General features: G+C 59.4%; 52 protein-coding genes, 4 tRNA genes and 1 riboswitch (1 of these 57 only partly in view). Of the genes, 30 read left to right on the top strand and 26 right to left on the bottom strand.

The window, feature by feature from the left end:
- Positions 1-301 carry the 5' end (the start) of an EamA family transporter RarD gene (gene rarD, locus HNR62_RS10490; protein ID WP_204796039.1) on the bottom strand. Its footprint begins 614 nt before the window's first position, so the window shows 301 of its 915 coding nt (coding positions 1-301); the start codon lies at positions 299-301; its stop codon lies off the left edge, out of view.
- 194 nt (positions 302-495) lie between these two features.
- Here rarD and recQ point away from each other — a divergent pair, with 194 nt between their 5' ends.
- A complete protein-coding gene (gene recQ, locus HNR62_RS10485) occupies positions 496-2,313 on the top strand; it encodes a DNA helicase RecQ (RefSeq protein WP_420827156.1) in 1,818 nt (605 codons plus the stop codon).
- A 50-nt stretch (positions 2,314-2,363) separates the two neighbouring features.
- Here the strand turns inward: recQ and HNR62_RS10480 are convergent, their stop codons facing one another.
- Positions 2,364-2,663 carry a c-type cytochrome gene (locus HNR62_RS10480; RefSeq protein WP_204796037.1) on the bottom strand — a complete coding sequence of 100 codons (300 nt, stop codon included), beginning with the start codon at positions 2,661-2,663 and terminating at the stop codon, positions 2,364-2,366.
- 215 nt (positions 2,664-2,878) lie between these two features.
- On the opposite strand from HNR62_RS10480, the gene HNR62_RS10475 reads away from it, so the two are divergent.
- From HNR62_RS10475 to HNR62_RS10460, 4 genes are all read left to right on the top strand, one after another.
- Entirely contained in the window at positions 2,879-4,312 is a 1,434-nt protein-coding gene (locus tag HNR62_RS10475) for a protein adenylyltransferase SelO (protein WP_204796036.1), read from the top strand.
- Positions 4,312-4,578, top strand: a complete 267-nt coding sequence (locus HNR62_RS10470) for a DUF3630 family protein (RefSeq protein ID WP_239552741.1) — start codon at positions 4,312-4,314, stop codon at positions 4,576-4,578. Before HNR62_RS10475 ends, HNR62_RS10470 begins: the two co-directional genes overlap by 1 nt.
- 14 nt (positions 4,579-4,592) lie before the next feature.
- Entirely contained in the window at positions 4,593-5,492 is a 900-nt protein-coding gene (locus HNR62_RS10465; RefSeq protein WP_204796035.1) for an EamA family transporter, read from the top strand.
- A 121-nt stretch (positions 5,493-5,613) separates the two neighbouring features.
- Positions 5,614-6,276 (top strand): 7-cyano-7-deazaguanine/7-aminomethyl-7-deazaguanine transporter, encoded by a 663-nt coding sequence (locus HNR62_RS10460; protein WP_204796034.1) that lies wholly within the window; start codon positions 5,614-5,616, stop codon positions 6,274-6,276.
- Here HNR62_RS10460 and HNR62_RS10455 read toward each other — a convergent pair.
- Both HNR62_RS10455 and elbB read right to left on the bottom strand, forming a co-directional pair.
- Positions 6,273-6,890, bottom strand: coding sequence for a hypothetical protein (locus HNR62_RS10455; RefSeq protein ID WP_204796033.1), 618 nt, complete (start codon positions 6,888-6,890; stop codon positions 6,273-6,275). The genes HNR62_RS10460 and HNR62_RS10455 overlap by 4 nt on opposite strands.
- Before the next feature lie 341 nt (positions 6,891-7,231).
- Positions 7,232-7,879, bottom strand: coding sequence for an isoprenoid biosynthesis glyoxalase ElbB (gene elbB, locus HNR62_RS10450; protein ID WP_204796032.1), 648 nt, complete (start codon positions 7,877-7,879; stop codon positions 7,232-7,234).
- Positions 7,880-8,214: 335 nt separating this feature from the next.
- On the opposite strand from elbB, the gene polA reads away from it, so the two are divergent.
- From polA to mnhG, 9 genes are all read left to right on the top strand, one after another.
- The gene (gene polA / locus HNR62_RS10445; RefSeq protein ID WP_204796031.1) at positions 8,215-10,953 is read left to right on the top strand and encodes a DNA polymerase I; all 2,739 of its coding nucleotides are present in this window, start codon (positions 8,215-8,217) and stop codon (positions 10,951-10,953) included.
- A gap of 134 nt (positions 10,954-11,087) precedes the next feature.
- Positions 11,088-11,188, top strand: a riboswitch (TPP riboswitch).
- A gap of 52 nt (positions 11,189-11,240) precedes the next feature.
- A complete protein-coding gene (gene thiD / locus HNR62_RS10440) occupies positions 11,241-12,065 on the top strand; it encodes a bifunctional hydroxymethylpyrimidine kinase/phosphomethylpyrimidine kinase (RefSeq protein WP_204796030.1) in 825 nt (274 codons plus the stop codon).
- A 231-nt stretch (positions 12,066-12,296) separates the two neighbouring features.
- Positions 12,297-14,597, top strand: a complete 2,301-nt coding sequence (locus HNR62_RS10435; RefSeq protein ID WP_204796029.1) for a putative monovalent cation/H+ antiporter subunit A — start codon at positions 12,297-12,299, stop codon at positions 14,595-14,597.
- Positions 14,594-15,025: a Na+/H+ antiporter subunit B gene (locus HNR62_RS10430; RefSeq protein ID WP_204796028.1), complete on the top strand. Its 432-nt coding sequence runs from the start codon at positions 14,594-14,596 to the stop codon at positions 15,023-15,025. Before HNR62_RS10435 ends, HNR62_RS10430 begins: the two co-directional genes overlap by 4 nt.
- Positions 15,026-15,373, top strand: coding sequence for a Na+/H+ antiporter subunit C (locus HNR62_RS10425; protein WP_204796027.1), 348 nt, complete (start codon positions 15,026-15,028; stop codon positions 15,371-15,373).
- A complete protein-coding gene (locus HNR62_RS10420) occupies positions 15,370-16,872 on the top strand; it encodes a Na+/H+ antiporter subunit D (RefSeq protein ID WP_204796026.1) in 1,503 nt (500 codons plus the stop codon). The genes HNR62_RS10425 and HNR62_RS10420 overlap by 4 nt, the downstream gene beginning before the upstream one ends.
- Positions 16,869-17,342: a Na+/H+ antiporter subunit E gene (locus HNR62_RS10415; protein WP_204796025.1), complete on the top strand. Its 474-nt coding sequence runs from the start codon at positions 16,869-16,871 to the stop codon at positions 17,340-17,342. Before HNR62_RS10420 ends, HNR62_RS10415 begins: the two co-directional genes overlap by 4 nt.
- A 4-nt stretch (positions 17,343-17,346) precedes the next feature.
- Positions 17,347-17,622 (top strand): MrpF/PhaF family protein, encoded by a 276-nt coding sequence (locus tag HNR62_RS10410; RefSeq protein WP_204796024.1) that lies wholly within the window; start codon positions 17,347-17,349, stop codon positions 17,620-17,622.
- Positions 17,612-17,992 carry a monovalent cation/H(+) antiporter subunit G gene (mnhG, locus tag HNR62_RS10405; RefSeq protein ID WP_204796023.1) on the top strand — a complete coding sequence of 127 codons (381 nt, stop codon included), beginning with the start codon at positions 17,612-17,614 and terminating at the stop codon, positions 17,990-17,992. The genes HNR62_RS10410 and mnhG overlap by 11 nt, the downstream gene beginning before the upstream one ends.
- Positions 17,993-18,104: 112 nt before the next feature.
- Here mnhG and HNR62_RS10400 read toward each other — a convergent pair whose 3' ends face one another.
- The 3 genes from HNR62_RS10400 to yihA form a co-directional block, all read right to left on the bottom strand.
- The gene (locus HNR62_RS10400) at positions 18,105-19,325 is read right to left on the bottom strand and encodes a response regulator (protein WP_204796022.1); all 1,221 of its coding nucleotides are present in this window, start codon (positions 19,323-19,325) and stop codon (positions 18,105-18,107) included.
- Positions 19,326-19,526: 201 nt separating this feature from the next.
- The gene (gene rsuA, locus HNR62_RS10395) at positions 19,527-20,213 is read right to left on the bottom strand and encodes a 16S rRNA pseudouridine(516) synthase RsuA (protein ID WP_204796021.1); all 687 of its coding nucleotides are present in this window, start codon (positions 20,211-20,213) and stop codon (positions 19,527-19,529) included.
- The gene (yihA, locus tag HNR62_RS10390) at positions 20,213-20,857 is read right to left on the bottom strand and encodes a ribosome biogenesis GTP-binding protein YihA/YsxC (protein ID WP_204796020.1); all 645 of its coding nucleotides are present in this window, start codon (positions 20,855-20,857) and stop codon (positions 20,213-20,215) included. The genes rsuA and yihA overlap by 1 nt, the downstream gene beginning before the upstream one ends.
- A gap of 143 nt (positions 20,858-21,000) precedes the next feature.
- Between yihA and HNR62_RS10385 the strand changes: the two genes are divergently transcribed.
- From HNR62_RS10385 to hemN, 5 genes are read left to right on the top strand one after another with little or no spacing between them, the layout of a single operon-like run.
- A complete protein-coding gene (locus tag HNR62_RS10385) occupies positions 21,001-21,618 on the top strand; it encodes a c-type cytochrome (protein ID WP_204796019.1) in 618 nt (205 codons plus the stop codon).
- A 48-nt stretch (positions 21,619-21,666) separates the two neighbouring features.
- Positions 21,667-22,329, top strand: coding sequence for a class I SAM-dependent methyltransferase (locus HNR62_RS10380; protein ID WP_239552740.1), 663 nt, complete (start codon positions 21,667-21,669; stop codon positions 22,327-22,329).
- Positions 22,326-22,910: a Der GTPase-activating protein YihI gene (yihI, locus tag HNR62_RS10375; protein ID WP_204796018.1), complete on the top strand. Its 585-nt coding sequence runs from the start codon at positions 22,326-22,328 to the stop codon at positions 22,908-22,910. The genes HNR62_RS10380 and yihI overlap by 4 nt, the downstream gene beginning before the upstream one ends.
- A gap of 11 nt (positions 22,911-22,921) precedes the next feature.
- On the top strand, positions 22,922-23,365 hold the full coding sequence (locus HNR62_RS10370; RefSeq protein WP_204796076.1) for a DUF2489 domain-containing protein: 444 nt from the start codon (positions 22,922-22,924) through the stop codon (positions 23,363-23,365).
- 13 nt (positions 23,366-23,378) lie between these two features.
- Positions 23,379-24,749, top strand: coding sequence for an oxygen-independent coproporphyrinogen III oxidase (gene hemN, locus HNR62_RS10365; protein ID WP_204796017.1), 1,371 nt, complete (start codon positions 23,379-23,381; stop codon positions 24,747-24,749).
- An 80-nt stretch (positions 24,750-24,829) separates the two neighbouring features.
- Here hemN and add read toward each other — a convergent pair whose 3' ends face one another.
- From add to glnA, 4 genes are all read right to left on the bottom strand, one after another.
- Positions 24,830-25,834 carry an adenosine deaminase gene (gene add / locus HNR62_RS10360; RefSeq protein WP_204796016.1) on the bottom strand — a complete coding sequence of 335 codons (1,005 nt, stop codon included), beginning with the start codon at positions 25,832-25,834 and terminating at the stop codon, positions 24,830-24,832.
- 27 nt (positions 25,835-25,861) lie between these two features.
- Positions 25,862-27,295, bottom strand: a complete 1,434-nt coding sequence (glnG, locus tag HNR62_RS10355; RefSeq protein ID WP_204796015.1) for a nitrogen regulation protein NR(I) — start codon at positions 27,293-27,295, stop codon at positions 25,862-25,864.
- A gap of 9 nt (positions 27,296-27,304) precedes the next feature.
- A complete protein-coding gene (glnL, locus tag HNR62_RS10350) occupies positions 27,305-28,372 on the bottom strand; it encodes a nitrogen regulation protein NR(II) (protein WP_239552745.1) in 1,068 nt (355 codons plus the stop codon).
- 204 nt (positions 28,373-28,576) lie between these two features.
- Positions 28,577-29,986: a glutamate--ammonia ligase gene (gene glnA, locus HNR62_RS10345; RefSeq protein WP_204796013.1), complete on the bottom strand. Its 1,410-nt coding sequence runs from the start codon at positions 29,984-29,986 to the stop codon at positions 28,577-28,579.
- A gap of 352 nt (positions 29,987-30,338) precedes the next feature.
- On the opposite strand from glnA, the gene typA reads away from it, so the two are divergent.
- From typA to HNR62_RS10320, 5 genes are all read left to right on the top strand, one after another.
- Positions 30,339-32,165, top strand: a complete 1,827-nt coding sequence (gene typA / locus HNR62_RS10340; protein ID WP_204796012.1) for a translational GTPase TypA — start codon at positions 30,339-30,341, stop codon at positions 32,163-32,165.
- A 164-nt stretch (positions 32,166-32,329) separates the two neighbouring features.
- Positions 32,330-33,232, top strand: coding sequence for a virulence factor BrkB family protein (locus HNR62_RS10335; RefSeq protein ID WP_204796011.1), 903 nt, complete (start codon positions 32,330-32,332; stop codon positions 33,230-33,232).
- Complete coding sequence (pip, locus tag HNR62_RS10330) at positions 33,232-34,191, top strand: prolyl aminopeptidase (protein WP_204796010.1); 960 nt, start codon at positions 33,232-33,234, stop codon at positions 34,189-34,191. Before HNR62_RS10335 ends, pip begins: the two co-directional genes overlap by 1 nt.
- Positions 34,188-34,625, top strand: a complete 438-nt coding sequence (gene dtd / locus HNR62_RS10325) for a D-aminoacyl-tRNA deacylase (protein ID WP_204796009.1) — start codon at positions 34,188-34,190, stop codon at positions 34,623-34,625. The genes pip and dtd overlap by 4 nt, the downstream gene beginning before the upstream one ends.
- A gap of 84 nt (positions 34,626-34,709) precedes the next feature.
- Positions 34,710-35,600 (top strand): bifunctional GNAT family N-acetyltransferase/hotdog fold thioesterase, encoded by an 891-nt coding sequence (locus tag HNR62_RS10320; protein ID WP_204796008.1) that lies wholly within the window; start codon positions 34,710-34,712, stop codon positions 35,598-35,600.
- Positions 35,601-35,610: 10 nt separating this feature from the next.
- Here the strand turns inward: HNR62_RS10320 and HNR62_RS10315 are convergent, their stop codons facing one another.
- The 10 genes from HNR62_RS10315 to HNR62_RS10270 all read right to left on the bottom strand — a co-directional run bounded on the left by HNR62_RS10315 (position 35,611) and on the right by HNR62_RS10270 (position 50,103).
- A complete protein-coding gene (locus tag HNR62_RS10315) occupies positions 35,611-37,644 on the bottom strand; it encodes an AsmA family protein (RefSeq protein ID WP_204796007.1) in 2,034 nt (677 codons plus the stop codon).
- Positions 37,645-37,805: 161 nt separating this feature from the next.
- Positions 37,806-39,878: an ATP-dependent DNA helicase RecG gene (gene recG, locus HNR62_RS10310; protein WP_204796006.1), complete on the bottom strand. Its 2,073-nt coding sequence runs from the start codon at positions 39,876-39,878 to the stop codon at positions 37,806-37,808.
- Positions 39,879-39,975: 97 nt separating this feature from the next.
- Positions 39,976-41,325, bottom strand: coding sequence for a CDP-diacylglycerol--serine O-phosphatidyltransferase (pssA, locus tag HNR62_RS10305; protein WP_204796005.1), 1,350 nt, complete (start codon positions 41,323-41,325; stop codon positions 39,976-39,978).
- Positions 41,326-41,550: 225 nt separating this feature from the next.
- On the bottom strand, positions 41,551-43,341 hold the full coding sequence (locus HNR62_RS10300; RefSeq protein WP_204796004.1) for an aminopeptidase P family protein: 1,791 nt from the start codon (positions 43,339-43,341) through the stop codon (positions 41,551-41,553).
- A gap of 9 nt (positions 43,342-43,350) precedes the next feature.
- On the bottom strand, positions 43,351-43,503 hold the full coding sequence (locus HNR62_RS10295) for a hypothetical protein (RefSeq protein WP_204796003.1): 153 nt from the start codon (positions 43,501-43,503) through the stop codon (positions 43,351-43,353).
- A gap of 33 nt (positions 43,504-43,536) precedes the next feature.
- Positions 43,537-44,448 carry an EamA family transporter gene (locus tag HNR62_RS10290; protein WP_204796075.1) on the bottom strand — a complete coding sequence of 304 codons (912 nt, stop codon included), beginning with the start codon at positions 44,446-44,448 and terminating at the stop codon, positions 43,537-43,539.
- 82 nt (positions 44,449-44,530) lie between these two features.
- Positions 44,531-44,731 carry a hypothetical protein gene (locus tag HNR62_RS10285; RefSeq protein WP_204796002.1) on the bottom strand — a complete coding sequence of 67 codons (201 nt, stop codon included), beginning with the start codon at positions 44,729-44,731 and terminating at the stop codon, positions 44,531-44,533.
- 554 nt (positions 44,732-45,285) lie between these two features.
- Positions 45,286-48,363 carry a multidrug efflux RND transporter permease subunit gene (locus tag HNR62_RS10280; RefSeq protein ID WP_204796001.1) on the bottom strand — a complete coding sequence of 1,026 codons (3,078 nt, stop codon included), beginning with the start codon at positions 48,361-48,363 and terminating at the stop codon, positions 45,286-45,288.
- 12 nt (positions 48,364-48,375) lie between these two features.
- On the bottom strand, positions 48,376-49,506 hold the full coding sequence (locus HNR62_RS10275; RefSeq protein ID WP_204796000.1) for an efflux RND transporter periplasmic adaptor subunit: 1,131 nt from the start codon (positions 49,504-49,506) through the stop codon (positions 48,376-48,378).
- A gap of 30 nt (positions 49,507-49,536) precedes the next feature.
- On the bottom strand, positions 49,537-50,103 hold the full coding sequence (locus HNR62_RS10270) for a TetR/AcrR family transcriptional regulator (protein ID WP_204795999.1): 567 nt from the start codon (positions 50,101-50,103) through the stop codon (positions 49,537-49,539).
- 258 nt (positions 50,104-50,361) lie between these two features.
- Here HNR62_RS10270 and HNR62_RS10265 point away from each other — a divergent pair.
- From HNR62_RS10265 to HNR62_RS10250, 4 genes are all read left to right on the top strand, one after another.
- Positions 50,362-50,438: transfer RNA gene (locus tag HNR62_RS10265), tRNA-Arg, on the top strand.
- Between the two features lie 39 nt (positions 50,439-50,477).
- Positions 50,478-50,553, top strand: a tRNA-His gene (locus HNR62_RS10260).
- A 34-nt stretch (positions 50,554-50,587) separates the two neighbouring features.
- Positions 50,588-50,673: transfer RNA gene (locus tag HNR62_RS10255), tRNA-Leu, on the top strand.
- 161 nt (positions 50,674-50,834) lie between these two features.
- A tRNA-Pro gene (locus tag HNR62_RS10250) sits at positions 50,835-50,911 on the top strand.
- A gap of 75 nt (positions 50,912-50,986) precedes the next feature.
- On the opposite strand, the gene HNR62_RS10245 is transcribed toward HNR62_RS10250, so the two are convergent.
- The 4 genes from HNR62_RS10245 to HNR62_RS10230 all read right to left on the bottom strand — a co-directional run bounded on the left by HNR62_RS10245 (position 50,987) and on the right by HNR62_RS10230 (position 54,023).
- Positions 50,987-51,199: a hypothetical protein gene (locus HNR62_RS10245; protein ID WP_204795998.1), complete on the bottom strand. Its 213-nt coding sequence runs from the start codon at positions 51,197-51,199 to the stop codon at positions 50,987-50,989.
- Positions 51,200-51,232: 33 nt separating this feature from the next.
- On the bottom strand, positions 51,233-52,471 hold the full coding sequence (locus HNR62_RS10240; RefSeq protein WP_204795997.1) for a saccharopine dehydrogenase family protein: 1,239 nt from the start codon (positions 52,469-52,471) through the stop codon (positions 51,233-51,235).
- A gap of 52 nt (positions 52,472-52,523) precedes the next feature.
- Positions 52,524-53,636 (bottom strand): carboxynorspermidine decarboxylase, encoded by a 1,113-nt coding sequence (locus HNR62_RS10235; protein ID WP_239552737.1) that lies wholly within the window; start codon positions 53,634-53,636, stop codon positions 52,524-52,526.
- Between the two features lie 141 nt (positions 53,637-53,777).
- Positions 53,778-54,023, bottom strand: coding sequence for an MOFRL family protein (locus HNR62_RS10230; RefSeq protein WP_338044099.1), 246 nt, complete (start codon positions 54,021-54,023; stop codon positions 53,778-53,780).
- 134 nt (positions 54,024-54,157) lie between these two features.
- On the opposite strand from HNR62_RS10230, the gene HNR62_RS10225 reads away from it, so the two are divergent.
- Positions 54,158-54,808, top strand: coding sequence for a phasin family protein (locus HNR62_RS10225; protein ID WP_204795996.1), 651 nt, complete (start codon positions 54,158-54,160; stop codon positions 54,806-54,808).
- Positions 54,809-54,863: 55 nt separating this feature from the next.
- On the opposite strand, the gene phaR is transcribed toward HNR62_RS10225, so the two are convergent.
- A complete protein-coding gene (phaR, locus tag HNR62_RS10220; protein WP_204795995.1) occupies positions 54,864-55,448 on the bottom strand; it encodes a polyhydroxyalkanoate synthesis repressor PhaR in 585 nt (194 codons plus the stop codon).
- Between the two features lie 466 nt (positions 55,449-55,914).
- On the opposite strand from phaR, the gene HNR62_RS10215 reads away from it, so the two are divergent.
- Entirely contained in the window at positions 55,915-56,397 is a 483-nt protein-coding gene (locus HNR62_RS10215; protein ID WP_204795994.1) for an FKBP-type peptidyl-prolyl cis-trans isomerase, read from the top strand.
- Positions 56,398-56,640: the final 243 nt, after the last annotated feature.

The raw sequence follows: 56,640 nt of genomic DNA, 5'->3' as shown, positions 1-56,640 counted from the left end.
CCAGCATGTGGTCGTTGTTCACCGCCCAGATAAACACCAGCCAGTTCAACCCTATGATGGTCGACGATATGACCAGCAGCAGCAGGTGCCTGGACTTGCGCAACATGGCCCGAACCCGCGGCCAGTAGCCGAGCCCGCTGAGCAGCGCCAGCAGCAGCAGGAAGGACCAGATCACCCGGTGGCTGAGGATCTCGTAGGCGGGTACATGCAGCAGCTGCTTGAAGTACATGGGGGCTATGCCCCACAGGAAATACGCCCCGAGGGCAAAGATGGCCCCCTGGGTAGACTGGTCTTTTTCCATGGTCATCAATCTGGCAAGAGGCTAAAGGCCCAGTGTAACGACAATAGACCAAGGCTGGCCAGCAGCAAATGTCACTGGCCTGAGCCGACCACCATGATGGCCGGAACGACCCCGTGCCCGACCCGGTTTATTGTTGTCGGGCTCTGCTTTACAATGCTCCTTCGCTTTTACCCCTGCAGGCCGAAATGAACTCCTTGACCGAAGAACCTGAGTCCGTTCCCATTCCCGACACACCGCTGGCGGTGTTGCAGCAGGTGTTCGGCTACCAGTGCTTTCGTGACGGCCAGCAGGAGATCATCGACACCGTGATTGCCGGGCGCGATGCCCTGGTGATCAAGCCCACCGGCGGCGGCAAGTCCATCTGTTATCAGATTCCTGCCCTGCTGCGCCCCGGCCTGACCATAGTGGTGTCGCCGCTGATCTCCCTGATGAAGGATCAGGTGGATACCCTGGTGGCCAACGGGGTGGCGGCGGTCTATATCAACAGTTCCCTGAGCCGGGAAGAGATGCTGCGCCACTTCGCGGCCATGCGCCGGGGCGAGCTCAAGCTGGTCTATGTGTCGCCGGAACGGCTGCTGCAACACGAATTCATGGAGCGGATCGGTGAGCTGGAGCTGGGGCTGTTCGCCATCGACGAGGCCCATTGTATTTCCCAGTGGGGCCATGACTTCCGGCCCGAATACGCGGCCCTGGGGCGACTCAAGCAGTGGTTTCCTCATGTTCCGGTGATGGCGCTCACCGCCACAGCCGACGAGGCCACCCGCCAGGACATGCTGAGCCGGTTGAGCCTGACCGACCCCCTCATTCATATCTCCAGCTTCGACCGGCCCAATATTCGCTACACCCTGGTGGATAAGTTCAAGGGTATCGATCAGCTGCTGCGTTACGTGGCCGAACAGCCGGGTCACTGCGGCATCGTCTATTGTTCCAGCCGCAAGCGAGTGGAGGAGGTGGCCGAGCGGCTGCTGGCCCGGGGCCACAAGGCGGCCAGCTATCATGCGGGCTTGCCGCTGGAGCTGCGTCAGTCGGTGCAGGAGCGCTTTATCCGCGACGATCTGGACATAGTGGTGGCCACCGTCGCCTTCGGCATGGGCATCGACAAGCCCAATGTACGCTACGTGGTGCATTACGACATTCCCAAGAACATCGAGTCCTACTATCAGGAAACCGGCCGCGGTGGCCGTGACGGCCTGCCGGCGGAAGCGCTGCTGCTCTACGATCCGGGCGATGTGGGGCGGGTGCGGCGCCTGCTGGAAAACAGCGACAACCAACAGCAGGTGCAGGTAGAGCTGTACAAGCTCAACGTGATGGCGGCCTTTGCCGAGTCGCTGACCTGCCGGCGCCAGGTGTTGCTCAACTACTTCGGTGAATACCAGCGCGACCCCTGCGGCAACTGCGATATCTGCCTGGATCCGCCCAAAAGCTACGATGGCACCGAAGATGCGCAAAAGGCGCTGTCCTGCGTGTACCGGGTAGGGCAGCATTTCGGCGTCATCTATGTGGTGGAAGTGTTGCGTGGCGCGGATACCCAGCGTATTCGCGAACATGGCCACGACAAGCTGTCGACTTACGGGCTCGGTAAAGACAAGAGTCAGGAGCACTGGGTCAGCGTCATTCGCCAGTTGATTCATTCGGGCCTGCTGACCCAGAACATTACCCGCAACATGGTGTTGCAGCTGACCGAGGCGGCGCGGCCCGTGCTGCGCGGCGAGGCCGGTTTGCAGCTGGCGGAACCCCGGCTGGTCAGGGTAAAGCAGAAAGACAAGGGAGAGGCGGTGCTGAGCCGGGCCGAAGACAGGGCCTTGTTCAAGGAACTACGGCAATTGCGCAAGCAGCTGGCGGTGGAGGCCGATGTACCGCCCTATGTGGTGTTCAGCGACGCCACCCTGACCGAGCTGGCTCGTTATCGACCCAGGACAGAGCCGGAGCTGCTGGGTATCAATGGGGTGGGGCAGCGCAAGCTGGAACGCTATGGCGCGGCGTTTCTGGCACTGTTGCGCCGGCAGGACTAGGGTGTGCCTGAACACACCCTAAGTTCCGTCAGAGACGAATCCGGACCGGCTTACAGGCCGGAGTAGTAGGCCGCCAGATCTTCGATGTCCTGATCGGACAGCGGCTTGGCCATGGGGGCCATGATGGGGTTGCTGCGCTCACCGTCGCGGAACTGTTTCAGCTGGCTCACCAGATAGCCTGCTTTCTGACCGGCCAGGTTGGGGTAGATATCCATGGCGGAAATACCTTCGGCACCGTGGCAGGCGGCACAAACGGCAGACTTGGCCTTGCCGGCTTCGGCGTCACCGGCGGCAAAGGCGGGGGCGCTGAGCAGGGCCAGGGCAGCGGCGGCTGTCATCAGTTTCTTCATGCGTGAACTCCGTTATTATCAGGGAAATAAATGGTTGCCGAGCCTGGTAGGATAGCGGTTGCCGCAGACAAGACCGGTTTTATACCGACAATCTTGCCGTCGGGATCTGACGCCGATGCTTCCAGATTCAGTAATCGCTATGTATTTAGCGACAGCAGTATAAAGTAAGCCATGGTCAAAAAGAAAATGCGGTCGACGATCACAGGATGGAAGAGATGACATTAAACAATTTATATGCAAGGTTTGACTGGGCCGGCGCCCGGGTTGAACCGACCCCCCTGTCCTCGCCCCGGCTGCTGTTATTGAACCGTGATCTGGCCGACGAGCTGGGCATGGCCCTGTCCGAGCCGCAGTGGCGGGATCTGACCGGCGGCAACCGTTTGTTGCCGGACATGGAGCCCTTTGCCCAGGTGTATGCGGGGCATCAGTTTGGCGGCTTCAGCCCACAGCTGGGCGATGGCCGCGCCCTGCTGCTGGGCGAAGTGGTGGCGCCCGATGGCCGTCGCTGGGATCTGCATCTCAAGGGGGCCGGCAAGACGCCATACTCCCGCTTCGGCGATGGCCGGGCGGTACTGCGTTCTTCATTGCGTGAATATCTGGCCTCCGAGGCCATGCATCATCTGGGCATTGCGACCACCCGGGCCCTGAGCCTGGTGAGCAGCGAAGAGCCGGTGTACCGGGAGCGGGTGGAGCCGGGTGCCGCCGTGCTGCGGGCCGCCCCCAGTCATCTGCGGTTCGGTCATTTCGAATATTTCTATTACAGCGGCAAGCCGGAGCGGATCCCCGAACTGCTCGACTATCTGATCGACACCCAGTGGCCCGATCTCACCAAGGATAAAGCCGGTTATGCCGCCCTGTTCGAGCGGGTGGTGGAAAAGACGGCGATCCTGATTGCCCAATGGCAGTTGGTCGGCTTCTGTCACGGCGTGATGAACACCGACAACATGTCGATGCTGGGTCTGACCCTGGACTACGGTCCCTACGGCTTTCTCGATGCCTACGATCCGGATCATATCTGCAACCATTCGGATCCGGGTGGTCGCTATGCCTACGATCAGCAGCCGGCGGTCGGCAACTGGAACCTGCAACGGCTGGCCCAGTCTCTGTCCGGGGTGATCGAGCTGGAGGCGCTGCAGCAGGCGCTGGGCAAATACGAGTATCTGTTGCTGTCGACCTACTCCGAGGGGATGCGCCAGAAACTGGGGCTGGAGGCTTGGGAAGACGAGGATCCGGCGCTGTTCCGCGCCATGTTTGATCTGATGGCGGCCCAGAAGGTGGATTACAGCTGCTGGTTCCGCCGTCTGGCACAACTGGCGTCGTCCGGATCTGTGCCCGACAGCCTGCTGGCCCTGCTGAGCACGCCCGAGGCCTGGACCGACTGGTTTGGCCGTTATCAGGCACGGCTGGCACGCGAGGGCAGGGCCCAGGCCGAAAAAGCCGGACAGATGAATGCGGTCAATCCCAAATACATACTGCGCAACCACCTGGCGCAGCAGGCCATAGAGCGGGCGGAACAGGGCGACATGAGCGAGGCCGATCGCCTGCTGATGCTGCTGGCCCGGCCCTTCGACGAGCAGCCCGAGCTGGATCACTATGCCATGCCGGCGCCGGCGTGGGCCGAATCCCTCTGTATTTCCTGCAGCTCCTGATGATGACGACGACAACCATGCTTAACAGCGATAACCCCCTGACCATGGAACGCTTCCCCGTCTGGGCCGAGGCACTGATAAAGGAACTGGATCTCGAACTGATCGAGCGGGAGCAGGGGGCCGACTATTACCAGTGGCTGCTCAGCTTTGAAGGCAGTCGATTATTGCTGTGCTTTCAGCATTATGCGGACTGTGCCTGGCTGCAGCCCCTGAGCGGGCAGGATCGGGAGGTAGCCGACTGGCTGACCACACAGTGGAACGGCTGAACAAGGAAACCGGCATGGCACCCAAGGACTTGTTACTGGCACTGGTGGTCATCGGTGTCTGGGGGATGAATTTTGTGGTGATCCGGGTGGGGCTGGACGGGGTGCCGCCCATGTTGCTGGGGGCGCTGCGCTTTACCCTGGTGGCCTTTCCCGCAGTCTTGCTGATCCGGCGGCCGCAGGTGCCCTGGCGCTGGCTGATCGCCTACGGCGGCACCATCTCGCTGGGTCAGTTTGCCTTTCTGTTTTATGCCATGGCCAACGGCATGCCGGCCGGGCTGGCCTCGCTGGTGCTGCAGTCGCAGGCCTTCTTCAGCCTGCTGTTTGCCGCCGTGCTGCTGGGAGAAAGGGTCAAGCCGGTCAATCTGGCCGGCCTGCTGGTGGCGGCAGTGGGGCTGGCGGTGATTGGCCGGGGAGGTGACGGCACCATGACCATGCTGGGGCTGGGCTTGACCCTGGCGGCGTCGGCCATGTGGGCGCTGGGCAATATCGTGACCAAGAAGATAGGCCGGGTCGATCTTGTCGGTCTTATCGTCTGGGGCAACCTGGTGCCCCCGCTGCCGTTTCTCGGTCTGTCGCTCTGGCTGGAAGGGCCGCAGCAGATCATGGAGGCCCTGCATCATATCGGCAGCCATACCCTGCTGGCGCTGGGGTATCTGGCCTTTGTGGCCACCCTGCTGGGCTACGGGCTATGGAGTCGGCTGCTGCAGCGGTATACCACCGGCATGGTGGCGCCGTTTTCGCTGCTGGTGCCGGTGGTGGGCCTGAGCGCGGCGGCCCTGCTGCTGGATGAGCGGCTCACACTGGCTCAGTGGGGCGGGGCCTTGCTGGTGATGCTGGGGCTGGGGCTGAATGTGTTCGGCGTGCGGCTCTGGAAACTAATTTCAGGTGAAGACAAAATCTCGATGAAAGGGTAAGATGGCGCCGCACACATTCCGGCGGTCAAAAAGAAAGCAGTTGTCACTGTCGTGCGGCTGGCTATACTGGGCGCCGTTCCCGGGATGGGTTCCCTGACCCCATTAATCAAAAAGGTAAAAAATGGTTATTTCCCCCGCTCAATACCGCACGGCGCTGATCCGGCTGTCACTGTTCCATGTTGCCATTATTGCCGCCAGTAACTATCTGGTGCAGCTGCCCTTTACCCTGTTCGGCTTTCATACCACCTGGGGCGCGATCAGCTTTCCCTTCATCTATCTGGCCACGGATCTGACGGTGCGCATCTTCGGTGCCGACATGGCCCGGCGCATCATTTTTCTGGTGATGCTGCCGGCGCTGGCGACCTCTTATGTGCTGTCGGTGCTGTTTTTCGAGGCGCAATATCAGGGGCTGGGTGCGCTGTCCGAATTCAACCTGTTCGTGGCCCGCATCGCCCTGGCGAGCTTCATGGCCTATGTGCTGGGGCAGATCATGGATGTATCGGTATTCAACCGGTTGCGGCAGATCAAACGCTGGTGGATAGCCCCAACCTGTTCCACTATCTTCGGTAACCTGGTCGATACCCTGGTATTTTTCAGTCTGGCGTTTTACCGCTCTCCGGATCCCTTCATGGCCCGGCACTGGGTCGAAATCGCCTGGGTGGATTATGGCGTCAAGCTGGTGTTCAGCCTGGGTCTGTTTGTGCCTGCCTACGGCCTCTTGCTCAAATACCTGAGCAGCAAGTTTGTCGGCCACGCCGGAGTGGAAGTCAGGGCCGGCTGCTAAAGCCGGGTTATCGCCTCGATATCCAGGGCCTCGGCATAGGCGTTGAGCTCCTCTTCGGTGATACCCCGGCCACTGAGCTGGATCAGGATGCGGTTGGCAATCAGCATCTGCAGCTCCCGACTGTTACTCTCCTCTTTCATCATGGCGGTTTGCCCCTTGATGCGCTTTATCTTGTAGCCGCCCATGGCCGCCATGCCGGGGTTGGTAAAAAGTACCGCCATGGTCTGCAGCAGGGGCGAGTCTTTGGTCATGCTGATCTCCAGGCTGGCGTTGTCTTTGCGATAGCGCCGCGAGGCGTTGATGCCGCCACCGAAAAAGGCCGCCGATCCGGCCTGGGTATTCACTTTTTCGGCCTGCCAGCCGGTGAGTGGCTCCGGAAACAGGGTGCCGAGCTCTCCGGCCTGCAACTGGCGGATCAGGGTGGATACATAGTCGAATTGTGCCGCCGCCTGCGACAGCTCGCCGGCCTCGTAGGCCCGGTTACCCTCGGAAATAGCCTGCCTGATGTCGGCTCTGGTTTCGGTACTGGTGTCGGTACCGGTATCGTCGGCGAGCAGGGCGCAGGGCAGCAAGAGCACTGCCCATAATCCCACCCATAAACATGGTTTGTTCATCTGCTTCCCTCCGGCTGTCTCTTACCCATTGTAGTCAGGGGGGTAACCAAGGTGTGCAGTCAGGTGTGTAGTTAAGGTGTGCAGTCAAGGCGCCATCGGGGAGGGCTGGCGGCGCGGGTCCAGGAAAAGCGACGATAGATGAACAAATCTGTTTGCAATCACAAATGATAACGATTATCGTTAATTTGCTTTCGGGGCATGACTTCCCCTTCTGCTGCGGCTTCCTGCGATAGGTAAAGCCTCTTTCCAGCGGCAGGTGAAGCCAGCTTGCGAAGGCACGACATTGCTCACATTGCTTCCAGAGTTTAAGGCCGGCTTATGCCGGCCCTTTTTTTAGCTTATTACATTTCCAGCAGTCGCTTCACCAGTTTGCCGATGCCGATATCCGCCTCTGTGATGCTCTTGGCCAGCATATAAGCCGGGGTGGAGATCACCCTGTAATGTTCGTCTTCCACCACATCGGTCACCGCACAACCTATGTGTTTACCCCCCATGGCACTGAAGGCCTCGGCCACGGCGGCTTCGGTCCCTATGGTGCCCTTGACCCCGGCGGGGTAGACGCGCGGCATCAGTATCGGCGAAATGCAGCAATAACCGGCGGGCTTGCGCGCGGCCGCGAAGTCTTTACAGACGCTCAGTACCTGGGGATCCACCCGTGCATCGGCGCCGTGATCGGCGAAGTTGCACAGATTCTTGGCGGCACCAAAACCGCCGGGCAGCAGCAGTGCATCGAAGTCGTCGACCTTCAGTTCGGTGAGGGGTTTGATGTCGCCGCGGGCGATGCGCGCCGACTCTTCCAGCACATTACGACTGCCGGGCTCTTCCTCGCCACTAAGATGATTGACCACATGATGCTGGGGCTTGTCGGGGGCAAAACATTGATAACCGGCTCCCTGCCTGGCCAGGTGCAGCAGACACAACACGGCCTCGTGAATTTCTGCTCCGTCATAGACGCCGCAGCCACTTAAAATAACGGCAACTTTTTTCATGTCGGACTCCTTGTTTGGCGTGAAGTTTGGCATTCATGTTTGGCATTCATAATCGTGATCCGGCGCCGGGTGATCTGTCAGAACTATGCTAGCATTTATTTCGCTCAACAATTGTGCAGAACTTCATTGCTGCCGATTTTCCACATAGCAAGACCTGCAGGCAAGATCCATGTTTAAATTTTAAGTTGTTGATAATATATGTAATTTAATTTTTATCAAGATCTTGCGTCGATCCGCTTTGCACAGAGTTATCCACAGGCTGGTCCGGGGTCGCCGTGGTGTCGGCGGCCCGGCTGTGGCATGCTAGCGGCCAACGCATTAACGAGAAAAACGTCATGGTTGCCATTCCTGCCAAACCCCTGATCCTGGTCGATGGATCTTCCTATCTGTACCGTGCCTATTTTGCTTCCCAGCAGGCAGATCTGCGTACCAGCGACGGTCGTCCCACCGGCGCCATCCGAGTGGTCACCAACATGCTGCGCAGCCTGCACAAGCAGTTTCCCGACTCCCGGGTCACGGTGGTGTTCGATGCCAAGGGCAAGACCTTTCGCGATGATATCTATCCGGAATACAAGGCTCAGCGCCCCTCGATGCCGGACGATCTGCGCAGCCAGGTAGCCCCGATCCATGCCATCATCAGGGCCATGGGACTGCCGTTGCTGATCGAGGATGGGGTAGAGGCGGATGACGTTATCGGTACCCTGGCCCGTCAGGCCACCGAGCAACAGCTGGATGTGGTGATCAGCACCGGCGACAAGGACATGGCCCAGCTGGTGTCGGATCATGTGCTGCTGATGGATACCATGAAGAACAGCTTCATGGACAGGGACGGTGTGGTCGAGAAATTCGGCGTGCCGCCGGAGCTGATCGTGGATCTGCTGGCATTGGTCGGCGACAAGGTGGACAACATTCCGGGCATGCCCGGGGTGGGCGAGAAAACCGCCCTGGCCTTGTTGCAGGGCCTGGGACCCATCGACGAGATCGCCGCCAATACCGACAAGGTCGCGGCCCTGGGCTTTCGCGGATCCAAGAGTTTCGCCGCCAAGTTTGCCGAGCATGAAGAAATGGTCAGGCTGTCGCAGGTGCTGGCAACCATCAAGACCGACGTGGCGCTGGAATGGGGCCCGGCGGACTTGCAGCAAAGCGAGCCGGATACCGAAGCCCTGAAGGCGCTCTACCGGGAATACGAATTCCGCAACCTGCTGGCAGAGCTGGAGCCGGGTCAGAACGATGCGCCGGCGCAAGAAACGGCGCCGGCCATGGCCACAGATTACCAGACCATTCTTACCGAAGCGCAACTGACGGATTGGATGGAACGGCTGAAACAGGCGCCCTATTTCGCCTTCGACACCGAAACCACCAGCCTCAACTATCGTGATGCCCGGGTGGTGGGAGTGTCTTTTGCCATCGAGCCGGGTCAGGCCGCCTACGTGCCCTTCGGTCACGATTATCTGGATGCGCCCGAGCAACTGAGCGAAGCCGTGGTACTGGGCGCGCTCAAGCCGCTGCTGGAAGACGAGCGGCTCATCAAGCTGGGTCAGAACCTGAAGTACGATGCCAATGTGCTGAAAAATCACGGCATCGAGTTGAAGGGTATCGGCCTGGACACCATGCTGGAGTCCTATGTGCTCAATTCGGTGCAGACCCGGCACGACATGGACAGCATGGCGGCGTTTTTCCTCAACCATAACACCATCTCGTTCGAGTCGATTGCCGGCAAGGGCGCCAAACAGCTGACCTTCAACCAGATACCGCTGGAACAGGCCGCGCCCTATGCGGCGGAAGACGCCGACATCACATTGCGGCTGCATCACCACCTGGCCGCCGAGCTGGCCGCCGAGCCCGAGCTGCAGCAGGTGTTCGGTGATATCGAAATGCCGCTGGTGCCGATTCTGGCGCAGATGGAATACACAGGGGTGCGTATCGACAGCGGCCTCTTGGCCATTCAGAGCGACGAGATCGCCAAACGACTGAAAGAGCTGGAGCAGCAAGCCTTCGAGCTGGCCGGCGAGCCCTTCAACCTGAGCTCGCCCAAGCAACTGGGCGACATTCTGTTTACCAGGCTCGAGCTGCCGGTGCTCAAGAAAACTCCCAAGGGGGCGCCGTCCACCGCCGAAGAGGTGTTGCAGGAACTGGCGCTGGATTATCCGCTGCCCAAACTGCTGATGGAATACCGGGGCCTGAGCAAGCTCAAGTCCACCTATACCGACAAGCTGCCGCAGATGGTCAACGAACACAGTGGCCGTATTCACACCTCCTACCACCAGGCCAATACCGCCACCGGCCGCTTGTCGTCGTCGGATCCCAACCTGCAGAATATCCCCATTCGTACCGCGGAAGGGCGGCGTATTCGTCAGGCCTTCGTGGCGGCGCCCGGTTACAGGCTGGTGGCGGCGGATTACTCCCAGATTGAGCTGCGCATCATGGCGCACCTGTCCCGGGACAAGGGCCTGCTCGATGCCTTCGCCCATGGCCTGGATATCCACAAGGCCACCGCTGCCGAGGTGTTCGGTGTGCCGCTGGATCAGGTCACCACAGAGCAGCGGCGCCGGGCCAAGGCCATCAACTTCGGCCTTATCTATGGCATGAGTGCCTTCGGGCTGGCGCGCCAGCTGGGTATTGGCCGCAACGAGGCCCAGGACTACATGAACATCTATTTCGAGCGGTACCCGGGTGTGTTGCGCTACATGGAAGATACCCGCACCCTGGCCGCCGACAAGGGCTATGTGTCCACCCTGTTCGGTCGCCGGCTGTATCTGCCGGAAATCAATGCCAAGAATGGCGCCCGGCGCAAGGGAGCCGAACGGGCAGCAATTAACGCCCCCATGCAGGGCACCGCCGCCGACATCATCAAGAAGGCGATGATCAAGGTCGCCGGCTGGCTGGAGCAACAGGCGGACGATGAGGTGCGAATGCTGATGCAGGTGCACGATGAACTGGTGTTCGAAATCCGCTCAGACAAGGTAGCGGCCTTCAAGGAACAGATCCGCACGCTGATGGAGCAGGCGGCCAGCCTGGACGTGCCGCTGCTGGTGGAAGTCGGCGAAGGCAACAACTGGGATGAGGCGCATTAACTCTTGCGTGAAGCGTGATGTGTGAGGCACAAGGCGTGAGGTGCGAAGAGTAAGGGGTAAACACCTGACGCCTCACTCTTTATTCCTCACGGCTTCCGGCTGGTATTTACCCGCCGGGGTCGCTATTATCGAACGATTGTTAGTCGGGGAGCCGCCAGGCTGAGACGGTATTTGCACCGGACCCGCGGCACCTGATCCAGTTAATGCTGGCGTAGGAAACTAACGGGCAAGCGTCAGTTTGCCGGTGGTGCCTTCGCCCGGAGGACCATAAGGATATGACCAGTCACATGCCCCAAGATCATCAAGCTGCCCGTCACAAACCGATAGTACTCACCATCGCCGGATCCGACAGCGGCGGCGGTGCCGGTATTCAGGCCGACATCAAGGCCATTTCTGCCACCGGCGGCTATGCCTGTTCGGTGCTCACCGCCCTGACCGCCCAGAACACCCGTGGTGTCAGCGCCGTGCATCCGGTGCCCCAGGATATGATCCGGGCCCAGCTGGAGGCGGTGTTCGGCGATTTGCAGGTCATGGCGGTCAAGGTCGGCATGCTCGGCGACAGCGCCACCATCAGTACCGTGGCCGAGGTCTTGCGGCGTTATCGCCCGGCCCATCTGGTGGTGGACCCGGTGATGGTCACCGCCAATGGCGACATGTTGCTGGCCGAAGAGGCGGTGAACAGCCTGCGGGAAGAACTGCTGCCGCTGGCCGATGTGATCACCCCCAACCTGCCGGAAGCGGCGGCGCTGATCGACAGCCCCCTGCCGGCGCGGCTGGCCGAGGTGGAGTCTCTGTTCGAGGGGCTGGCCGGCCTGGACTGTGCCGCCGTGCTGCTCAAGGGCGGCTTTCTGCAACAGGAAGCGCGCAGCCCGGACTGGTTGCTGAGGGGGGGCGAGGTACGTTGTTTCGATACCCCCAGGGTGATCACCGGCAATACCCACGGCACCGGCTGCACCCTGTCGGCGGCGCTGGCCTGCTATCTGGGCCAGGGATTGTCCATGGAGCTGGCGGTGTCCAGCGCCAAGCATTATATCGACAGAGCCATTCTGGCCGGCAGCACCTTGTCCATCGGTCAGGGGCGGGGACCGGTGGAGCATTTTTTCGATCGCTGATTGCGATGCGGCCTTAATCGGCAGGCAGAGCCGGCATGTTCGGCTCTGCTTGTGTTTTATCGGATCCGCTTGTAGTATCGACCGCCATAAAAACTCAAAAAAAAAATCGATTAACTGCTTGAAAATCAATCGATATACCTCCTTACTATAGCCTGCGCACTGTGCTGTTTCTCCCCTTTCTTTTCGCTCATTCTATTGCCTGAACCCGCATGGAAAGGAGACGTTTTTCCTATGCTTATTGCTGTTATAGCTGGTTTTATTCTGGCAATGCTGGTGCCGAGACTGACGCCCCTGATGGGGACGAAAATCGGCTGGTACCTGGCTCTGCTGCCCGCCGTTCTGTTCGGGTATTTTCTGACGTTCTGGCCGCAGGTGACCGACGGCCAGGTGCTGCTGCTGACTCATGAATGGATCCCCAGTCTGGGGATCAATCTCAATTTCATGGTCGATGGCCTCAGCCTGATGTTTGCGCTGTTGATCAGCGGCATCGGCACCTTCATCTTTATCTATGCGGGCCGCTATCTGCAGGGCCACAAAGATATTCACAAGTTGCTGATGTATCTGCTGGCGTTCATGGGAGCCATGCTGGGGCTGGTGCTGTCCAGCAACCTGATTTCCCTGTTTATCTTCTGGGAGCTGACCAGCTTTACCTCTTATCTGCTGATCGGCTTCAACCACGAGCAGGAAAAGGCCCGCAAGGCGGCGCTGCAGGGGCTCTTTATCACCGCCGGCGGCGGCCTGGCGCTGATGGCCGGCTTGATACTGCTGGGTCATATTGGTGGCAGCTTCGAGCTGAACGAGCTGCTGGCTCAGGGGACGGACATACAGCAACAACCGCTGTTCCTGGCGATGATGGTGCTGGTGCTGCTGGGGGCCTTCACCAAGTCGGCCCAGACGCCGTTTCACTTCTGGCTGCCCAATGCCATGGCGGCGCCGACCCCGGTCAGCGCCTATCTGCATTCGGCCACCATGGTCAAGGCGGGGGTCTATCTGATGGCCCGGCTGCAGCCGATGATGGCCGGCAGCGAGGTCTGGATGCTGACCCTGTCGCTGTTTGGCGGCGTGACCATGACGGTCGGCGGCCTGATGGCGGCATGCAGCACCGATCTCAAGCGTATTCTCGCCTTTTCCACCATAATGGCACTCGGCACCCTGACCATGCTGATCGGCATCGGCACCCCCCATGCGCTGGAGGCGGCCATGGTGTTTCTGCTGGCCCACGCGCTCTACAAGGGCGCGCTCTTCATGGCGGCGGGTACTCTGGATCATGTCACCGGCACCAAGGATGTGCGCGATCTGGGTGGCCTGCGTAAATACATGCCCCAGACGGCACTGTTCATCACCCTGGCGGCGCTGTCGCTGGCCGGCATTCCCCCCCTGTTTGGTTTTATCGCCAAGGAGCTGATGTTCGAATCGGTGCTGGATGCAGGCTGGTTGTCGGGCCTGTTGATCGGCTTGTCGGTGATCTCCGCCATCGCCATAGTGGCGGCGGCAGCCCTGGTGGCGATAAAACCCTTTTACGGCACATTGAAGCCGACGCCCAAAACGCCCCACGAAGCGCCGCTGGCGATGCGGCTGGGCTTTACCCTGCTGGCCATCATCGGCCTGCTGCTGGGATTGATGCCCGGCCTGGTCACGCCCCTGCTGCAGGCGGCGGTGACCGCCATCGGCGGTGAACCGGCGGCCGGGCTGCAGCTGGCGCTGTGGCATGGCCTTAATCTGCCCTTGCTGCTCAGTGCGCTGGCGCTGGTGTGTGGCGGTCTGCTTTATCATCACTGGGATCGAATACGCGACCCCCTGGCCGCCGGCCTTGACCCTTTGGCCTATGGCCCCGAGCGGGGTTATGAGCGGATGATGGATGGCCTGGTGGCACTGGCCCGGGGCCAGACCCGCATACTGCAGAATGGCTACATGACCCACTATATTCTGACCATACTGCTGACCACCATAGCGCTGCTGGCCTATACCTTCTGGGCGGAAGACGCCTTTGTCTACTCCCTGTCGTTCGAGGGGGTGCGTTTCTACGAGGTGGTGATCGCGCTGCTGATGCTGGTGGCGGTGATCTATGCCAGCGCCACGCATCTGCGGCTGGGCTCGGTGGCCGCCATCGGCGTGTTGGGGTTTGCCATGGCGATGATTTATGTGTTCTTCAGCGCCCCGGATCTGGCCATTACACAGGTACTGATCGAGACCCTTACCGTGATCATGCTGGTGCTGGTGCTGTTTCGTCTGCCCGGCTTCCAGGACCTGTCGAGTCCCTTGGTGCGCTGGCGCGATGCGGTCGTGGCTGGCGCCTTCGGCGTGCTGGTCACCATGATGGTGCTCACCGTGAACCAGTCTGCTCTGCCGGGTGAGGGCATTACCGCCTATCTGGTGGAAAACAGCTATGTGGCGGCGCATGGGCGCAACATCGTCAACGTCATCCTGGTCGACTTCCGGGCGCTGGACACGCTGGGCGAGATCTTCGTGCTGGCGCTGGCGGCCATCGGCGTCAATGCCATGATCCGCTTCCGCTGGGAGAGCCAGAAATGAGATCCGATAATTCCATCATACTGCAGACCGCGACCCGCTTGCTGGTGCCGCTGTTGCTGCTGTTCTCCGTCTTTCTGCTGTTGCGCGGCCATAACGAACCCGGGGGCGGCTTTATCGCCGGCCTGGTGGCGTCCAGCGCCTTTGCCCTGCATTTGTTTGCCTTCGATGCCGGCAGCACCAAAAAGCTGCTGAAGGTGGAAAGCCAGCTGCTGATGGGCGCGGGGCTCTTGCTGGCGCTGCTGAGCGGCATGGTCGGCCTGGTATTCCGGGGCCAGCCCTTTCTGACCAGCCAGTGGGGCACCCTCTATGTGCCGGGCATCGGCGAGCTGGCGGTGAGTACTCCCCTGCTGTTCGATATCGGCGTTTACCTGGTGGTGATTGGCGTGGTGTCGACCATATTGCTGTCACTGGACAAGGTGGAGGAATAAATGGAAAACCTGTTTGCTTTCGTGATTGGCGGTCTCTACGCCACGGCCTTGTTCATGATGCTGAGACGCAGCATCGTCAAACTGGTGATCGGGCTCATGATTCTGTCCAACGCCGCCAACCTGCTTATTCTCACCGGTGGTGGCCTGGTGCGTGGCGCGCCACCACTGATCCCGGATGGGCTCGCACAGGCGACAGGCCCTATTGCCGACCCGCTGCCCCAGGCGCTGATCCTGACCGCCATCGTCATCAGCTTCGGGGTGCTGGCCTTCGCCGTGGTGTTGATCCACAGAGCCTATGAAGTCATCGGCGCCGATGACATGAACGAAATGAAGAGCACAGACTCGTGAATATAGCCGTTATCCTACCTATTTTTATCCCCATGCTGACCGGTGCCCTGACCCTGATCTGCTGGCGCTGGCGGCGGGTACAGCGCTGGCTGTCGGTGCTGTCCGGCAGCGGTCTCTTGCTGGCCGCCCTCTATCTGTTCAGCCAGGTGCGCCAGCAAGGCATTCTGGTGGCCTACGTCGGCAACTGGTCGGCGCCTTACGGCATTACCCTGGTGGCGGATCTGCTCAGCGCCATCATGGTGCTGGTCACCGGCATCATAGGCCTGGCGGTGGCGATTTATTCGCTGGCCACCATGAGCCGCAACCACGAGGCCTTCGGCTATTACCCCTTGCTGCACCTGATGCTGGCCGGGGTGGTGGGTGCCTTTCTGACCGGCGACATCTTCAATCTTTACGTCTGGTTCGAGATCATGCTGGTGGCCTCGTTCGGCCTGATGATACTGGGTGGCGAGCGGGCGCAGATGGAGGGGGCGCTCAAGTACGTGACCCTGAACCTGATTTCGTCGGCGCTGTTTCTGACCGCGGTGGGTCTGCTGTACGGTTACGCCGGCACCCTGAACATGGCCGATCTGGCGCTTAAACTGGGCAATGGCGATCAGCCCGGGCTGGTGACGGTGATCGCCATGCTGTTTCTGGTGGCCTTCGGCATCAAGGCGGCGGCCTTTCCGCTGTTCTTCTGGCTGCCGGCGTCCTATCACACTCCGCCGGTGGCGATTTCGGCGGTGTTTGCCGGTCTGCTGACCAAGGTGGGGGTCTATGCCCTGTATCGGGTATTCAGCCTCATCTTCGTGCAGGATGTGGAGCTGACTCACCATACGATATTGATGGGCATGGGTATCTTCACCATGCTGACCGGGGTGCTGGGGGCGGCGGCCCAGTTCGAGGTACGCCGCATCCTCTCTTTCCATATCGTCAGTCAGATTGGCTACATGCTGGTGGGGCTGGCGCTCTTTACCCCGCTGGCCATCGCCGGTGGAGTCTTCTACATCTTCCATCACATCATAGTGAAGACCAATCTGTTCCTGATCAGCGGCATCATGTACCGCTATCATGGCAGCTATGATCTGGCGCGACTGGGAGGCCTGTATCGCTCGTCCCCCTGGTTGGCACTGTTGTTTCTGATCCCGGCCATGTCGCTGGCGGGGCTGCCGCCCTTGTCGGGCTTTTTCGCCAAGTACACTGTGATCAAGGCCGGTATGGCAGCCGAGGCCTGGCTGATGGTGGCCATCGCCCTGATAGTGGGTCTGCTGACCCTGTATTCCATGGTCAAGATCTGGGCAGAGGCCTTCTGGAAGCCCCTGCCGGAAGAGGCCAAGCCCCTGCGCGGTGAAACAGATCCGCATCTTTATGTTTTGTATCTGCCGGTGCTGAGTCTGGCACTGCTGACGCTGATCATCGGTTTCGGTGCCGAGTGGTCTGTGCGACTGGCGATGGATACGGCGGAACAGCTGCTGACGCCGGCCGGTTATATCGAGGCGGTACTGGGAGTGACGCGATGAAAGCTTTTGGTTGGAATATGCTGCTGGCCCTGTTCTGGGTCATCTTGTCCGGCAGCTACAGCATCGGCAACCTGGTGGCCGGCATGTTGTTGAGTTACCTGGTGCTGGCGTTTGTGGCCCGGGACAAGCCGGAGTTTGCCAATTACTTCGGCAAGCTGCCGCAAATCCTCCGTTTCATCCTGTTTTTCATCTGGGATCTGATCAAGGCCAACGCCCGGGTGGCGTACGATGTGATCACGCCCACTCACCTGATGCGGCCCGGGGTGATCGCCATACCGCTGGATCTCAAGGATGACGCCGGTATCACCCTGTATGCCAACTTGATTACCGTTACCCCGGGCTCGCTGGCGCTGGATGTGTCCAGCGATCGCAAGGTGCTCTATGTACATCTGATGTATCTGGATAGCGAGGCCCGCCAGCTGGCGGAATTAAAGGCCCTTGAGGCTCGTGTGCTGAATTTGTTGAGGTAAGCCGATGCTAGATATTGCGATTACGTTATCCTTTGTTTTTTTGAGTGCCGGGCTGGTGCTGGCGACGGTACGGCTGCTGCGTGGCCCGACTCTGCCGGATCGGGTGGTGGCGCTGGAAGTGATCGCCTCGCTGACGGTAGGCTTTATTCTGCTGTACAGCATAAGCTACCAGGTGCCCCAGTTTATCGATGTGGCCATCGTGCTGGCACTGACCTCCTTTCTGGCGGCGGTGGGCTTTGCCCGTTATCTGGAGCGGGGAGGTGAGCGCCATGATGACTGACATTATCACCAGCCTGCTGCTGCTGCTCGGCTCTTTTCTGATGCTGTTGTCCGGCATCGGCATTATCCGCATGCCGGATCTGCTGACTCGAATGCACGCCACCAGCAAGGCGGGCGCCCTGGGGATAGGCCTGATGGCCTGCGGTTTCGCGGTGTTTTACGGCGACGACACCAGCCTGGTGGTGCGGGCGCTGGCGATGGTGGTCTTTGTGATTGTCACCGCCCCGGTGGCCGCCCATGTGCTGGCCCGGGCCGGTTACTTCGTCGGCATCAAGTTGTGGGAAGGCACGGTCAAGGACGTGATCAAGGAGCGCTACGACCTCAAGACCCACCGGCTGGGCAGCTCGTCCCGCAAGCGGGAACAAGACTGAATTTTTTAGATCAATGTTTGCATATCGGCCAAGGGACCCGCTCCGCCGACTCTCTTCTTTGACGTTCCGGTGCTGTTTGTTGGTTATATGCCAACAGCTGACACAGAATACGCTATGGGGCGTTCTGAGACATTTTCACGGGGGATAAGGGTTCATTTTCGGCCATTGGCAGCCATTTTTCCACATCCAGCCCCGACTGGCGCAACATGCGCAACGCCTCGGGGTTATTCAGGCGGGATCCGACTCTGAGGGCGGCCAGGTGCATGATCAGCAAGGGTCGTTGTGTGGTATGAGTGGGTGCCATATGTATGGCGCCGATCAGCTCTCGCACCGGCAGCGGCAGTTTCCATTGCTGCTTGAGATGGTTGCCATAATGGGGCCCCCATCGGGCTATCAGCGTGACTATATCCGAATCCTTTATCTCGCCACCCTGGTTGATAAAGTCCTGCATGGTGCGTAATACTGCCAGCTCCCCGATTCGACTCAGCAAGCCGGCCGTATAACAGCTCAGACCATCCAGACCTATGCTCAGGGCCATGGCCCGGGCGATGCCGGCGACCTGTTCGGCGATGCCCAGATAGAGGCGGCCCTGTTCGAGTAATCGTTTATCGTGCAGTGAGGCGGTGATGTCGAGTGACAGTGCAACGGCATTGCGCAGCGCCATATCCACCCCTATGGTGGTGATGGCTTCATCGAGCCGGGTAACCGGTTTTCCGCTGCGCCTCATGGAGGCGCTGTTGGCCAGGTTCAGGAATCTGGCAGACAATGTGGTTTCAGTTTTCCAGAGGCGGGTCAGCTCTACCGCAGACAGCTCATCGCTTTTGGCCAGCAGCGGCAGTATGGCCTCTGGATCCAGATTACTGGGTAGGCGAAGTGTTTCGGTCAAGGCATCGTCAAGCCAGGTCTCGAGTGCCTTCAAAGATGGGTGCGGGGAAGATTCCGGGCCGGGCGTTGGCGTCTCGGCAGCCTCGACGGCGATAAGCAGCGGCAGCAGCCGTTGCTGCAGCGTGGCCACATCGAAGGGTTTGGCGATAAATTCGTTGATGCCATGGCGTGCTGCGGCCATGACTCTGTCACGGTTGGAGCGGGCACTGACCATGACGATGGGAGTTTTTTGATCGGTGAGACGGATCAGTTTGACCAACTCAAGGCCGGTTCCGTCCGGTAGATGCCAGTCACATATAACCAGCTGTGCCGGTTGTTTTGTCCAGGCGGCCCTGGCCTCGGCAACGTTGGCCGCATGGCGCACCCGGACACCGAACATGGCGCCTGTCAGCACCGCATCCACCAGCTCGGCGACCAGCAAATCATCCTCGAGGATCAGTATGTCCATGGCGTCTCCATCACCTTATGGCTGAGTAGAAGAAGCATAGCAGCTGGTATCGGCCTCAATGATGTTTCGGCCGGTGACGTCATCGATGTCAATCAGATGTTACAGGATTCGAATGGGCTCGATCAAGAGGATTTACTGGCGCTGGAGGAACTGAAACGTGATGCCGGTTACGCCTCGCTCGTTACGCTTTCCCCCCTTACATCAAATGGACGCCACTTCGGCGGCGGTGAGATGGCGCCACTCGCCCGGGGCCAGGCTGTCATCCAGTACTATGTTCCCGATTTGCAGCCGGTGCAGGCCCGAGACGTGGTTGCCGACGGCGGCAAACATCCGTTTTACCTGGTGGTATTTGCCTTCCTGTATGGTCAGCAGTACCCGGGTGGGGGTGATGACCTCCAGGGTGGCCGGCAGGGTCGTTTTGTCTTCTCCGTGCAAGTCCACCCCTTGTGCGAAGCGCTCGGCGACATCCGCCGCCAGCGGTTCGGCCAGATCGACCCGATAGACCTTGTTGCAGGCTTTTTTCGGGGAACGCAGGCGGTGCGACCACTGGCCGTCGTCGGTCAGCAGCAGCAGGCCCGTGGTATCCACATCCAGGCGTCCGGCGCATTGAATGCCGCGGCGCAGTTCGGTTGGCAGCAGTTGCAGCACACAGGGGTGGTCTTCATCCTGGGTGGAACTGATATAACCGGCAGGCTTGTGCAACAGCAGATAGCGCGGCCCCGGTGCCATCAGCAGACGACCTTCGAGGCATACTTCCTGGCCGTCTATCTGCTGGCTGCTATTTTTGACGACAATGCCGTCGACGGTGACGTCACCCCGGTGCAGGGCCTTTTTGGCCACAGAGCGGGTCAGGCCGGTGCTTTCAGATAAAAAACGATCCAGGCGCATCAGGCGGTCTCACCGTCGGCGAGATCGGCCGGTTCATCGTCCTGCAGCAGCCATTCGCTCAGGATTTCCCTGGCCCTGTCCAGGCCCAGGCCCTTGAGCGAGCTGAAGGACTCGACTCTGATGTCGCCACCGAACAGGGTCACGGCTTCGCGCACCTTCAGTACTTCGGACTTGCGCGGGCCCGGCTTGAGTTTGTCGCACTTGGTCAGCAGTGCCAGTACCGGCAGTTGGCTTTCGCTGGCCCATTGCAGCAGTTGCTGATCGATGTCCTTGAGCGGATGGCGGATATCCATCAGCACTACCAGCCCCCTGAGGCTTTCGCGCTGTTGCAGATAGACCGACAGGGCCTGCTGCCATTTCAGCTTCATTTCTTCCGGCACCTTGGCATAGCCATAGCCGGGCAGATCGATCAGCCGCTTGCCTTCGCTCAGTTCGAATACGTTGATCAGCTGGGTACGTCCCGGGGTTTTACTGGTCCGTGCCAGACTTTTATGCTGCGTTATGGTGTTCAGAGCGGAGGACTTACCGGCGTTTGAGCGACCGGCAAAGGCGATCTCTATTCCGCTGTCTGCCGGCATCTGGTTGATATCGGGCGCGCTGGTAATAAAGCGGGCGGTGTTAAAATTTATCTGCTTGTTATTCAATATGAATTCCCCTGGGTTCTGGACCCGCTTTGCTTACTTTCTCGCAAAATCATTGTAGAATGGTGCCGTTTTTTGAATCGCATTGTAACATGCCCTCGCAGGTATGTGATCTGGAAGCTCTTACAACGAGAAGTCGGAACGTCATGAAAAAAATTATTTTCACGCTAGCCTTAATGCTCGGAGTGGTTGGTGTTGCCCAGGCACAGGGTGACATCGAAGCAGGTAAGGCCAAGGCCGCGACCTGCGTAGCCTGTCACGGTGCCGATGGCAACAGCCCGACCGATATGTATCCCAAACTGTCCGGTCAGCATGCCTCTTATCTGGCCAAGCAGCTGGCCGAGTTCAAGGCCGCCGCCACCGGTGGTGAAGGTCGTGCCAACGCCATCATGGGCGGCATGGTCATGTCCTTGTCCGAGCAGGACATGCTTGATGTGGCGGCGTATTTTGCCAGCCAGGCCATCACCCCCATCGCCACTCCGGAGGAGGTGATCGAGCAGGGCGCGGCCCTGTATCAGGGTGGTGACATAGAGCGCGGCGTGACCGCCTGTATGGCCTGTCACGGCCCTCGCGGCGAAGGTCTGGAATCGGCCAAGTTCCCGAGCCTGTCCGGCCAGTACCCATCTTACATCGCGGCTCAGCTGAAGATGTTCCGCAGTGGCGAACGTAACAACGATCCCAATGGCATGATGCGCGGCGTCGCCGCCAAGCTGACCGACAAGGATATCGAGGTACTGTCTCAGTACGTCGCCGGTCTGCGTTAATACTATCACTCCGGGGGCCTGGTGCCCCCTGCTTTATCTGGTTTCCCCATGTCTGCCCTGTTGCACGACCTGAACTGCCCCCTTTGTGATCATATCGAGACTCCCCTGTTCTGGCAGGATGCGCGGCGCCGTTATCATCGCTGTCACCGGTGCCGGCTGATCTTCGTCGATCCCGAATGCCGGTTGAGCGAGGAAGCGGAAAAGGCGGAATATGATCTGCATGATAATCGGCCCCATGATGCGGGTTATCGGCGTTTTCTGGCGCGGCTGGCGGATCCGCTGATGGCCCGTTTGCCTGCGGGCAGTCGGGGGCTCGATTTCGGCTGCGGACCGGGTCCGGCACTGGCGGCCATGCTGACTGAAGCAGGCTTTGCCACCACTACCTATGATCCTTATTATGCGTACTATCCGGAGCGGTTGCAGCAGGGTTACGACTTTGTCTGCTGTACCGAAGCGATAGAACATTTTTACCGGCCGGGCAGGGAATGGCAGCAGTTGCTGACCCTGCTCCGACCGGGAGGCTGGCTGGCCATCATGACCAAGCTGGCCCGAGACCAGGCGGCGTTTGCCACCTGGCATTACAAACAGGATCCCACCCATGTCAGCTTTTTCAGCCGGGAAACCTTTCTCTGGCTGGCGGCACGGGATGGGCTCGGTATCGAATTCATCGGTGCCGATGTGATACTTCTGCAAATACCGGAGTCTGTATGACACGCATGAAAAAGACCCGCACCCCGGGTCAAATCGGAGCCCGCAAGGAAAATCGGGAAACTGCCGAGCAGAGCAAGGATCGCAAGCGCAAGGCCAAACGCAAGGGGCTGGCGCCCGGTTCCCGGCACAACACCGGCGAGGCGGGTCAGCAGAACAGCGGCGCCAAGGCACCTCGGGATCCGCGTCTGGGCTCGAAAAAGCCGATAGCCCTGGTGCCCGAAATGGCCGCCCCCAAGGCACCCAAACCGGACCGGCCTGTCAAGGCGCCAAAACCGGACCAGGCGGCGCCGGTTGTCGCCCCCCATGTTCAGGTGCTGACGCCGGAGCAGGAACTGGACCAGCTGGAAAACAACGAGCGGCTCAATACCCTGCTGGACAGAGTGGATGCAGGCGAGAAGCTGGGCAAAGACGATGCCGTCTGGCTGGACAAGACCCTGGCTCGCCATCAGCAACTGCTGGAAGAGCTCGGCCTGCTGGAAGAAGATGAAGAAGATCCGGCAGAAGGCGACGATCTCTGGACCCGCTTTATGGACGCAGATCTTGATCCTGCGCAATATGAAGACAAGGAAGATAAGTCATGATCTCACCCTGGTTGATAGCCGCCCTCACGGGCGGCGTCATCATAGTGGGGCTGGCGGTTTATGCGGGTCAATTACTGGCCCGGCTGAAGCTGCAAACCCAGCGCCAGCAGCAGGCTATTACCCAGCGTAACGAGCGTATTCTGGACAGCATTCGCACCATCGCCATGGCGATGCGTGAAGATCAGTGCAACCTGTCGGAAGGCGCCATCCGCCTGACCAACCTGCTCAATGCCCTGCAGTTTGTGCAGCCGAAAGCATTTGCCGGCGAATACCCGGGCATTTACGACCTGTATGAACGGGTCAGGGAAATGCCGACCCACGATGCCCGCAAGCAATTCAAGCGCAACGAAATCATGCGGATGGATCTGCAACGAGCCGGTTTCGAACAGGAACTGGAAGCACAAATCAACATTGAGGTAACGCGGCTGGCCAGTCTGGAACTGCCCGGTCGCTGACCGGGGAGAGGTAATGTCAGCACAGATTGAATGGGATCAGGCCCTGATCGAAAAGTACAATTATTCGGGGCCACGTTATACCTCCTATCCCACGGCACTGGAGTTCAATGACGGCTTTGGCATGGCGGACCTCGAAGCCGCCGCCAGCCGCTATCCTGGACGACCGCTGTCGCTCTATGTGCATATCCCCTTCTGCCACAAGCTGTGCTACTACTGCGGCTGCAACAAGGTCATCACCCGCCACCAGGGCAAGGCCGACATCTACCTCGATTATCTGGAGCGGGAAATCGCACGTCTGGCGCCGCTCTTTGTGGATCGCATCGTGACCCAGCTACACTGGGGCGGTGGCACCCCCACCTTTTTGACCGAACCCCAGATCCGCCGCTTGAACGGCCTGCTGCGCCGGTACTTCCGCTTTGCCGAACAGGGCGAGTTCAGCATCGAAATCGATCCGCGCCGCATCGAGCTGAGCCTGCTGGATGTGCTCAAAGAAGAAGGTTTCAATCGCATCAGCCTGGGGGTGCAGGACTTCAACCAGGACGTGCAGCGGGTGGTCAACCGGGTGCAGGACAACGATTTCATCAAGGCACTGGTCAGTCGGGCGGCCGAACTGGGCTTTGGCTCCACCAATCTGGACCTGATCTACGGCCTGCCGCTGCAGACCCCGGAGAGCTTTCACCATACCCTGGAGCAGGTAGTGGCCATGAGGCCGGCCCGCCTGTCGGTGTTCAACTATGCCCACCTGCCGAGCCGCTTCTCGGCCCAGCGCAAGCTGAAAGACGCGGATATGCCGGCACCGGCGAAGAAGCTGGCCATGCTGCAGCACAGCATCGCCTATCTCACCGGCCAGGGTTATCAGTTTATCGGCATGGATCACTTTGCGCTGCCGGACGACAGCCTGGCGGTGGCCCAGCGGGAAGGCGAACTGCACCGCAACTTTCAGGGTTATACCACCCAGGGGGATTGCGATCTGCTGGGCCTGGGCGTATCGGCCATCAGCATGGTGGGGGATGCCTATTCCCAGAATCACAAGGATCTGAAGCGCTATTACGCCCAGCTGGACGAATTGGGCCATGCCCAGACCCTGGGTTATGCATTGAACGAAGACGATTGCCTGCGCCGGGATCTGATCAAGACGTTGATCTGCAACTTCGAGCTGGAGTTCGCCCCGCTGGAGCGGCAGTACGGCATCCGTTTCGCCGATTACTTTGCCGAGGATCTCAAGCTGCTGCAGACCTTTATCGACGATGGCCTGGTGACCCTGACCGCTGATGCCATCCAGGTGGCATCCAGGGGCCAGTTGCTGATCCGCAATATCTGCATGTGTTTCGACGTGCACTCGCGCACTCAGGCCCGCCGCCAGCAGTTCTCGCGGGTGATTTGATTAACAGCGGGAATTAGGGAATGGGGATTAGGGGTTTATCATTCCCCATTCCCCATTCCCCATTCCCCATTCCCCGTTTTTTATTCCCGCTCGGCGCTGGCCAGCAGCAGGGCGGCCTTTTCTTCGGCGCTGATAAAGGCCATGGCCAGGGCGTTTTCCTGACACCGGCGGCTCTGCACCGGCGTCAGGCCGGCGGCCAAGGCGGCATCCGTGTATTCGTGGCGCAGCTCTATGCCTTCCACCGCCGGATCGTCGGTATTCAGGCACACGGGTATGTCGTGGGCCAGAAAGCGATGGATGGGATGGGTGCTCAGCTCGGCGACCGTACTGGTCTGCAGGTTGGAGGTCAGGCAGGTTTCGATGCCGATGCGATGCTCGGCCAGATAGTCGAGCAGGGATTTATCCTGCACCGCCTTGACGCCGTGGCCGATGCGTTCGGCACCGAGTACCTTGATGGCCTGCCAGATGCTGTCACTGCCTGCGGCTTCACCCGCGTGCACCGTGACGTGCAGACCGGCCTCGCGTACCCGCCTGAAGTGCTCCTCGAACAGGTCTCCTGGAAAGCCGAGCTCGTCACCGGCCAGATCCATGGCGACGAGCCGGTCTTGATGCGCCAGACAGGCGGCCAGCTCCAGGTCGCAGGCCTGCGGGCCGAAGGTGCGGCTCATGATGCCGATGAGCTTGGCCGGTATGCCGAAGTCGCGGCTGCCGGCGGCCACGCCATCGATCACCGCTTCCACCACGCCCCGGGGATCAAGCCGGTGGCTCATCGCCATATAACCCGGGCTGAAACGCAGCTCGGCGTAGTCGATACCGGCATGTTGCAGGTCTTCGATATTTTCATAGGCGACCCGACGACAGGCATCGTAACTGCCCAGTACCTTGACGCCCCAGTCCAGTTTGGCGAGAAACGACATCAGATCCGGGGTCTTGTCCAGCACCTGCACATGGGGGCGCAGCCCCTCCAGCGTGCTGGCGGGTAGCCTCATGTCAAAAGACCGACCCAGCTCCAGTATGGTGGCGGGGCGAATATTGCCATCCAGATGACGGTGCAGGTCGAGCAGGGGCAGGCTGGGATCTATCATGGCGTTGTCCTCCAGGTATGAGTCGGGCTAGTGTTTATCCTCGGCCGGATGGTCGTCACCATGTAACTCTTTCAGCTTGCGGGTCAGGGTGTTGCGGCCCCAGCCGAGCAGGCGGGCCGCATCCTGCTTGTGACCCTGAGTATGGCTCAGGGCGCAGTCGAGCAGGATACGCTCGAACTCGGGCAGGGCACCGGCCAGTAAATCCTGTCGGCCGCGGGCCAGTTCCTGCCGGGCCCAGTCCCGCAGCGCCTGGTGCCAGTCCTGCCCGGTGCCGGCGGTGTTTTTCTCCTGCTCCTTCTGCATCAGCTCCGGAGGGAGGTCGGTGACCAGCACTTCCTGACCCGACGCCATGACCGTCAGCCAGCGGCAGACGTTTTCCAACTGGCGCACGTTGCCGGGCCAGGACAGGGATTGCAGATAGGACTGGGCATCCGGGTGCAGGCTCTTGGTCTCCACGCTCAGTTCCCTGGCCGCCTTGGCCAGGAAGTGACGGGCCAGTTTGGGAATGTCTTCCCGCCGATCTTTCAGCGCCGGCATATGGACGCGAATGACGTTGAGGCGATGGAACAAATCCTCGCGAAAGTCTCCATCTGTTACCTTCAGTTCCAGATCCTGGTGGGTGGCGGCGATGATGCGTACATCCACCTTGATGGACTGATGGCCGCCCACCCGGTAGAACTGGCCGTCGGACAACACCCGCAGCAGTCGGGTCTGGATATCCAGCGGCATGTCGCCGATTTCGTCGAGGAAGAGGGTGCCGCCATTGGCCTGTTCGAAACGACCCTGGCGGACGCTGTTGGCGCCGGTGAAGGCGCCTTTTTCATGACCGAACAGTTCGGATTCAATCAAATCTTTCGGGATGGCGGCCATGTTCAGGGCGATAAAGGGGCTCTTGGCGCGCGGGCTGTGCTTGTGCAGCGCATGGGCCACCAGTTCCTTGCCGGTGCCGCTCTGGCCGTTGATCAGCACAGAGATGGAAGAGCGTGCCAGGCGGCCGATGGCGCGGAACACCTCCTGCATGGCCGGGGCTTCGCCGATGATTTCCGGGGCGTTGACGGTGTCCAGCTCGGCCACCCGGGCCTTGCTTTTGCTTTCCCGCAGGTGCGCCATGGCGCGTTGCACCAGGGTCACCGCCTCGTCGATATCGAAGGGTTTGGGCAGGTATTCGAAGGCGCCGTGCCGGTAGGCACTGACGGCGCTGTCCAGATCCGAATGCGCGGTCATGATGATCACCGGCAACTGGGGAACCTGTTCGTGAATGGCGCCCAGCAGGGTCAGGCCATCCATGCCACCCATACGAATATCGGACACCACCACGCTGGGCTGCTGCCCGGATAGCGCGGTCAGCACGCTTTCACCGTTGGCGAAGCTCTGGCAGTCGAAGCCGGCCTGACCCAGGGCACGCTCCAGTACCCAGCGAATAGAGCTGTCGTCGTCGACTATCCATACTTGTTCGGTCATAAGGCTCTCCTAGCGGCGTAACGGCAGATAGATGATAAATTCGGTGCGCCCGGGTCGGCTTTGAGTTTCGATGCGGCCTTGATGCTGATGGATCAGATCCTGGGCGATAGACAACCCCAGGCCGGTGCCGCCATCGCGGCCGGTCACCATGGGGTAGAACAGGGTATCGCGCAGAGCGTCGGGAATGCCGGGGCCGTCGTCGATAATGCGGATCTCGGCCGCCAGCCGGTAACGGTGGCCCTGCAGCATGACCTGAAAGGCGGTGCGGGTCCGGATCTGAATATGGCCGCGGTCGCCCAGCGCCTCGGTAGCGTTGCGCACTATGTTGAGCAGGGCCTGTTGCAGTTGCTCCGGATCCATCTCGAAGTCGGGAATGCTGGGGTCGTAATCCCGCTCCAGGCCGATGCCGGGCGGAATTTCCATCGCCACCAGCCGGCGCACCTGCTCCAGTACCGAATGCAGGTTGGTGATCTGGCGTTGGCCGGGGCGCTGGGGGCCCAGCAGCCGATCCACCAGGTTACGCAGTCGGTCCGCCTGGGCGATGATCAGCTGGGTGAATTCCTTCAGCTCTTCCCGGGGCAGTTCCCGCTCCAGCAACTGGGCGGCGCCGCGCAGACCTCCCAGCGGGTTCTTGATTTCGTGAGCCAGGCCCCGCACCAGCTCCCGGGCGGCCTGTTGCTGGGTGCGCTGCTGCAGTTCCTGGCTGATTTTCTTCTGCTGGTCGATCAGTCTGAGTTCTATCAGCGCCCGGGTCTGCTCCGCCTCTGGTGAGGCTAAAGAGCTGGGCAGGGGAGTGACGCTGATCTCGACCCAACGTGGGTCACCATCGATCATCAGCTGGACTTCGCTGTCGGTAAACCCCTGCTCGGTATTGATGCAGTGTTTGATGCGGGCCATATCCAGCGAAATCTCTTCTTCCGCCAGGTTAAGCGGCATCGCCTGCAGCCGGCGCTTGCTCAGGGGCAGCAATTGTTCGGCGGCGGTATTGGCAAACAGCACCTGCAGCTCGGCATCCACCACCAGCACCGCCGTGAGCAAGTTATCGATAATCGCTTGTACGTCTGGCCGGGATCCCAACACCTTGTGTCCTCTCGTCTGCATTTGCACCACTATGGTGCATGCATTCTAACCCGAATTCGGCACCCTTGCCGCCAGGAGGCGCTGCCGATGCGGTTTGCGATGCCCGGCAACGCCGGGTAAGAGACATGTAGGCGGCAAACAAAAAAGGCCCGGTTTCCCCCGGACCTTTTACTTTCAAACTTACCGTTTAAAGCTTAAAGCTTAAACGGAATAGTACAGATCGTATTCCAGCGGGTGCGTCGCCATGTTGATGGTTTCGGTTTCGACACGCTTGTACTTGATGTAGGCGTCGATGAACTCGTCGCTGAATACACCACCGCGGGTCAGGAACTCGCGATCTTCATTCAGGTTGTCCAGCGCATTGTCCAGAGACACGGCCACGGTCGGGATCTCGGCGGCTTCTTCCGGCGGCAGATCGTACAGATCCTTGTCCATGGCATCGCCCGGATGGATCTTGTTCTGGATACCGTCCAGGCCGGCCATCAGCAGGGCGGCGAAGCACAGATAAGGGTTGGCGGCCGGATCCGGGAAGCGGGTCTCGATACGGCGAGCCTTGGGCGAGCCGACCAGCGGGATACGGATGGACGCAGAACGGTTACGGGCCGAGTAGGCCAGCATGACCGGAGCTTCAAAGCCGGGCACCAGACGCTTGTAGGAGTTGGTGGCCGGGTTGGTGATGGCGTTCAGGGCGCGGGCGTGCTTGATGATACCGCCGATGTAGAACAGGGCGGTTTCAGACAGGCCACCGTACAGGTCGCCGGCGAACAGGTTTTCACCGTTCTTGGCCAGAGACTGGTGCACGTGCATGCCGGAACCGTTATCCCCTACCAGCGGCTTGGGCATGAAGGTGGCGGTCTTGTTGAAGGCATGCGCGACGTTGTGAACCACATACTTGTAGATCTGGATTTCATCGGCCTTCAGGGTCAGGGTGTTGAACTTGCAGGCGATTTCGTTCTGACCGGCAGTTGCAACTTCGTGGTGGTGAGCTTCAACCACCAGGCCCATTTCTTCCATCACCAGACACATGGCGGCACGAATGTCCTGTGACGAGTCGATCGGGGCAACCGGGAAGTAGCCGCCCTTAACGCCGGGTCTGTGGCCCTTGTTGCCTTCGGCATACTCGCTGCCGGAGTTCCACTTGGCTTCCTGGTCGTCAATCTTGAAGAAGCTGCCGGCCATGTCGGTGTGGAAGCGCACGTCGTCGAACATGAAGAATTCGGGCTCGGGACCGATCAGTACCGTGTCGGCGATGCCGGTAGACAGCAGATATTCTTCGGCGCGGCGGGCGATGGAGCGCGGGTCACGATCGTAGCCTTGCATGGTGTTCGGCTCGAGCACGTCACAGCGAATGTTCAGTGTGGCGTCTTCGGTGAAGGGGTCCATGACGGCAGAGGCCGGATCGGGCATCAGTACCATGTCGGATTCGTGAATGGTCTTCCAGGCGGTCATGGAAGAGCCATCGAACATTTTGCCTTCTTCGAAGAAGTCGTCGTTTATCTGATTGACCGGAATGCTGATGTGCTGCTCTTTACCCTTGATATCGGTAAAACGCAGATCGATGAATTTGACATCGTGTTCCTTGATCATGTCCATTACGTTTTCGATTGACATGGATTTCGACCTCCAAAAATAATCATTTTATGGGTTTGAGGTGTTGATGAACAAATTCACCAATTGCCATCGCTACAGTGGAATACAAAGCGAAAACTGTGCCAGGTTGCCAAATGCTTGTCATAATAGCCCTTACCCCGATGTGCGGGGCCCAGGCACGATTTTATTGCACCATGTTAGTGCGGAGTTGGATCTTCTTGGTGCATCTGACTCCGGCGCAGATCATCATGGTGCATAAGATGCCCATTGGGAAGTTGTCGAGCAGTAATTTTCAATTCTGCTAGGCAGATCCGAGGTGGGCGAGTAAAATGACCGACGATTTTTTATCCACCCCCGGTATTTTGAGGCAGGAATGTTAGATAACTTACGTAATATCGCAATCATCGCTCACGTCGACCATGGTAAAACCACTCTGGTAGACAAGCTGCTGCAGCAGTCCGGTACGCTGGAAAGCCGTGGCGAAGCCGAAGAGCGAGTCATGGACTCCAATGACATAGAGCGGGAGCGCGGCATTACCATTCTTGCCAAGAATACCGCTATTCGCTGGACTGCTCCCGACGAACAGGCATATCGCATCAACATCGTAGACACCCCCGGACACGCCGATTTCGGTGGTGAAGTGGAACGGGTCATGTCCATGGTTGACTCGGTACTGCTGCTGGTTGATGCGCAGGAAGGTCCCATGCCGCAGACTCGCTTCGTGACCCAGAAGGCATTTGCCCAGGGCCTGAAGCCTATTGTTGTTATCAACAAGGTCGACAAGCCCGGCGCTCGTCCCGACTGGGTACTGGATCAGATTTTCGATCTGTTCGATAACCTGGGCGCGACCGACGACCAGCTCGACTTCCAGGTGATTTATGCTTCCGGCATCAATGGCTGGGCCTCCCTGGATGTGGATGCACCAGAGCCGGACATGACGGCGCTGTTCCAGACCATCGTTGATCAGGTTCCGGCACCCGATGCCGATCTGGAAGGTCCGCTGCAGATGCAGATCTCCCAGCTTGATTACTCCTCTTATGTCGGCGTTATCGGCATCGGTCGCATCAAGCGCGGTACCGTTAGAGTGAACCAGCAGGTCACCGTAGTGGGTGCCGATGGCAAGTCCCGCAACGGTAAGGTGGGCATGGTTATGGGTTACCTGGGCCTGCAGCGTACCGAAGCGACCGAAGGTAATGCCGGTGACATCGTGGCCATTACCGGCCTGGGCGAGCTGAAAATCTCCGACACCGTCTGTGCTCTGGGCTCTGCCGAAGCACTGCCGCCGCTGTCTGTAGACGAGCCGACCGTCACCATGACCTTCCAGGTCAACAACTCTCCGTTCGCTGGTAAAGACGGCAAGTATGTTACTTCCCGTAATATCATGGAGCGTCTGACCTCCGAGCTGGTGCACAACGTGGCATTGCGTGTTGAGCAGGGTGCCGATCCGGATAAATTCCGCGTATCGGGCCGTGGTGAACTGCACCTGGGCATCCTGATCGAAAACATGCGTCGTGAAGGCTACGAGCTGGCCGTTTCTCGTCCGGAAGTTATTCTGAAAACAGAAAACGGCGTCAAGCTGGAACCTTTCGAAAACCTGACCGTCGATGTGGAAGAAGAGCACCAGGGCTCCGTAATGGAGAAGTTGGGTGAGCGTAAAGCCGAAATGACCGACATGGTGCCGGATGGCAAGGGTCGTGTCCGTATCGACTTTACCGTACCGGCCCGTGGCTTGATCGGTTTCCAGACCGAATTCATGACCATGACCTCCGGCTCCGGTCTGATGAACCACAGCTTCGACCACTACGGTCCGCATAAGGGCGGTACCATCGGTGCTCGTACCAACGGCGTACTGATTTCCAACGGCAAGGGCAAGGCTTCCGCCTATTCGCTGTTCAACATTCAGGAACGTGGCCGTCTGTTTATCGATCACGCCACCGAAGTTTACGAAGGTATGGTCATCGGTATTCACAGCCGTGCCAACGACCTGACGGTTAACTGCATTAAAGGCAAGCAGCTGACCAACGTTCGTGCTTCCGGTACCGATGAAGCGCTGACGCTGGTCACGCCGATCAAGATGACGCTGGAACAGTCACTGGAGTTCATCAGTGACGACGAGCTGGTTGAAGTAACGCCGAACCACCTGCGTATTCGCAAGCGTGCCCTGACCGAAAACGAACGCAAGCGTGCCGGTCGCGATTAATTCCGACTCGTCAAGCTGAATAAAAGGGCGCCTTAGGGCGCCCTTTTTGTTGGATGCCGACGGATAATACGGGGCAGGGGGCCCCGATATGATGATATCCGGCTGGCACTGTGCCTGATTAATTTGCCACAATGAACCTTCTTTGACAGCAAAATGAGGTTCTTATGAATCAGGTTGTCGCGCAAGTCAGGCATCGGCTGCGATTCGTACGGGAACATGGCGCGAGTTTCGTCCTCTTTTTATTGAAACGGATACAAAAAGATCGGCTGAAGGTGACCGCCGGTTACCTGGCGTATATCACCCTGCTGTCGCTGGTGCCCATGCTGGCGGTGGTGTTTGCCATGATGTCGGCCTTTCCCATGTTTGCCGAGTTGCGGGATACCATTCAGACCTTTGTGTTCAGCAACTTCGTGCCCGCCGCCGGGGAGGTGGTGCAGGACAGCATTCAGGGCTTTATCGACAATGCGTCCAAAACCACCGCCATCGGGGTGGCGGCGCTGGCGGTCACCGCCATGCTGCTGATCTCCGCCATCGACGAGAACTTCAACCATATCTGGCGGGTGACCCAGAAGCGACGCTGGTCGGTGGCCTTTTCCACCTACTGGATGATACTGACCCTGGGTCCCATTCTGGCGGGCGCCAGCCTGGCGCTGACCTCCTACCTTACCTCGTTGCACCTGTTCCAGGTCGATACCATAGTGGGGGTGGGTACTCTGCTGCTGGGGTTGTTGCCGTTTTTGCTGTCGACCCTGATGTTCGTGGTGTTCTATATGGTGGTGCCCAATGTGCGGGTGCGCTTCAGTCATGCCATCTGCGGGGCCCTGGTGGCGGCCTTGCTGTTCGAGCTGGCCAAGCGCGCCTTTGCCTTTTATATCACCCGGTTTCCTTCCTACGAGGCGATTTACGGCGCCCTGGCGACCATCCCCATTCTCTTTGTCTGGATCTATCTGAGCTGGATGATTGCCCTGCTGGGCGCCGAGCTGACCGCCGGCCTCGGTGACTACGAACGACGTCAGGGGCTAAGCTTTGAAGACGAGAATTCCGATTCGCCCGAGGACCTTGATTGATGAGAACCCCGTATCCGAGTATTGGCGCCCATCGCCAGCAGTGGTTATCGGTGTCGCCGCGACATCGACTCTATGTGGAAGAAAGCGGTAATCCGCTCGGCATTCCGGTGGTACTGGTGCACGGCGGGCCCGGTGCCGGTACCAGCGCCGAGCACCGGCGCTTTTTTGATCCCGAGCGTTATCGCATCATACTGTTCGACCAGCGGGGGGCCGGTCAGTCGGAGCCGCATGCGGAACTGGCCGATAATCACACTCAGGCGCTGATCGCCGATATGGAGCAGATTCGCGAAACGCTGAATATTGACTCCTGGCTGGTATTCGGAGGCTCCTGGGGCTCGACGCTGGCCCTGTGCTATGCCATCGATCATCCCGCGCGGGTATTGGGTCTGGTGCTGCGCGGTCTCTTTCTGGGCCGTCAGCAGGATCTGCACTGGCTCTATCAACCCGATGGCGGTGCCGCCCAGCTTTTTCCCGATTATTATCGGGATTTTCTGGTCCCGCTGGAGGGGGATACCCGGCACCTGCTGAACCGTTATTATCGCCTGCTGACCAGCAGCAACGAACTGGCCCGGCTCAATGCGGCCCGGGCCTGGGCCATCTGGGAGGGACGTATCGCCACCCTGCTGCCGAAAGTGGATGCCGAGACCTGTTACGGCGAGGCGCATGCCGCCCTGGCGCTGGCGCGTATTGAATGCCATTACTTTATAAACAACTGCTTTATAGAAGAAAACTACATCATCAAGCATATTGAAAGGGTGCGAAAAATACCCGCCGTCCTGATCCATGGCCGTTATGATGCCATCTGCAAGCTGGGCGGTGCCGTGACCCTGACGGAACACTGGCCGGAATTAATGCTGCAAATCGTGCCGGGAGCCGGACATTCCGCCTTTGAACCGGGTATTATAGACGCCCTGGTGAAAGCCACCGATCAGATGGCAAAGGAGTTGGTTCGGTCATGATAGCCCTGATTCAGAGAGTGGGTTCGGCATCGGTCGAGGTGTCCGGTGATACCGTGGGTGCCATAGGTCCGGGCCTGTTGGTGTTGCTGGGCGTGGAGCGCGGCGACGACAAGGCGCGCGCCGACAAACTGCTTAACAAGGTGCTTGGCTATCGGGTATTCGGTGACGACGCCGGCAAGATGAATCTGAACCTGCGCCAGGCCGGCGGCAGCCTGCTGGTGGTCTCGCAGTTTACGCTGGCCGCCGATACCCACAGTGGCCTGCGGCCGGGTTTTTCTCGTGGTGCCGCGCCGGCAGACGCCGAACGCTGGTACGACTATTTCGTGATGGCGGCGCGGGATCAGGGCATTGCCACCGAGTCGGGGCGCTTCGGCGCCGATATGCAGGTCAGCCTGACCAACGATGGCCCCGTCACCTTCTGGCTGCAGGTTTGAAACGGCCACCATGATGTAACCAGACTTCACTCTGCCGCAGTGTGCGGCAACCTATTTCAAGAATAATCACAATAGGAGCAGACCATGTATCGTGTGGTCACCCCGCAAACGGAAGCGGAACTTGAAGCCTATTATCAGCTGCGCTGGCAGCTGCTGCGCAAGCCCTGGCAACAACCCCTGGGCTCGGAGCGGGACGAATTCGACGAATATGCCCACCATCGGATGATGGTGGATAACAACGGCAATCTGGTGGCTGTGGGTCGCCTTTATGTCAGTGGTGACGAGGCCCAGATCCGCTTTATGGCGGTGGTGCCCGACTGTCGTGACCAGGGTCTGGGTACTCGTATGGTACAGGCTCTGGAGCAGGTGGCCCGCCAGCTGGGCGTTCGTCGGCTGGTGATGAATGCCCGGGAAGAAGCGGTGCCATTTTATGGTCGCTGCGGTTTTACCGTGGTGGGCGAGGGCCCCATCAGTTTCGGCAAAATCCCCCACCGGCAGATGATCAAGGCGCTGACCTCCATTCATCAAATTCGCCACCGGCCCGAGTTGTGTGACGAGCTTCAGCGTCAGTGGCACAGGCGCATTCCCATCAGCGAGAAGATGGGTATCAAAATCATTCAGTACACCGGCAGCAGGTTCAAGACCAAGGGCAACCTGACCGCCAACCTCAATATGCACGAGTCGATGTTTGCCGGCAGTATTTACAGCCAGTGCGCGCTGACCGGTTGGGGCCTGATCTGGATGCAGATGCAGGAATTCGGGCTGAGCGGTGACATAGTGCAGGGCAGTGGCGACATCAAGTTCATGACCCCGGTATGGGACGAGCCCACCGCCGAGGTGCAGGGCCGGCTGCGGGAGCGGCTGATGCCGTTGCAGGCCGGAGAACGGGTACGAATAGAGCTGAACGTGACCCTGTACAGCGGCGAACAGAAGGCCGCCAGCTTCACCGGCCGCTACGTGATACTGCCGCACTGATCACCAGTCCCTAATCCCCGTTCTTGAGCTTGCGTACCGCCTCGGTGAGGCGGCCGGGCAGGCCGGCGGCGGGATAGGGTACGGCACCCCGATACCAGGGCTGGCAGGGGGTATTCAGCTCGGGCTGGTGCAGGCGCAGCCGTGGAGCACGCCAGCTGTCTTCCAGCCGAACGGCCAGTTCCCGACAGCCCTGGTCATTGATCGCGCCCAACTCCAGTTGCCAGTGTCCGGTGAAGTCCAGCGCCCCGCGAGCCGCCAGCAGGTGGCGTACGCTTTGTAGCGCGCTGCCATCCAGCTGCCAGCGACCTTGTTTTACCGGGCCTTTCAGTGTGGCGCGGTAGATAAAGCCGTCGCTTTGCTCCAGATCCAGCGCCGCCAGCAGCGGGTCGACCCGGGTCGGACGGCGATAGTCTTCGCCCAGCCGCTGTTTCAGCCAGTCATCCAGCCCCAGTTTTTCGATGAAGATATCGCGGCCATCCAGCGCCAGCGAGCCTTCCCAGCTGGCGGGCCGGCGAATCGTCCCGGTGAGATCGGCACTGATATCCAGTCGGCCGGAAAAGTCGCGCTCGGCCTGCAGCCAGTGGCTTAACCGCCGCAATTCCAGTTCTTTTCCTTCCAGCCGGATCTGGCCCCGATGGGGCGGGTAGAGCCCCAGGCTGCCATCGAGATTGATGCGGCCGTCGAGGGCGTCGGTGCTCAGTTGGTCCAGCAACAGCCGGGTATCATCGAGTCGTGCATTGAAATGGCCCTGGCGCACGATCAGGCTGTCGTAGGCCATTTCGCTCCAGCGGCCTTCCAGCCGTGCCTGTTCGCTGAGCGGACGCCACTGGGCACCGGACCAGGCCAGATCGGCGATAAACAGCTCGCCACCCAGCAACGACAGCGGCAGCTTGGGGTCCATAGACAGCAGCTCGCCCCGGTTCAGGTTGAGCTTGTGAATGCGTACGTCCGGCACCGGCCAGTACAAATCCGGCTGCCAGGTCAGCTTGTTGCCCTGCAACTGCAGGTTATCGATATCCAGTCTGCCCTGTTGCGGATACCAGCGCAGCTCGGTGTCGAAGGTACCCTGATAGGCCTTGCCCCCGAGGGTCAGCTCCAGTTGTTCCCGGCTACTCAACAGCTGGCCCTGATGAGCGTCCAGCCGCAGCCAGTCCAGTACCGCCTCCTCGGCCAGCCAGGTGCCGCCGGCCTCGGGCAGGCCGCCGTCGCGCCATTCGAAATAGCGAAGGTCACCATCGATGCCGTTGGCGGTCAGCGCCGGGCTGGTGATGCTGACGTCTTTCAGCTGGCCGCGGTTGACCTGCAGGGTCCAGTCTTTATCGAGCCGGGGCAGTCGTTCGAATTGCAGCTGGTTATGGCTGAATTGCGGCGCGTTCAGGATCAGTTCCCGCCTTGGCAGATTCAGGGTCAGGGCCGAGTCGAACAGGCCCTCGAACAAGCGGCTCTGCACCCGATCCAGCATCAGTTGTTGCTGGCTGATATGGCCGGCCAGGCTGATCTGCGACATCTCCAGCACGGGATGAGACAAGTGGCGCAGCTGGCCGTTGACGTCGAGATCCGACCACCATTGCCATTCCCCCAGACGCCTGGGCTGCCACTGGCTGAGGGTAAGGTCGGCGCCCCTGGCCTCCCAGCCATTCCAGGTCAGGCTCAGATTTTTGGTGTTCAGCTCGTCGATGCGGATGTTGGCCAGGTTGTCTGGTAACGCCAGCTCGGTGGCGTTATCCAGCTGTAGCTTGCCGTCGATGATATCGAGGGTGGCGATGCGGGTCTGGCCCGACAGCGGCGACAGGGTCGCCAGTTGCAGGTACAGCTGACGGGCGCTGAACCAGTCGCCCAGGCGCACCTCTTCCGCCAGCAGGGTATAGGGATGCAGGGGGTTGAATTCCAGGCGGCCTATGCTGAGATCCAGCTCGGTGTGTTCGTTGAGCCAGCCCAGCACCGGCTTTTTCAGCTGGTTGGCATCAAAAACACTCAGCAGCAGCCAGCCGGCCAGCAGCAGTACCAGCACCGACACCAGCAGATATTTGGCCAGCTTCTTCATGGTGTATCCCTTTAAAATCCGATACTTGTATCATACATAGCTTGAACTGGGGCGGGAACAGCACAACAGATGGTGAGGCGTAATGAGTGAAGGGTGAGGCGAGCCGTATTCTTCACCCCTCACCCCTCACCCCTCACCCCTCACCCCTCACCCCTTACATCTTAGACCTTGCCGTAGTGATCCCGTTGTCCCAGCCAGCGTCGGATCAGCGGCTCCACCACCGCCGGATGGCGGTCGGCCAGATAGCGGGCCAGGCGCTGAACCTCGGGCAACAGGGCCTGATCGCGCACCAGGTCGGCAATTTTAAGATCCGCCAGTCCGGTCTGACGGGTGCCGAGCAGCTCGCCCGGGCCGCGAATTTCCAAATCCTTCTGGGCGATGATGAAGCCGTCGTTGGTGTCGCGCAGTACCCCCAGCCGCTGGCCGGCGGTCTTGGTCAGGGGGGCGTGATAGAGCAGCACGCAGTGGGAGGCCACGGCGCCGCGCCCGACCCGGCCACGCAACTGATGCAGCTGGGCCAGGCCCAGGCGTTCCGGGTTTTCGATGATCATCAGCGAGGCATTGGGCACGTCTACCCCCACTTCGATCACCGTGGTGGCGACCAGCAGGTCCAGCCGGCCATCCTTGAAGTCGGCCATCACCGCCTGTTTTTCAGCCGGCTTCATGCGGCCATGCACCAGGCCGACCTTAAGCTCCGGCAGTTGCGCGGTCAGCTCGGCGGCGGCATCTTCCGCCGCCTGGCACTCGAGTACCTCGGACTCGTCGATCAGGGTGCAGACCCAGTAGGCCTGGCGGCCCTGCTCCCGACACACTTCCCGCACCCGGGCGATGATGTCGTCGCGGCGGGTGTCGGGCATGGCGACCGTGGTGACCGGGGTGCGCCCCGGTGGTAGTTCGTCGATGATGGACGTGTCCAGATCCGCATAGGCGGTCATCGCCAGGGTGCGGGGAATGGGGGTGGCGGTCATGATCAGCTGGTGCGGGTAAAACTCGCCCTGGCTGCCCTTTTCGCGCAGGGCCAGCCGCTGGTGCACGCCAAAGCGGTGCTGTTCGTCGATGATGACCAGTTCCAGGGCGTTGAACTGCACCTGCTCCTGAAACAGCGCATGGGTGCCGACTATCATGCCCAGCTCGCCATTGGCCAGCCGTTCCAGTTGCTCGGCCCGGGCCTTGCCCTTGACCTTGCCCGCCAGCCAGCCGACCCTGATCCCGAGCGGGGCCAGCCAGGCGGCGAAGTTGTTGGCATGCTGTTCGGCCAGTAGTTCGGTGGGGGCCATTAATGCCACCTGGCCCTGATTGCCGATCACCTGCAGGGCCGCCAGGGCCGCCACCAGGGTCTTGCCGGAGCCGACGTCGCCCTGTACCAGCCGCATCATGGGCACCTCTTGCTGCAGATCATCGCCGATTTCGGCCACCACCCGCCGCTGGGCGCCGGTGGGCGCAAAGGGCAGCCGGGCCAGAAAATCGTCAATCAGCGGACGGGGGTAAGACAAGCGCCGGGCCCGGTGGGACTGGCTCTGTTCCCGTACCTTGAGCACCGACAGGTTGTGGGCCAGCAGTTCTTCCATCACCAGCCGTTGCTGGGTCGGGTGTTTGCCCTGTTCCAGCTCGAACAGGGCCACGTCTGCGGGCGGTCGGTGCAACAGGCGTACCGCATCGTTCAGGCCCAGCTGGCGGTCGTAGAGGCCATCGGGCAGCCATTCCTGCAGCGGTTGCTGCTCCAGCAGCGTCAGGGCCTGATCGGTGAGCTGGCGCAGGCTTATCTGGCGCAGCCCTTCGGTGGTGCCATACACCGGGGTCAGATTGGCTTCGGCGGTCACCGGCTGCTCGTCCTGCTGCAGGCTGTATTCCGGATGGATAATCTCCAGGCCGTGATGACCGGGCCGGATTTCGCCGAAGGCCCGTAGCCGGGTGCCGGCGGTGAGGTGGTTTTTCTGGGCGGCGGCGAAATTGAAGAAACGCAGGGTCAGGGTGCCGCTGTGATCCCGCATGCGGCAGATCAGCATGCGTTTGCGGCCATGGCTGATGTTGCTGTCGACGATTTCGCCGATCACGGCAACATGCATGCCGGGCACGAGCCCGGCAATGGGGCAGACCCGAGTACGGTCTTCGTAACGCAGCGGCAGGTGAAACAGCAGGTCCTGCACCGTTTCCAGACCCAGCCGGTGCAGTTTTTCCAACATCTTGTCGCCCACGCCCTTGAGCAGACTGAGGGACATCTTGTCCAGATTCATAACGGCCCCAACCTGTAAATATATACAGAGAATAGCAACAAGAGTTGGAAGCCGGAAGAACAGAGAGCTTCCAGCTGTTAGTTTTCGGCTTTCAGCTTCAGAGCAGTCGCTTGAGCAGTACGTTGGCGCGGGTACGCTGTACCCGTTTGAGCAGTTTTTGTACCGGCGCGGGGTAATCACAGAGCTCTTCGATTTCCGAGAAATGCTCCAATCGTTGGCAATGTTCGAGGATATTGGCCTTTTCTGCCTCGAACTTTGCCTGTAACAGCCGATCCGGGTCCTGCACCAGCAGGCCGTTTTCCAGATCCAGCCCCCAGGCGCGGGGATTGAGGTTGTTGCCGGTAATCATCGCCAGATCATCATCCACGAACAGCCCCTTGAGATGGTAGGAGTTGCGGTCGTGATGCCATAACATGATGTTGAGCTTGCCCTGATAGATATAGGTCTGATGGGCGCGGGCAAAACGGCGCAAATTGGTTTCGTACAGATAAGGCAGGCCGCCTATGGTACGGAACGGTTGCTCCGGTGGAATATAAAAGTCGTTGGCCGTCTTGTCGCCGATCACCAGGGTGACTTCAATCCCTTTTTTCAGCAGGCCGCGAATATCCCTGGCCAGGGGCTTGGGAAGATTGAAGTAGGGGGTGCAGATAAACAGTGTTTCCCGCGGGCTGCGCAGCAGGTTGCGAATGGCGCGGTTCAGCCGGTTGCCGAGTTTGCCCAGGCCGGCCAGGGGGGTGATCGCCACCTGACCCTCCCGGCGTGGCATGGACTCGAATTCGTAGCGGGTGCGCTTCATCTGCTGTTTGAACTGGCGAATGGCATGGCGCAGTTGGCGGGCACCGGGGATGGGCTCTGCCGTCAGCAAGGGCACCGCCGGATTATCGGCAAAGAGCCGATCCATGTAATCGACCATGGTGTCCGCCAGCCGGGCGTCGGTGAACTGGTGATAGCGATCGAAGCGATAGCGATCCTCTTGATGCAGGTAGATATCGTTGAGGCTGGCGCCGGAATACAGCAGGGTCTCGTCGAACACGAAGCCTTTGAGGTGCAACACGCCCAGAATTTCACGCCCCTTGACCGGCACCCCGTAAATGGCGATGGGCTCGGCATAACGGGCGGAAAATTCCTGATACATCCGGTGGTTGCCGCCCTGGCCCTGATGGCCGATCAGGCCGCGCTGGGCCCGATGAAAGTCGACGAACAGGCGAATATCCAGGCCGGGGCGGGCCTGTTTGGCCTCATAGAGGGCGGTCAGAATTTCACGGCCGGCCGCGTCATCCTGCAGATAGAGTGCCGCCAGATAGATGCGGGTATGCGCGGTGGCGATCAGTTCCAGCAACCGCTGCTTGAAGCTGCGGGCAGAGTGCAGTACCTGCACCTGATCGGCATTCACCGCCAGTGTGGGCAGTCGTTCCAGCAAGGCGCGGTAATCATTGGCTAGTGGCATAGATGGACCCGGTTAATAAGGCTGTCGCGCAGGACCATACCCGCACGACAAGATGTGGAGCAGTTTACCGAATTTTGGTAAGGGGCAGCAAACTGTAGCGGCCGCCATTCAGAGTAGGTTGGCGATGAGCGTAGCGAATCCCAACAAACAGCGGCTTGCATGAAGGTTGGAATTCGCTTCGCTCATTCCAACCTACCCGCCAAGTCCCGCTCCCCGCTGTTCACCTTATAACGGCCGGGTGGCCTGCTCCAGCCAGGCCAGATCATTGCCACTCAGCTGCGGGCTGATCTGTTCCCATACCGTCTGGTGGTAGTGGTTCAGCCACCGGACATGTTTGGGCTCGAGCCAGTCGACATCAAGCAGTCGGCTATCGAAGGGTACCAGGGTCAGGGTCTCGAGCTCGAACACCGGAATCTCGCCGTCGGTGTCGGCGGCCTGTACCACCTGCAGGTTTTCGCAGCGGATGCCGAAGCCGTCTTCCCGGTAATAACCGGGTTCATTGGAGACGATCATGCCGGTGGTCAGCGGTACCATGCTGCCCCTGGGCGAAATTCGCTGTGGCCCTTCGTGCACACTGAGGTAATGACCCACGCCATGGCCGGTGCCGTGGTCGAAGTTGTAGCCCTGCTGCCACAGGGGCATGCGGGCCAGCGCATCCAGCTGCAGGCCGCCGGTACCGGCGGGAAAGCGGGCGCAGGCCAGGTCGATATGGCCGCGCAGCACCAGGGTGAACAATTTGCGCATCTCATCGTCGGGCTGTCCGACCGCCACGGTACGGGTGATGTCGGTAGTGCCGTCCAGATACTGGCCGCCGGAGTCCACCAGATAGATGGCGTCCTGACCCAGAGCCCGCGGGGTACCGTTGTCGTGGTGGTAATGACACATGGCGGCATTGGGCCCCAGCGCCGATATGGTGTTGAAACTGGGTTCGACAAATGCCGGGTGCTGGCGTCGAAAGGCCGCCAGCCGCTCGGCCAGGGTGCCTTCGTCTTCCTGCTCGGGGGTCGGCTGCTGAAGCCGGCTGTCCAGCCAGGCCAGAAAACGACACACGGCGGCACCATCGCGCCGGTGGGCGGCGCGGCTGCCGTTGACTTCCACCGGGTTCTTGCAGGCCTTGGGCAGCATGCAGGGATCGTCGGCAAACACCAGCTCGGCCCCGGCCCGGCTCAGCATCAGGCCGCTCCAGGCGTTGGCGGTGTGCGGGTCCAGTTGTACCCGGGCCCCTTGTTCGCCCAGGGACTGCAGGGCGGCTTCCAGCTCGCCGACGGGCGCCAGGGTCACGTCCTGGCCGCAGTGAAGCTGCAGGTCGAGACCGTCGAATTTGGCCGGATCGGCAAACAGCTGCACGGCGCCGTTGCGGTGCAACAGGGCGAAGCTCAGTACCACCGGCAGGCAGTCGATATCCCGGCCGCGAATGTTCAGCAGCCAGTTGATGGGCTCGGCCTGCGTCAGCAACTGGGCATCGACCTTGTCGGCGGTCAGCGTAGCGGCAATGCGGCTGCGCTTGGCCTCGCTGTGCTGGCCGCTGTACTCCTGGTCGAGCAGCAGGGCCGGGTGACAGTCCGGTACGGGTCGGTCGTGCCAGTGCAGGTCAATCAGGTTTTCCGTCACCGGCACCAGGGTGAGGTCGTGGGCGGCCAGCCGGGTCTTGGCATTCTGGTGCCAGTGATGGCTGTGCAACCGGGGATCGAACCCCACCCGGCTGCCGGGCGCCAGCTCGGCGAGCAGCCAGTCCAGATAAGGTTCCGTGACCAGATGGTGATATTCAAACAGCGCCGAGCTGCACTGATGTCGAACCTGAACCGTATAACGACCATCCACGAACACGGCAGCCTTGTCGGCCAGCACCACGGCGGCGCCGGCAGAGCCGTTAAATCCGCTGATCCAGTCCAGCCGCTCGGCATGGGGGGGAATGTATTCGCCCAGATGCTCGTCGTCGTGGGGCACGATAAAAGCGTCCAGACCCTGTTGTGTCATGCTGTTGCGCACGGCGTTAATGCGAGAGGCAGGCGTCATTGTGTCTCCTTAGCGAGAAGCAAACAGTTGCTTGATGGACTGGCCCGCCGTTTCGATATGCTGTTTCAACAGGACGCCGGTACTGAATTCGCCTGTGAGAATGCGGGCGCGAAGCGTTTCGACCACCGACCGGGTCAGGGTTTTACAAGGCGTTCGGCTCATCTGGAATCGTATACGGTTGGCGATGGGCTCACTCTACTCCGCCTTCGATGGGTTGGCAAACCGCGGCTTGAGCCTCAGTTGCTGGATCAACAGCGCCGCCACTATCATCGACAGCCCGACCAGGGTGGCGGGGTAGATTTCCTCGCCGACCAGAAAACGCAGCAGCAACAGCGAGACGAAGGGCGAGATGAAAATCAGGTTGGAAATCCGGGCGGTATTTTCCGCATAACGCATGGCCAGCAACCACATCACGAAGGCGAAGCCCATCTCGAACAGTCCCACATAGATGGCGCCGACCCAGCCCTGCCAGGCGGTGAGAGTAAAGTCGGACCACAGCGCCGTGGCCAGCACTATCGGAGGCAGCGCCAGCAGAAAACTCAGGGTCAGCGCCACCAGGGGATCGTCCTGGTTGCGGGCACTCAAAATCCAGTAACCGGCCCAGAGCAGGGTGGAAAACAGGGCCAGCGCGACCCCCAGCGGATCCTCGAAGTCCAGGCCGAGCAGGTCGCCCCTGGTGGCGATCACCATGGCGCCGAGGTAGCCGAGCACAATGGCTATCCCGTCCTGTTTGCGGATTTTCTGGCCGAGAAAGGGCACCGCCAGCAGGGTCAGGGTGATGGCCCAGGTGTAGTTGAGCGTTTGTGCCTGCTGGGCCGGCAGCCGATCGTAGGCCTGAAACAGCACCAGATAATAGAGGGCCGGATTGATCAGCCCCAGCAGCAGATAATAGCCGGGGCGGGCGCGAAAATAGCGCGCCAGATAGGTCAGCTTGCCCTGCCACGCCAGCATGCCGAGCAGCAGCAGCAAGGAGCTGATGGTGGCCACCAGCAACAGCTGGGCCGGAGTAAAATAACCGAGCGACAGCTTGAAGGCGGTGGCCACGGTGGACCAGCAGGCCACGGCCCCCAGCCCAAACAGATAGGCTTTTTTCTGATCTTTCATTATGAGTACTGATCCGTGCAGCGCATGAGGACAGAGAGTGGACCAGTGTAGGAAGGCCGGGGGGTGGGAGCAAGAGGGCGACGGGTTATTCCAGTTCCTCGAACGGGCGACATTTTTCTTTTTCCAGCACCAGCTTTTCCAGAGTGTTGACCCGTTCGCACAAGCGACGGTTTTCCGCTGCCAGCTGCTGCAGCCGGTCATCGAGCTCGCTCTGAGTCCGGCCCTGATTGACCAGCAGCAAGACCAGGCCGATGGCCAGCCCCAGCAACAGTATCCACATCATCATGACGGTTCCCTCCGGTGTCAAAAGGCCAGCTTACTATCCAATGGCGATCGTAATAAAGAAAGAACGGCGAGATACCGAACAGGATCCAAGGCTTGTGTCATCGCAGTCAAAGAGGCAACAGGATCGTCAGCTCCGACACGATACGGGGTATGACACTCATAATTTCAACCAGCTGCGAACATTCACGGTATGCTCGGTCAGGCTGACGCTGCGTCGTTGTCACTGTACTCCGCTTCTGCTAGCACCGTATTACTCCTCCCCCTTGACTGCGGACTAACAGACATAACGGCGGGTTTTCGCCAGGGGGAGGTTGGGAGGGGGTGTCGATGTTGACCGGCTCGGCGAACATGCCAATCTGCTGCTGCAACCCCTCCCCAACCCTCCCCTTGCCTTGCACTCCGCTGTCATTCCGACACGCCGAGGCAAAGGGGAGGGAGCAGATCGGAGTGGGCCCTTTTTTCTCTTTGCCACCTCTTGTCTCCCCAGATAGATAAACAAAGAAAAAGGGCTGCCTGAGGCAGCCCTTCGGTTCATTCCATTACCCCGAGGCGGGATTAATGGCTTGCCAGCGTCTTCGGTGCCTGGTCTTCATCAAACTCCGGCAGCGGCTTGTGTCGTGAGGCCAGGAAGGTGTAGATCACCGGCAGCACGAACAGGGTAAACAGGGTACCTATACTCAGGCCCGAGACGATGACGATACCCATGCCGAAGCGGGAAACGGCACCGGCACCCACCGCAAACAGCAGCGGGATCAGCCCGGCCACCATGGCGGCGGTGGTCATCAGGATGGCGCGCAGACGAATGCGGGCCGCCACCCGAATGGCGTCGGTACGGTTCAGGCCGCGGTGCAGCTGTTCTTCCTTGGCCACCTCGCACATCAGAATGCCGTGCTTGGTGATGATGCCGACCAGGGTGATCAACCCTACCTGGGTATAGATGTTCATGGTTCCCAGCCCCCAGGCCAGGGTGATCAGGGCGCCGGAAATGGCCAGCGGCACCGATACCATGATCACCAGCGGATCGCGTACGCTCTCGAACTGGGATGCCAGCACCAGGAAGATGATGAACAGCGCCAGCAGAAAGGTCATGTACAGGGCACTGCCTTCGGTGACGAACTGGCGGGCGGCACCCAGATAGTCATGGTTGTAGCCGTTGGGCAGTTGGGTGGTCACCTCCTGCTCGAGGAAGCCGATGGCATCGCCCATGGATACACCCGGCGTCAGTACGGCACCGATGGTGGCCGAATTCAGCTGATTGTAGTGGGGCAGGGAGCGAGGCTGGGCTTCCATGGTGATGGACACCAGGTTGGCCAGCGGCACCATGTCGCCGTTGTGGGCGCGCACATAGTAATCCTTGATGGAGTCCGGATTGAGCCGGTTTGAACGGATGACCTGGGGGATCACCTCGTAGCTGCGACCGTCCAGATCCACCCGGTTGACATAGCCGTCACTCATCATGGTCGACAGGGTCATGGCGATGTCCTGCATGGTCACGCCATAGGCACCGGCCTTGTCCCGGTTGACCGCGATCTTCATGGTGCCCGAGTCGAACGCCAGATCCAGCTCGCTGTATACGAACAGCGGGCTCTGGCTTACCTTGCCCAGCACCTCGGCCGCCACGGCGTAGAGGCTTTCGAAGCTGTTGGGGGTGGTCAGCACATACTGTATCGGCAGACCGCCGGAGGCACCGGGCAGCTCGGGAAGCCCGAAGGCGCTGATGGCCACCGCCGGAATGGCCTGCAGCGGCGGCGTGACCCGCTCGAGAATCGCCTGCTGGCTGTCGCGCCGACTCCAGGGTTTGAGCACGGCCACCGCCAGGCCCTGGTTGGCATTGGGCACACCGGCAATGGTCAGGGAAGTGGCGATCCCCGCTTCCTTGTTGAGTATCTCCACCGCCTTGCGCATGTTGTTCTCGATGTAATCGAGGTTGGCGGAGTTGGGGGCCTTGGCCATCATCAGGAAGGCGCCCTTGTCTTCACTCGGGGCCAGCTCGTCGGGAATAAAACCGAACAGCACCGGCAGGGAGCCGAACACCAGCAACGCGAAGGCGATGACCACAGGGCGCCTGGCCAGCACCGCATCCAGCATACGGACATAGCCGGCGGTGATCTTGTTCAGGGTGTTTTCCACGCCATGCTCGAAGCGATTTGGCTTATCGTGGGGCTTGAGCAGTTTGGAGCACATCATGGGCGACAGGGTCAGTGCCACTATGCCCGAGATGAACACGGCCCCGGCCAGGGTCAGGGCGAACTCCTTGAACAGGGAGCCGGTAATGCCGCTCATCAGCGCTATGGGTGCATAGACCGCCGCCAGTGTGATGGTCATGGTGATGACCGGTACGGCGATTTCCCGGGTGCCGATAATGGCGGCCCGGTAGGGTGACTCGCCGGCCTTGATGTGCCGGTCGACGTTTTCCACTACCACTATGGCGTCATCCACCACCAGGCCGATGGCCAGCACCATGGCCAGCAGCGTCATCAGGTTGATGCTGAAGCCGAAAAAGTTCATCAGAATGGCCACCCCGATCAGCGATAATGGAATCGTGATGATGGGGATCAGCACGGCACGCAGCGAGCCGAGGAACAGGGTGATCACCACAATCACGATCAAGGAAGCCTCGACGATGGTCTTGATCACCTCACCGATGGACTCGTTGATGGCGTCGGTAGCGTCGTACAGCAGTTTCATCTTGATGGTGTCGGGTATGTTGCGCTCCAGGCCGGGCAGCATGGCACGCACATTATCTGCCACGTTCAGCGGGTTGGCGGACGGGGTCGGATCCACACCAATGACGACCGCCGACTCGCCGTTGGCCAGGGCGCGCACCACGTCGTGGCTCGTTTCCAGCGATACCTGAGCGATATCGCGCAGCCTGACCACGGCGTCGTCACGGGTGGCGACGACCAGGGATTCCAGCTGCTCGGCGTTTTCTATCTGGGTATTGATGTCGCTGTTGTACAGCATGAAATAGCCGGTGGCCTGACCGGCCGCGGCCTGGTAGTTGTTGGCCTGCAGCACCGACAACACCTCGGGGGCGGTCAGCCGGTAGGCGGCCATGCGCAGCGGATCCAGCCAGATACGCAGCGCGAACTTGGCGCCACCGAACAGGTTGATCTTGGCCACCCCGTCCACCGAATAGAACTGGGGCCGTATCACCCGCTCCAGATAGTCGTTGATCTGGGGCGCGCTGAGCTGCTCGCTGCTGAAGGCGATGTACATGATGGAGGTGGAGGCCCCCGTGGTCATTTCCAGGCTGGGGTCTTCCGCCTCCCGGGGTAGCTGGGAACGCACCGAGTTGACCCGCGCCAGAATATCCGACAAGGCGGCATTGGGATCCGTATTCAGCTTCATCTGTACCGTGATCTTCGAGCTGCCGTTACTGCTGCTGGAGCTCATGAAGTCGATGTTATCGGCCTGGGCGATGGCCTGCTCCAGCGGTTGGGTGATAAACCCCTGAATCAGCTCGGCGCTGGCGCCGAAATAACCGGTACCGACGGTGATGACGGTGTTGGTCATTTCGGGGTATTCACGTACCTGCATCTTCTGCAGGGCCTGTAGCCCCAGCAGCACGATCAGCAGGCTGATCGACACGGCCAGCACCGGCCGTTTGATAAAGACATCGGTAAAGCGCATCGTCTTCTCCGCTTACAGCTGGGGCACTGATTCGGGCGTGGCCAGCGCATCGTCTTCCACCGGCTGTACCTGGCTGCCGTTGGACAGGCGTACCTGACCCGAAGTCACTATGATCTCGCCGGGTGTCAGGCCTTTGGTCACGCGGGCAAATTCGGCTTCCCGTTCGGCGACTTCCACCACCCTTTGTCTGGCGACCTGCACGGTTTCACCCTCTTCCTTGCCTTCTGCCTGTTCTTCTTCCACTACATAGACGGTCTGGCCGTAGAGGGTGAAGTTGATGGCGTGCTGCGGCACCAGAATCTGCCCCGTCTGTACCGGCAGTTGCACATCCAGCTTGGCGAACATGCCGGAGCGCAGCCTGCCTTGTTTATTCGGGATGCTGGCCTGTACCTGCACTACGCCCGACTCCGGATTAACCTGGGGTTCGATGGCGGTGATCTCGCCCTCGAACGGGGTATCGGGATAGGCATCGACGAAGATGTTCAGCTTCTGTCCTACCGCAATGTCGGCAATGCGGGTTTGGGGAATGGTAAAGCGAATGCGGAACTGGCTGATGTCTTCCAGCCGGGCGATATCGGTACCGGCATCCAGATACTGGCCGAGAAAGGCGTTGCGGATACCCATGATGCCGTTGAAGGGGGCGCGAATGGTACGGCGCTCTATGGTGGCCTTGAGCGAGTCAACCTGGCCCAGCAATTCCTGATAATTAGCCTGGGCTTCGTCCAGCTGGCCCCTGGAGACGGATCCGCGTGCATACAGCTGGCGCATCCGTTCCAGGTTGGCCTGCACCGCGGGCAGGCGGCCCTGGGTACTGCGCAGATTTGCTTTTTCCACATCGGCATCCAGCTCCAGCAGAATATCGCCGGTGCTGACCTGCTGGCCTGACTCGAAGTGAATGACGCGCACTATGCCGGCCGCCTCGTTACTGACATTGATACCCTGAATGGGCTCGATAAAACCGATGGCGGCAATGCGCGGCGTCCAGTCGGTGGGGCTCACTTTTTCCACCGTCACCGGAAAGCTGGGTATCGGCATGCGGGCGAAATATTGTTCCATCATGTGTTGCTTGAACAGGCTGAAGCCGATGACGCTGCCGAAAATGACCACTAGCAGCAACAACATAGACAGTATCCACTTTTTCATCAGGGTTACTCCCGCAACGTTTGTACACCATTAACGTTTAAGAATGGCATTCCAGCTGGCATCGAGCAGTTGCTGATAGAGCGCTTCATCGAGCTCGATACCGCCCTTGGTGCATTTTTGCGACAGCAACATCAGGTTTTCGAGTGCCAGGAAGGCGAGCAACTCGGCCGGTATGTCCCTGAACAAGCCGGTTTCGCGACCGCGTTCAAAAAATTCGAACAGCGGTTGGAAATAGCGCTCGTTCATCTGCCGCTCTTCCTCCCTGTCAAACAGGGGGGAAGCCTCGTACTGGATCCGGTAGCAGAGGCTGTCCGGACTGGCCTGCAGATAGTGCAGGGTGTTGAGCCACAGCTGCCGAAACTGGGCATGGCCCGGCTCTGTGGTGTCGACGTCCTGCAAAATGGCGGTCGACACCTCGAGCATCCGCTCTTCATGCAGGCAACGCAGCAGGGTTTCCTTATCGGCAAAATACCGATAGATGGTACCGGTCGCGACGTTGGCGTGTTTGGCCACCAGTTGCATCGACATGCCCTGGAAGCCGCAGTGGGCGATAAGGGTTTCTGCTGCGGCTAAAATTCGTTCGCGTTTGTCGGTCATGAGTTATCGCTTTTTAGTATGGGCATCTGGTCGCTATGGATTGTATTGAGAATGAATATTTATTCATTTTTTGGATTCTAGGTTTTTTCCTCTATAAGTCAATTTAAGCCAATTCAATCCATCTGCGAGACGCCTATGGTTAGCCTAGCCAAAAAAATCAGCATCCTGTTGATAAAATCATCACACGGTCGTTTATTGTAAAAAAGTGCTGGACAAGAATGGGGGCGGGTCTTAGTATTCGCGTCGTCCGAATGTAGAGCGCCCGTAGCTCAGCTGGATAGAGCGCTGCCCTCCGGAGGCAGAGGTCACAGGTTCGAATCCTGTCGGGCGCGCCATCTGGTATTGGACGATGTATTGAAGATGTATTGAAAATGGTGACCGTAGCTCAGTTGGTAGAGTCCTGGATTGTGATTCCAGTTGTCGCGGGTTCGAGCCCCGTCGGTCACCCCAGTTTCAGGCCCAGGTCTGGAAGCAGTAGAAAAATGCGAGGGTGGCGGAATTGGTAGACGCGCTAGCTTCAGGTGTTAGTGTCCTATGGACGTGGGGGTTCAAGTCCCCCCCTTCGCACCACTGCTTCAATAGCTTGTAATTGCACTTAAAATAAGTACAATGCACAGAGTTAAAAAGTAAGACTTCGGCGTTTAGCGCAGCTTGGTATCGCATCTCGTGTCTTGGGATTAAGCGGACCAGAGGGTGCGACCCGAGAGCAGTTTAAGAGTAAAGAAAGACTTCGGCGTTTAGCGCAGCTTGGTAGCGCATCTGGTTTGGGACCAGAGGGTCGCAGGTTCGAATCCTGCAACGCCGACCAATTTAAAAAGCCAGCTCATGTAGCTGGCTTTTTTACGTCTGAATATCGTGAGGGGGTGATGTTTTACTCTTTACCTCACCCCTCACCGGATTCGAACACAAGCAGGACCTGGGCAAGATCCATCGGCGGCAAGGCACCCGGCACCAGCCATAAGCCATAAGCGGTAAACGAGAAGAGGCTGGCGCCTACAGCAAACGAGCAGCTTGCTGAGGAGCGCAGCGAATCGCCGATCTCATCCCAAGCTACCGCCGAGTATGAAGACATATCAAACAAAAAAGGCCAGTCCATCGGACTGGCCTTTTGCTCATCAAACGATCGGGCTTAGAAGCTCAGCGGGCGATCGCCCTGCTCGTCCTTGATGCGGGTCGGCAGACCCATTTCGTTGAGCAGCTTGATGAAGGGGCGGTGCGGCAGTTCTTCCACGTTGGCCATCTTCTTCACGTCCCATTCGCCAGAAGCGATCAGGATGGCGGCGGCCACCGGCGGCACACCGGCGGTGTAGGAAATGCCCTGGCTGCCCACTTCGGCATAGGCCTCGGCGTGATCGGCCACATTGTAGATGAACACTTCCTTGTCCTTGCCGTCCTTCTTGCCCTTGACCAGATCACCGATGCAGGTCTTGCCGGTGTAATCCGGGGCCAGGGAAGAAGGGTCGGGCAGCACGGCCTTGACCACCTTCAGCGGCACCACTTCCAGGCCTTCGGCGGTTTTCACCGGCTGCTCGGACAGCAGACCCAGATTCTTCAGCACAGTGAACACGTTGATGTAGTGCTCGCCAAAGCCCATCCAGAAGCGCACATTGGGCACGCCCAGATTTTGCGACATAGAGTGCACTTCATCGTGACCGGTCATGTAGCTGGTCTGGCTGCCTACGACCGGCAGATCGTCGGTGCGCTTTACTTCGAACATCTGATTCTGCACCCACTCGCTGTTTTGCCAGGACCAGACCCGACCGGTGAACTCGCGGAAGTTGATCTCAGGATCGAAGTTGGTGGCGAAGTAGCGGCCGTGGCTGCCGGCATTGATATCGATGACATCGATGGAATCGACGCTGTCGAAGTATTCGTTGACCGCTACAGCGGCATAGGCGTTGACCACACCCGGATCGAAGCCGGCACCCAGAATGGCGGTAATGCCGTTGTCGGCACACAGCTGCTTGCGCTTCCACTCGTAGTTGGCGTACCAGGGCGGCGTTTCGCAGATCTTGGTCGGATCTTCGTGAATCGCGGTATCCAGATAGGCGGCGCCGGTCTCGATGCAGGCCTGCAGCACCGACATATTGATGAAAGCCGATCCGACATTGATCACCATCTGCGACTGTGTTTTGTCAATCAACGCCTTGGTGGCTTCGATATCGAGCGCATCCAGGGCATGGGCTTGCAATTCACCGGCAACCTTGAGGCTGCCCTTTTCCCGCACGCTGTCGACGATTTGCTGACATTTCTCGACAGTACGCGAGGCGATATGGATGTTACCCAGAACATCGTTATGTTGCGCGCACTTGTGTGCAACAACCTGGGATACACCACCGGCACCAATAATCAGAACGTTTTTCTTCATTTTTTTCCTCTGGAGCCTCCTTGGAAAGGCTTTGTTGGGGTTACTCCATGCCTCAGGAGAGGCTGCTTACAAAGTCGTCGAACGTGAACTCCTTGACCGTGGTAACGGTGCCATCGAGCTCACGTACGGCAATGGCGGGCATCTTGACGCCATTGAACCAGTTTTTCTTGACCATGGTATAGCCGGCGGCGTCGATGAAAGACAGTCGGTCACCGACCTTGAGCTCGCGCTCGAACTTGAATTCACCGAAGATATCGCCGGCCAGGCAAGACTTGCCGCATACCATGTATTCTAGCTTACCCTCGTTGGGCGCCATTTTGGCGGATTCGCGGTAGATCAGCAGGTCGAGCATGTGGGCCTCGATGGAGCTGTCCACGATCGCCAGCTGCTTGCCGTTATAGAGGGTGTCGAGCACCGTTACCTCGAGCGAGGTGCTCATGGTAATGGAGGCCTCGCCGGGCTCCAGGAAAACCTGCACGCCGTAACGCTCGGAGAATGCCTTGAGCCGGGCACAGAACTGGTCCAGCGGATAGTCGTCGCCGGTAAAGTGAATACCGCCGCCCAGGCTGACCCAGCTGATTTGGGGCTGTTCCAGCAGGCGGCCAAACTTGGTTTCTATTTCGCCCAGCATCTGGTCGAACAGGGCAAAATCGCTGTTCTCGCAGTTGTTGTGGATCATGAAGCCGGAAATCCGGTCGATGACGGTGGCGACCTTGTCCGCATCCCATTCACCCAGGCGGCTGAAGGGGCGGGAGGGGTCGGCAATCAGAAATTCGGAGCTGGATACGCCGGGGTTCAGGCGCAGGCCACGCACATGGCGGGCGGAGGCGTCGGCAAAACGCTCGAGCTGACCGATGGAGTTGAAGATGACCTTGTCGGAGTGGGCCAGTACTTCCTCTATTTCGTCGTCGGCGTAGGCCACGCTGTAGGCGTGGGTTTCACCGCCAAACTTGAGTTTTCCGAGCTTGACTTCGTTGAGGGAAGACGAGGTGGTGCCGTCCATGTATTGGCTCATCAGATCGAAGACCGACCAGGTGGCAAAACATTTCAGCGCCAGCAGCGCCTTGGCGCCGGAGTGTTCGCGCACATAGGCGATCTTTTCCATGTTGCGCAGCAGCTTGCTTTTGTCGATGAGATAGTACGGCGTCTTTATCACCTGAGTCATACCCTCTTGCTCGGTTTAACCGCCCGGCCAAAGCGCGGGAAATTTTAAGCGCGTGATTATAGTGGAAAGGGGGGGGCGCTTCGAGCAAAAAGTGGCTTATATGCCAGTTTTGCCACCGGCTTGTCGGTGGGGCGTGGGTGGTCACGTCTCTTGCTGGCCCAGGATCAGAATGGCGCGGAAGTCGTTGACGTTGGTGCGGGTCGGCCCTGTCTCTACCAGGGCGTTCAGCTGATAGAAGAAAGAGTAGCTGTCGTTGTTGGCCAGGTAGTCTTCCGCTTTCAGCCCGGCATGCTGAACCCCTGTCATACGGCGGTCATCCGTGACAGTAATACTCTGGAGTTGGCAGTAGGAACAAAACGGTATCAATGTGTTTTTTTTGCGATGCACAAAAAAGAGCTTGTAAATCGTTTTTGTGCGGTGCAATATTAGTGGTGTGCGCCGAAGCCAAGAAAGTGGAATGATGATGTTTTTCTTGCTGGCGTACCGGGCCTAGAGCCACCCCATTCTTCAGGAGATAGATAATGTCATTGTTCAATTTTGAAAAACTGCAAAACACCCAGCAAGCCAACCTGGACCTGGTACAGGGTCTGACCAACAACCTGGTTGCCAGCGCCACCAAGCTGGGCAAGCTGCAGCAGGATTCAGTGACCGAACTGGGTGCCGCTCAGTTTGATTATGCCGGCAAGCTGCTGGCTGTACGTGACATCAAGGATCTGCTCGAGCTGCAAAGCGGTTTCTTCAGCCCGACTGCCATTCTGGATCGTCACCTGTCCTTCAACCGTGAAGTGCTGTCTCTGCTGACCGATGGCCAGCAGCAGTTTGGCAAGTTTACCGAGCAGCAAATTGCCGCCGGCAGCCAGCAGCTGAACGACATGATTGACCAGCTGGCAGGCAATGCCCCCGCCGGTACCGAGTCTGCGGTTAACGCGCTGAAATCTGCGGTAAACAGCGCCAACGAAGCCTATGAGCAGGCGCAAAAAGCGGCCAAAGAAGCCGCCGAGATCACCGACAAGGCGGTCAAGCAGGCAACAGAGCAGTCCGAAAAGGCCGCCCGTCAGGTAGCAGAAACTGCCGAGAAAGGTATCAGCGCCGCGACCAGTGCCGCCGCGCAGCAGGCAAGCAATGCCAACAACAATGCGAAAAGTGCACGTGGTTCAGCCAAAGCCAACTAATTAACGATAACGATAACGAAAAATAACAGCGGTTATCTCGTTGAGGCGATAGGGGTTATTCCTTATCGTCTTTTTTTTCGTCCTTTTTGCCTGTATCGCTCTTGTTCTCGCTCTTGTTCTCGCTCTTGTTGTCGCTTTTGTTGTCGCTTTTGTTGTCGCTATAGTTGAAAGCGCCGAACAGGCCGAACATGTTCTGGGTGTTGAGGTAGAGGCTGCGGGACTGCTCCACGTACTGACGCATCATATCCTGCATCATGGGCACCTGGCTGTGCATGAACTCGGTCCAGGCCTGTGTCGACTGGGTGCCGGTCTGGGTCTGAATGTCGATCACCGACTGAATGCTTTCTTCCAGATAGCTGCCAAGCACGCCCTGAAAGGGTCCGTAGAAACGGATGATGTTCTTCAGCATGTCGCTGGAAAATATCGGATCGCCGTCGCTTTCCGCTTCCTGAATGATCTGCAGCAGAATGCTGCGGGTGATGTCGTCGCCGCTTTTGGCGTCTATGACCTGAAAGGGTTCTTCTTCCTGCACCAGCCGACGAATATCGACCAGGGTGACGTGGCTGCTGGTGTGGCTGTCGTACAGGCGGCGGTTGGGGTACTTCTTGATGATGCGGATACTGTCCTGCGATTTTGACATGCGACACTGATTCTCGGCGGGATGGTTTAATGGGCAGTGTATCCCAATCCTCGACAGCTCTCAATTTGACGCCTGCTCACTTCCTGAATAGTGGGTTAAAATCTGGGCAGTGTATTGCCGAACTCCTCGACAGCTCTCAATTTGACGCCTGCTCACTTCCTGAATAGTGGGTTAAAACCTGGGCAGTGTATTGCCGAACTCCTCGACAGCGCTCAATTTGACGCCTGCTCACTTCCTGAATAGTGGGTTAAAACCTGGGTAGTGTATTGCCGAACTCCTCGACAGCGCTCAATTTGACGCCTGCTCACTTCCTGAATAGTGGGTTAAAACCTGGGCAGTGTATTGCCGAACTCCTCGGCGGTGCTCAATTTGGGGGTGGGGTGGCGATGGACGATGGAACTGAATCGGGTTGTACCATCTGTTATTATTTGTGTCGGTTATTTTCCCGATACAGACAGGACAACAGATGCAAGTTGCAGACAACACCGTAGTACAGTTCAACTACACCCTGAAAAGTGAAGACGGCCAGGTGCTGGACACCAACGTCGGCAACACGCCGCTGGCTTACCTGCATGGCCATAACGGCATGCTGGAAGGCCTGGAAAAGGCGCTGACCGGTAAAGAAGAAGGCGAAAGCTTCAGCGTCACCCTGACCCCGGAAGAAGGTTATGGCGAGCGCAAGGACGACATGATCCAGCGCGTACCGGTCAAGCATTTGCAAGGTGCCAAGAAGTGGAAGGCGGGCATGATGGCCACGGTGCATACCGAGCAGGGCGAGCGCCAGGTGACGGTCGCCAAGGTGGGCAAATTCATGGCCGACGTGGACATGAACCATCCCCTGGCCGGTTTGACGCTGAACTTTGATCTGGAGGTGGTGAGTGTACGTGCCGCCACCGAAGAAGAGCTGGCCCACGGCCACGCCCACGGTGAAGGTGGTCACCACCACTAAAACCAGCTTTAAGCGGTAAGCTGACAGCTGTAAGAAAAAGACTAAACAAAAAGGCCGAGCTGTTGCTCGGCCTTTTTGTTGGGTGCAATACACGCCCGGGCTAGCCCGTAATCTCTTTGGGTTGAACCAGTCGCAGGTAGTCTTTCATCCGACATTCCGCACCTAATTCAGGAATAAATGGCCAGGTAACGTTTGCCGAGTGCCTCAAGAATGGTCTGTTGCGGCGGTTGAAGATTGACGATC

The organism is Oceanisphaera litoralis, from assembly GCF_016907015.1.
In the GTDB taxonomy this organism is placed as follows: domain Bacteria; phylum Pseudomonadota; class Gammaproteobacteria; order Enterobacterales; family Aeromonadaceae; genus Oceanimonas; species Oceanimonas litoralis.
Note: the sequence above shows the minus strand (reverse complement) of the source record. Positions and strands in the feature narration are given on the sequence as shown.

Coding starts and splice junctions, on each gene's coding strand:
- HNR62_RS10280 (WP_204796001.1), bottom strand. CDS start 48,363: ATGCGCTTTACCGATGTCTTTATCAAACGGCCGGTGCTGGCCGTGTCG.
- HNR62_RS10270 (WP_204795999.1), bottom strand. CDS start 50,103: ATGACCGACAAACGCGAACGAATTTTAGCCGCAGCAGAAACCCTTATC.
- HNR62_RS10385 (WP_204796019.1), top strand. CDS start 21,001: ATGAAAAAAATTATTTTCACGCTAGCCTTAATGCTCGGAGTGGTTGGT.
- HNR62_RS10320 (WP_204796008.1), top strand. CDS start 34,710: ATGTATCGTGTGGTCACCCCGCAAACGGAAGCGGAACTTGAAGCCTAT.
- add (WP_204796016.1), bottom strand. CDS start 25,834: ATGATAGATCCCAGCCTGCCCCTGCTCGACCTGCACCGTCATCTGGAT.
- glnG (WP_204796015.1), bottom strand. CDS start 27,295: ATGACCGAACAAGTATGGATAGTCGACGACGACAGCTCTATTCGCTGG.
- HNR62_RS10455 (WP_204796033.1), bottom strand. CDS start 6,890: ATGAACAAACCATGTTTATGGGTGGGATTATGGGCAGTGCTCTTGCTG.
- HNR62_RS10475 (WP_204796036.1), top strand. CDS start 2,879: ATGACATTAAACAATTTATATGCAAGGTTTGACTGGGCCGGCGCCCGG.
- HNR62_RS10245 (WP_204795998.1), bottom strand. CDS start 51,199: ATGGACTGGCCTTTTTTGTTTGATATGTCTTCATACTCGGCGGTAGCT.
- HNR62_RS10300 (WP_204796004.1), bottom strand. CDS start 43,341: ATGACGCCTGCCTCTCGCATTAACGCCGTGCGCAACAGCATGACACAA.
- HNR62_RS10400 (WP_204796022.1), bottom strand. CDS start 19,325: ATGGACATACTGATCCTCGAGGATGATTTGCTGGTCGCCGAGCTGGTG.
- phaR (WP_204795995.1), bottom strand. CDS start 55,448: ATGTCAAAATCGCAGGACAGTATCCGCATCATCAAGAAGTACCCCAAC.
- HNR62_RS10410 (WP_204796024.1), top strand. CDS start 17,347: ATGCTAGATATTGCGATTACGTTATCCTTTGTTTTTTTGAGTGCCGGG.
- rsuA (WP_204796021.1), bottom strand. CDS start 20,213: ATGCGCCTGGATCGTTTTTTATCTGAAAGCACCGGCCTGACCCGCTCT.
- pssA (WP_204796005.1), bottom strand. CDS start 41,325: ATGCCACTAGCCAATGATTACCGCGCCTTGCTGGAACGACTGCCCACA.
- elbB (WP_204796032.1), bottom strand. CDS start 7,879: ATGAAAAAAGTTGCCGTTATTTTAAGTGGCTGCGGCGTCTATGACGGA.
- HNR62_RS10240 (WP_204795997.1), bottom strand. CDS start 52,471: ATGAAGAAAAACGTTCTGATTATTGGTGCCGGTGGTGTATCCCAGGTT.
- recG (WP_204796006.1), bottom strand. CDS start 39,878: ATGAATCTGGACAAGATGTCCCTCAGTCTGCTCAAGGGCGTGGGCGAC.
- HNR62_RS10275 (WP_204796000.1), bottom strand. CDS start 49,506: ATGAAAAAGTGGATACTGTCTATGTTGTTGCTGCTAGTGGTCATTTTC.
- HNR62_RS10215 (WP_204795994.1), top strand. CDS start 55,915: ATGCAAGTTGCAGACAACACCGTAGTACAGTTCAACTACACCCTGAAA.
- yihI (WP_204796018.1), top strand. CDS start 22,326: ATGACACGCATGAAAAAGACCCGCACCCCGGGTCAAATCGGAGCCCGC.
- HNR62_RS10335 (WP_204796011.1), top strand. CDS start 32,330: ATGAATCAGGTTGTCGCGCAAGTCAGGCATCGGCTGCGATTCGTACGG.
- hemN (WP_204796017.1), top strand. CDS start 23,379: ATGTCAGCACAGATTGAATGGGATCAGGCCCTGATCGAAAAGTACAAT.
- HNR62_RS10225 (WP_204795996.1), top strand. CDS start 54,158: ATGTCATTGTTCAATTTTGAAAAACTGCAAAACACCCAGCAAGCCAAC.
- pip (WP_204796010.1), top strand. CDS start 33,232: ATGAGAACCCCGTATCCGAGTATTGGCGCCCATCGCCAGCAGTGGTTA.
- HNR62_RS10435 (WP_204796029.1), top strand. CDS start 12,297: ATGCTTATTGCTGTTATAGCTGGTTTTATTCTGGCAATGCTGGTGCCG.
- mnhG (WP_204796023.1), top strand. CDS start 17,612: ATGATGACTGACATTATCACCAGCCTGCTGCTGCTGCTCGGCTCTTTT.
- polA (WP_204796031.1), top strand. CDS start 8,215: ATGGTTGCCATTCCTGCCAAACCCCTGATCCTGGTCGATGGATCTTCC.
- dtd (WP_204796009.1), top strand. CDS start 34,188: ATGATAGCCCTGATTCAGAGAGTGGGTTCGGCATCGGTCGAGGTGTCC.
- HNR62_RS10480 (WP_204796037.1), bottom strand. CDS start 2,663: ATGAAGAAACTGATGACAGCCGCCGCTGCCCTGGCCCTGCTCAGCGCC.
- HNR62_RS10235 (WP_239552737.1), bottom strand. CDS start 53,636: ATGACTCAGGTGATAAAGACGCCGTACTATCTCATCGACAAAAGCAAG.
- HNR62_RS10295 (WP_204796003.1), bottom strand. CDS start 43,503: ATGAGCCGAACGCCTTGTAAAACCCTGACCCGGTCGGTGGTCGAAACG.
- thiD (WP_204796030.1), top strand. CDS start 11,241: ATGCCCCAAGATCATCAAGCTGCCCGTCACAAACCGATAGTACTCACC.
- HNR62_RS10460 (WP_204796034.1), top strand. CDS start 5,614: ATGGTTATTTCCCCCGCTCAATACCGCACGGCGCTGATCCGGCTGTCA.
- HNR62_RS10465 (WP_204796035.1), top strand. CDS start 4,593: ATGGCACCCAAGGACTTGTTACTGGCACTGGTGGTCATCGGTGTCTGG.
- HNR62_RS10380 (WP_239552740.1), top strand. CDS start 21,667: ATGTCTGCCCTGTTGCACGACCTGAACTGCCCCCTTTGTGATCATATC.
- typA (WP_204796012.1), top strand. CDS start 30,339: ATGTTAGATAACTTACGTAATATCGCAATCATCGCTCACGTCGACCAT.
- HNR62_RS10470 (WP_239552741.1), top strand. CDS start 4,312: ATGATGACGACGACAACCATGCTTAACAGCGATAACCCCCTGACCATG.
- HNR62_RS10430 (WP_204796028.1), top strand. CDS start 14,594: ATGAGATCCGATAATTCCATCATACTGCAGACCGCGACCCGCTTGCTG.
- HNR62_RS10315 (WP_204796007.1), bottom strand. CDS start 37,644: ATGAAGAAGCTGGCCAAATATCTGCTGGTGTCGGTGCTGGTACTGCTG.
- glnA (WP_204796013.1), bottom strand. CDS start 29,986: ATGTCAATCGAAAACGTAATGGACATGATCAAGGAACACGATGTCAAA.
- HNR62_RS10285 (WP_204796002.1), bottom strand. CDS start 44,731: ATGATGATGTGGATACTGTTGCTGGGGCTGGCCATCGGCCTGGTCTTG.
- HNR62_RS10425 (WP_204796027.1), top strand. CDS start 15,026: ATGGAAAACCTGTTTGCTTTCGTGATTGGCGGTCTCTACGCCACGGCC.
- HNR62_RS10415 (WP_204796025.1), top strand. CDS start 16,869: ATGAAAGCTTTTGGTTGGAATATGCTGCTGGCCCTGTTCTGGGTCATC.